Below are 56784 nucleotides of genomic sequence, written 5' to 3'. Positions count from 1 at the left end.
CGCCGCCGTCCCGTTCTTCGCCCGCCTCGTGGAGGCCGCGCTGCGCGAGGTCGACCACGGGCTGGTCGAGGCGGCGCAGGCGATGGGCGGCGGCACCTGGACCGTCATCTTCAAGGTGCTGCTTCCGCAGGCCCTGCCGGCCCTGGTCGCCGCGGTCACCACCACCGTCATCACGCTGATCGGCTACTCGGCGATCGCCGGCGCGGTCGGCGGCGGCGGTCTGGGCAACCTCGCCTACACCTACGGCTACCTGCGGTACGACACCCCGCTCATGATCGTCACGGTCGTCGAACTGGTCGTCATCGTCACCATCGTCCAGGTGGTCGGCGACCTGGTCGTCCGCCGGCTCGCCGGCCGCGGCACCCGCGCCTCCTCCCTGCGGGTCGGCCTGCGCCGGGTCCGCACCGAGGAGCCGACGCCGGTCGCCGAGGCCGCCTGACCCCCCGCACCACCAGCACCACCAGCACCACCAGCATCCCTGAGGCCCGGACCCTTTGCCGGGCGCAGCTCACACGGACTCCGTGTGCACTAGAAAGAGGCACTCTTCGTGCGTAACACCCTCAAGATCACCGTGGCCGTGGCCGCCGCCTCCGCCGTCGCCCTCGGCGCGAGCGCCTGCAGCGCCCCCTCCGACGTCACCGCGAGCAGCGACAAGAACGACACCAACGCCCCGCTGGTCGTCGCCGCCAGCCCCACCCCGCACGCCACGATCCTCGACTACGTCAAGAAGAAGCTGGCGCCCCAGGTGGGCCTGAAGCTGGACGTCAAGGTCTTCAACGACTACAAGCTGCCCAACAAGGTCACCGACGACGGCCAGGTCGACGCCAACTTCTTCCAGCACAAGCCGTTCCTCGACTCCTACAACAAGGAGAACGGGACCAACATCGTCCCGGTCGTCAACGTCGAGATCGAGCCGCTGGGCGTCTACTCCAAGAAGATCCACAAGCTCTCCGACCTCAAGCCCGGCTCCACCGTCTCGGTCCCCAACGACCCGTCCAACGAGGGCCGCGCGCTCAAGCTGCTCGCCGAGAACGGTGTGATCACCCTGAAGCCCGGCGTCGGCTCCGACGCCACGCTGACCGACGTCAAGGACAACAAGGGCATCAAGATCACCGAGCTGGAGGCCGCCCAGACCGCGCCCCGCCTGGCCGACGTCGACGCCGCCGTCATCAACGGCAACTTCGCGGTCGGCGCCAAGCTCAAGCCCGCCACCGACGCGCTGGCCCTGGAGAAGGCGCAGGGCAACCCCTACGCCAACTTCCTCGCCGTCAAGAAGGGCCGCGAGAACGACCCGCGGGTCAAGAAGCTCGCCAAGCTCCTCAACTCCGACGAGGTCAAGAAGTTCATCGAGGACACCTACAAGGACGGCTCGGTCATCCCGGCCTTCGGCCCGGTCAAGGGCTGACCCGCCGCCGCGTAGGGTTCCGCCCCGCCGCCCACCCCCTCTCCCGGGGGTGGGCGGCGCCCGGTTGGCGGGCCCGCCCGCGCCGGCCCGCACGCCCGGGGCGCGGGCGCGTGGCACGTCCGCCGGCCGATGCTGCATGCTGGTGCATTCAAGACGGTCGGGACGGCCCGGGCCGCACGGCGCGCACGGCCCGTGGCGTCCCGGAGCACACCTCAGTCAACGGCGTTGGAGCATCGGCATGACATCCACCTTTCCGGACATCTCCCTCAGCACGGACCGGTTGGTGCTGCGCCCACTCGACGAGGACGACGTCCCCGCCCTGGCCGCGATGATGAACGACGAACTGGTCGCCTCCTGGACCGCGGTGCCCCAGCCCTACACCGAGGACGCCGCGCGCGCCTGGATCACCGGGTACGCGCCCACCGAGCGCATCGCGGGCCGCGGCCTCGACCTCGCGGTCACCGAGTTCCTCACCCAGCGCCTGGTCGGCATCGTGCAACTCGGCCACACCAACTGGCGGGTGCGCTCCACCGAGCTCTCGTACATCGTCGCCTCCTGGGCGCGCGGCGAGGGCTACGCGTCCGAAGCGGCCCTCGCGACCGCCCGCTGGCTCTTCCAGGACCAGAAGTTCGAGCGCCTGGAGCTGCGCACCGCCGCCGGCAACACCGCCTCCCAGCAGGTCGCCCAGAAGATCGGCTGCATCAGCGAGGGCGTGCTGCGCAACGCCTGCATAGCCCGGACCCGGGTGGAGGACGGCGGCTGGACCGACTTCCGCACGGACCAGATCGTCTGGAGCCTGCTCCCCGAGGACCTCGACGGACTCCCCGCCCGGACGACCGACGCGAACGGCTTCGTCTACCCCGAGTGGAACTGACCCCGGACCACCTCCCGCCCGCGCCCGCCGGGGTACCCTCGGCCTGCCGGACGGCGGCCGGGCCCGCCCCGACCAGCACGGACCGGCACCCCCGCACCCCCGGAAGCGACCGCCCCACCGCCCGCCCGGGACACCCCCACCAGCCCCCAGGAGACTGACGAGCATGGCCGACCGGGTCACGGTGATCGGATGGGACGGCTCTCCGCTGACCGCCGCCGCCCGCTCCGCCCTCGCCGCCGCGACCCTGGTCGCCGGTGCCGCCCACCACCTCGCGCTGCCCGAAGTCCCGGCGACCGCCGAACGGATCCGGCTCGGCAGCGTCACCCTGGCCGCCCGCCGCATCGCCCAGCACCGCGGCACGGCCGTCGTCCTCGCCGACGGCGACCCCGGCTTCTTCGGCGTGGTCCGCACGCTGCGGGCCCCCGAATACGGCCTGGAGGTCGAGGTCGTACCGGCCGTCTCCTCGGTCGCCACGGCCTTCGCCCGCGCCGGCATGCCCTGGGACGACGCCCAGGTCGTCGTCGCCCACAGCCGCGACCTGCGCCGCGCCGTCAACGTCTGCCGCGCCCACCCCAAGGTCGCGGTGCTCACCTCGCCCGGCGCCGGCCCCGCCGAACTCGCCCTCCTCCTGGACGGCGTGCACCGCACCTTCGTCATCTGCGAGGACCTGGGCACCACACGGGAACGGGTGACGGTCCTCACATCGGACAAGGTCGCCGACCACATGTGGCGCGACCCCAACGTCGTCATCGTCGCGGGCGGTTCGCCGGCCGGCGCAGCCGCCCAGGGCACCGGATGGATCGCCGGCCACGAGGTCGGCCACCCGACCGGCCCGCGCGGCTGGGGACTTCCGGACCGCGCCTACGGCGGGGCGCTGGGCGAGGGCGAGTCCACCCAACTGCGCACCGCCCAACTCGCCCGCCTCGGGCCACGGGTGGGCGACCTGGTCTGGGACATCGGATCGGGCAGCGGGGCGGCCGCCGTCGAGACCGCGCGGTTCGGCGCCGCGGTCATCGCGGTCGACGCCGACCCGGACGCCTGTGCCCGCGCCGTCGCCCTTGCCCGCCGGCACGGCGTCCAGCTCCAGGCCGTCGCGGGCCGGGCGCCGCAGGTCCTGGAGGAACTCCCGGAGCCCGACGTGGTGCGGATCGGCGCCGGGGGAGCGGACGTGGTCACGGCCTGCGCGGCCCGCCGTCCCGAACGGATCGTCACCCACGCCTCGACCCGCGACCAGGCCGAGGCGCTCGGCCGGGCCCTCGCCGACGGCGGCTACGAAGTCGAGTGCGCGCTCCTGCAGTCCGTGGAACTGGACACTTCCGTTTGGGTCGAACGTGAACGCTCTGTGGTGTTTTTGCTGAGCGGCTATCGCGTTCCTCACCCGTGACCAGGAAGACCACCCGCGCGAGGTAGGCTGGCGGATCGTTGCGCCGCCGTTCCGCTTTCAGCTTCGTACGCCAATATCCGGAAATTGCCGTGGTTTTGGACGAAAATGAAGCACTTGAGGGCGGACGTGCCGGGAGGCGCGCTCGCTCGTTCTCGCTATCGGGGCGTCGGTGCGCACCGGTCGGCGCGTCGCACGAGCGGTTGGAAGGAGCACTATCAGTGGGCGAGGGGTACGCATGACCGACACCGGCCAGGTCCCGGGCCAGGGACAGCCGGAGAACGCAGGCGGACATCACGGGCAGCCGCAGGCCGTTCCCTCCCCTGCCGACCCCGGCACCGCCCAGCACCCGGAATACGCCTACCTCGGCCCGGCCGAGGGCTCCGTCGAGGACGACGACCTGCTGATGCCCGGCGCCCAGGGCGCCTGGAGCGAGCACGGCGTCCAACAGGCCCAGCCACCCACCCCGCCGCAGGCCGTCCCGGCGCAGCAGACCGCGCCGTTCGAACCGCCGGTCGTGCCCGAGCAGGTGCCCGCCGCGGTCGGTGACCACGAGAGCGGCGGCCGGGACTCCGGTTCCGTCGACCTCGGTGCGGTCCGCGTCCCGCAACCCGCCGCCCCCCAGCAGCAGCCCCACGTGCCGGCGGCAGCCGGCGGGGAGCAGACCGCCGCGCCCCGCCGCCCGCTCCACATGGGTCCGCCGGTCCCGGACGCGACCGGCGGCGTGGTCCGTTCGCTCGCCGATCGCGGGCCCGCCGGCGCGCCCCAGCCGGCCGCCCGACAGACCGCCCGCCCGGCCGCCGGCCCTGAGAACCCCGACGCCCCGGTGGCGGCCGCCCAGGTCGCGCCGCTGCCCGTGCCGGAGCTGCCCGCACAGTCGCAGCCCACCGCCGTGCCGCCGACCGACGACGCGCCGGCCGCCGCGCAGCCCCAGGCGGTGTCCGTCCAGCCGTTCCCGGAACCGCCGGCCGCCGCCGCGTACCCGCAGCAGCCGGCCGCCGCCCTGCCCACGTACGGCCAGCAGCCCTACGAGGGCCAGGTGTTCGCCGAGCAGTCCTACGGGGCCGCCGGCCAGGGACCGTTGCCGGGCCCGCAGCTGGGCGAGATCCCGTCGCACGCGCCGGCCCAGGTGCAGCCGTGGGGCGAGGCGTCCGCCCAGGCCGCGGCGGTCCCCGTCGCCGAGCCGACGGCCGTGCCGGTCGAACCGGCCGGTGCGGAAACGGTCGTGCCCGAGGCCCAACCCCCCGTCCAGGACGGTGCGTTGCCCGTCGAGCAGGTGCCCGCCCAGCAGGCTCTGGTCGAGCCCGCCCAGGCCGTGCCCGCGCCCGCCGAGCAGGCGCCGGAACAGCCGGCGCCGGTGCCCGCAGAGGACGCGCCGGTCGCCGCGGACGCTGCCGCGCCGCTCGTCGAGGCGGCGCCCGAAGCCGCCCAGGAGGCCCCGGCCGAGACCCCGGTGGAGGCGGCGGAGCCCGATGCCGAGCAGCCGCCGGCCGCCGAGGCCCAGGCCGAGCCGGCCGCCGCCCCGCAGCCCGCCCCCGCGCCCGACGCCGTGCTCCCGCAGCCGCCCGTCGACGCCGCCGTAGTCCAGGAGGCCGCGGAGGCCGAGGTTCAGCCGCCGGCCGCGGAACAGGCCGTGGACGAGCAGCAGGCCGTCGCCCCGGACGCGGCGGCCCAGCCCGAGACCGCCGGCGAGCCGCCGGCCGCCGAGCCGGTGCCGGTGCCGGTGCCCGCCGAGCCGGCCCAGGCCCCGCAGGACGCGAACCCGCCCGCCGAGCAGCAGCCCGTCGAGCAGTCGGTGGCCGACGACGCCTCTGAGGAGGCCGTCGTGGTCGCGGAGGCGCCGGTCGTGGACGAGGCACCGCAGCCCGTCGCCGACGAGGCGCCGGCCGCCCCGGCCGAGGCTCCGGCCCCCGCCGAGCAGCCCGAGCCGGTCGCCGCGCAGGCCGCCGAGCCGCCGTCCCCCGAGGACGCTCCCGCCGCCGAGGCGGAGCCGGCGCCCGCCGAAGCGCAGACCACCCCCGAGGCCGCCGACGCCCCCGAGGCCGCGCCGGCTCCGGAGGAGGCCGCCCAACAGCCCGTCATAGAGGCGCCCCAGGACGCCGCGGCCCCGCAGCCCGCGGCCCCCGAGGTCGCCGAGGGACAGCAGCCGGCCGTCGCCGACGCGGCGCCGCAGCCCGTGGCCGAGGGCGAGCAGCCCGTCGACGCCCCGGAGCCCGCCGCCGCGCAGGTCGAGGTCCCCGCCCAGCCGCCGGCCGACGCGCCCACCGCGCCGGAGCCGCAGCCCGCCACCGTGGAGACCCCGGCCCAGGCCACCGCCGAGCCGACCCCCATCGAAGCCGCGCAGCAGCCCGTCGCCGACCAGGCACCGCAGGCCGCAGCGCCCGCCGACGCCGATCCGACCCAGGCCGACCCGGCCGACGCCCCCGTCACTGCCGAAACAGCGGTGGCAGCGGAAGCGGACGGTGCCGCCGAGGCCCGCCCGCACGCGCAGGACGACGCCCAGTTCGTCGAGCACGCCGAGGGCGACGCCGCCCACCCGGCCGACGCACCCGCCGCCGAGCCGGTGCCCACGACGCCCCCCGCGCCCGGCTACGACGACTCCGAGCGCGCCGCCGTGCACCGCGTCATCCGCGAGCGCCGCGACATCCGCAACGGCTTCCGTTCCGACCCGATCCCCAACGAGGTCCTGCTGCGCGTCCTGGAGGCGGCCCACACCGCCCCCAGCGTCGGGCACTCCCAGCCCTGGGACTTCGTCGTCATCCGGTCCGACGACACCCGCGCCAAGATGCACGAGCTCGCCATGCGGCAGCGCGAGGCCTACGCCCAGTCGCTGCCCAAGGCCCGCGCCAAGCAGTTCCGCGAGCTGAAGATCGAGGCCATCCTCGAAACGCCGGTGAACATCGTCGTCACCGCCGACCCCACCCGCGGCGGCCGGCACACCCTCGGCCGGCACACCCAGCCGCAGATGGCGCCGTACTCCTCCGCGCTCGCCGTCGAGAACCTCTGGCTCGCCGCCCGCGCCGAGGGCCTCGGCGTCGGCTGGGTCAGCTTCTTCGACGAGCGGGAAATGGTCCGCGAACTGGGCCTGCCCGAACACCTCGAAGTCGTCGCCTACCTCTGCGTCGGCTACGTCGACGAGTTCCCCGACGAGCCCGAACTCCTCCAGGCCGGCTGGTCCAAGCGCCGCCCGCTCTCCTGGGTCGTCCACGAGGAGACCTACGGCCGCCGCGCCCTGCCCGGCGCGGACCCGCACGACCTCCTCCAGGAGACGCTCGCCGGCATCCGCCCGCTGGACGCCAAGGCGCTCGGCGAGGCGTGGGAGCGGCAGAAGCGGATGACCAAGCCGGCCGGCGCGCTCGGCATGCTGGAGATCATCTCCGCCCAGCTCAGCGGCCTGTCCCGGCAGTGCCCGCCGCCCATCCCGGAGCCGGCGGCGGTGGCCATCTTCGCCGGCGACCACGGCGTGCACGCCCAGGGCGTGACCCCCTGGCCCCAGGAGGTCACGGGCCAGATGGTCGCCAACTTCCTGGGCGGCGGGGCGGTCTGCAACGCCTTCGCCAACCAGGTCGGCGCCGAGGTCTGCGTGGTCGACGTCGGCGTGGCCAGTGACCTGCCCGCCACCCCCGGACTGCTGCCCCGCAAGGTCCGCCCCGGCACCGCCGACTTCACCCAGGGCCCGGCGATGACCCAGGAGGACGTCCTCAAGGCCATCGAGGTGGGCATCGAGACCGCCCGGGACCTCGTCGCCGCCGGGAACAAGGCGCTGCTCACCGGTGAGATGGGCATCGCCAACACCACCGCCTCCGCCGCGCTGATCGCCGTCTACACCGGCGTCGATCCGGCTGAGGTCACCGGCCGCGGCACCGGCATCAACGACGAGACGCACGTCCGCAAGGTCGACGTGGTCCGCCGCGCCCTGGAACTCCACCAGCCCGACCCGGCCGACCCGATCGGCGTCCTCGCCGCCCTCGGCGGCCTGGAGCACGCGGCCATGATCGGTCTGATCCTCGGCGGCGCCTCGTTGCGCACGCCGGTGATCCTGGACGGCGTCAGCGCCGGCGCCGCCGCCCTGGTGGCCCGGGCCATCGCCCCCGAGGCGCTGGCCGCGTGCATCGCCGGCCACCGCAGCGCCGAGCCCGGCCACGTCGCAGCCCTCAACAAGCTGGGCCTGCGCCCACTGGTCGACCTCGACCTGCGGCTGGGCGAGGGCACCGGCGCCCTGCTGGCGCTGCCCGTGGTGCAGAGCGCCGCCCGCGCCATGCACGAGGTCGCCACCTTCGACGCCGCCGGAGTCACCGAGAAGGGCTGACCCGGGGCGCCCGGCCCCCGCATGACCCCCGGCCCGCAGCCCCATAGGCTGTGGGCCGGGGCCGTACGTTCCCCAGCCCGTTCCACCCCTCAGCCGCTCCGGCGTCGCAGCGACTGAACGGGCGTCGAACTCGCACCACCGCACGAGGAGCCCACACCACCATGGCCGAGCCCGTCGCCGAACACTCCGCCTACCCCGTCGGACTGCGGCTGTCCGGCCGCCGCGTGGTCGTCCTGGGCGCCGGCCAGGTCGCCCAGCGCCGGCTGCCCGCCCTCCTGGCCGCCGGCGCCGACGTCCTGCTGGTCTCGCCGTCCGCCACCCCCTCCGTCGAGGCGATGGCCGACACCGGCGAACTCCGCTGGGAGCGCCGCCGCTACCAGCCCGGCGACCTCGACGGCGCCTGGTACGCGCTGATCTCCACCGACGACCCCGAGGCCAACGCCGCCGCCTCCCAGGAGGCCGAGGAGCGCCGCGTCTGGGCCGTCCGCGCCGACGACGCCGAGGCCGCCACCGCCTGGACCCCGGCCACCGGACGCAGCGAGGGCGTCACCGTCGCGGTCCTCACCGGCCGCGACCCGCGCCGCTCGGCGGCCGTCCGCGACGCCATCGTCGAGGGCCTGCGCGACGGCAGCATCGCCGCCCCGCACCACCGCCGCCCGCACACCCCCACGGTGGCACTGGTCGGCGGCGGTCCCGGCGACCCCGACCTGATCACCGTCCGCGGCCGCCGCCTGCTGGCCGAGGCGGACGTGGTCATCGCCGACCGGCTCGGCCCCCGCGACCTGCTCGCCGAACTCCCGCCGCACGTCGAGGTCATCGACGCCGCCAAGATCCCCTACGGGCGGTTCATGGCGCAGGAGGCGATCAACAACGCCCTGATCGAACACGCCAAGGCCGGCAAGGCCGTGGTCCGCCTCAAGGGCGGCGACCCGTTCGTCTTCGGCCGGGGCATGGAGGAGGCCCAGGCGCTCGCCGACGCCGGCATCCCGTGCACCGTCGTCCCCGGCATCTCCTCCACCATCTCCGTCCCCGGCGCCGCCGGCATCCCCGTCACCCACCGCGGGGTCGCCCACGAGTTCACCGTGGTCAGCGGCCACGTCGCCCCCGAGGACGAGCGGTCGCTGGTGGACTGGGCCGCGCTCGCCAAGCTGCGCGGCACCCTCGTCGTCCTGATGGGCGTGGAGAACAGCGGCGCCATCGCGGCCAAGCTCATAGAGTGCGGTCGGCCCGCGGACACCCCGGCCGCCGTCGTCCAGGAAGGCACCACCGCCGCCCAGCGCCGGGTGGACGCCACCCTCGCCACCCTCGGCGCGACGGTACGGGCCGAAGGCGTCCGCCCGCCGGCCGTCATCGTCATCGGCGACGTGGTCGCCCTCACCCCGACCACCCCGGCCCCGTAGCCGATCCGCTCCCCGGCCCCCGCACCTCGACACCGACAAGGCACCCTCTCCCCGTGGCAGAAATCATCACCGTCGATGACCCGGACGACCCGCGGCTGCGCGACTACACCGGCCTCACCGACGTCGAGCTGCGGCGCCGGCGCGAACCAGCCGAAGGACTCTTCATCGCCGAGGGCGAGAAGGTCATCCGCCGCGCCCGGCACGCCGGGTACGAGATGCGCTCGATGCTGCTCTCGGCCAAGTGGGTCGACGTCATGCGCGACGTCATCGACGAGGTCCCGGCCCCCGTCTACGCGGTCAGCCCGGACCTCGCCGAGCGGGTGACGGGCTACCACGTGCACCGCGGCGCGCTCGCCTCCATGCAGCGCAAGCCGCTGCCCCCGGCCGCCGAACTCCTCGCCGGCACCCGCCGGATCGCCGTCATGGAGGCGGTCAACGACCACACCAACATCGGGGCCATCTTCCGCAGCGCCGCGGCCCTCGGGATGGACGCGGTCCTGCTCTCCCCGGACTGCGCCGATCCGCTCTACCGCCGCTCGGTGAAGGTCTCCATGGGCGCGGTGTTCTCCGTCCCGTACGCCCGCCTGGAGAGCTGGCCGCGCGACCTGGCCGTCGTACGGGAGGCGGGCTTCAAACTGCTCGCCCTGACCCCGGCCGAGGGGGCGGTGGCCCTCGACGAGGCCGCCCCGCAGGGCCTCGAACGCGTCGCGCTGATGCTCGGTGCCGAGGGCGGCGGCCTGACGACCGGCGCCCTGCGCGCCGCCGACGAATGGGTCCGCATCCCGATGGCCCACGGCGTGGACTCCCTCAACGTCGGTGCCGCGGCGGCAGTCGCCTTCTACGCGGTCACCACGTCCCGCCCGGAGTAGCCCCGGGCTCCCGCCCGGCGGTGGCCGCCGGGCCGTCCGGCCTCAGTGCGGCCGGGCCTCCCCGCCGGCCGCGCCACCGCCGTGGTACGACGCGACGCTCACCGGCCGTTCCCCGCCGAGCCCGCGGGTCGGTCCCTGACATCCTTGGGCCGCCGCGATGCCCAGCGCCACCAGCAGCGTCACCACGACGAACACCACCACCCGCTGCCGCAGCAACCGCCGGTCCGGGCCCGGCCGCCGGCCGCCCGAACCGGTGCGCACCGCGGGCCGCGAACCGTTTCGCCCCGTGGGGCGGGAGGCCGGGCCCCGCGCCGCGTCCCGCCCGCCGGTCCGCGATCCGGTGCCGGACGCCGGCCCCTGCGCCCGGACGGACGCGTCGCGGGGTGCCGCGTCCCGGGACGCCGCCGGCCGGGCCGGTCGGGGCCGCGGCGCCGACGCGCCGCCGGTCCGCCGCTCGGTCCGCTGGCGGGCGTACTCCTCGGCCCGCTGGCCGGACGGACGCTCCGCCGGCCGCCGCTCGGCGCGCCCCCAGTCCTCTCCGCCGCCGGACCCGTGCTCCCAGTTCCCGCCCGACAGCCCGTGCGCCTCACGGGCCGCGATCTCCTTCAGCCGCAGCGACAGCGACAGGGTGCTGGGCCGGTCCGCCGGATCCTTGGCCAGGCACGCCGCGAGCAGCGGTGCCAACGCGTCCGGCACTCCGGCCAGGTGCGCCTCCTCGTGGACCACGCGGTAGAGCATGACCTCCGAACTGCCCTGCCCGAACGGCGAATCCGCGGTGCAGGTGTACGCCAGGGTGGCGCCCAGCGAGAAGATGTCGGTCGCCGGCGTGACCGCCGCGCCGCGCACCTGCTCCGGCGCCAGGAAGCCCGGCGAGCCGACGGCCGTCCCGACGTGCGTCAGGGTGCTGGCGCCGGTCGCCCAGGCGATCCCGAAGTCGATGATCCGCGGCCCCTTGGGCGACAGCAGGATGTTGGACGGCTTCAGGTCCCGGTGCACCACGCCCGCGTCATGGACGGCCAGCAGCCCCTCGGACAGCGCCGCCCCGATCGCGGCGACCTGGGCAGGGGAGAGCGGCCCCTCCTCGTTCACCTTGTCGTGCAGCGAGGGGCCGGGGACGTACTGCGTCGCGAACCACGGGCGGTCGGCGTCCAGATCGGCCGCCACCAGCCGCGCCGTGCAACCGCCCCGGATCCTCCGGGCGGCCGACACCTCGCGGGCGAACCGCGACCGGAATTCCTGATCCTCCGCCAGATCCGGCCGGATCACCTTCAGCGCGACCCGCTGCCCGCGTTTGTCCGAGCCGAGGTAGACCACGCCCATCCCGCCCGCGCCGAGCCGGCGGTGCAGCCGGAACGATCCGACGACACGCGGGTCCTCGCGTCGGAGCCGCATCATCGCCATGTCCGTCCCCTGCCTGCGGTGGGGAGGCCCCACTCCGCTCAACCGTCTGACGTGGCACAGCTTACGGATTGACGGCTCACTGTGCTGAGAGGCCGCGCATGCGTCGGCAACCGGATTGCCCGCGGCCGTTCCGATCCCCGCCGCACGGAGGGAAATCCGCCCGGCCCCCGGCTCCGCTACCCGCACCGCCCCCCAAAGATCCCTTTCCCAGCGGACTTTGACGGTGTGAAAGGTGCGCGGGCGGCGCGGGCCCGGGAGCGCGCGGTCCCCGCGTCGCGGGCGGCGGAACCCTGCGCGGCGCAGCGCACCGAGTGATCGAAGTCACCGTTTCGTCACGCTCGCGCACGATCGACCCCCTCGGCCCTCGCAGCGGGCGGCAGCCCTCCCGGGTCCCTCTCGGGGATGTCCCGGGGCCGCCGCGCGTTCTCTCCACCCAGGGGAGTACGCCCGGCCCCCTCCCGTCATCCTCCTGGAGGCCGGCCAAGCGGTACGACGGCATGACGCCCCGCCGCGCCCGCGCGCCTAGGCTTGAGGTCAAGCGGCGGGTGCAGCACTCGTCCCCCGAGGTCAGACGCCCGCCGCTCCGGATCATGACGGGAGCAGGGCGATGGCGGACACGACGGGGCGGACGGCTCTCCGGGCGCGGGGCCACCGGGCCACCGGTGCGCTCGGCGGCAGCCGGCCCACCGGCACCCGCCATCCCCTCATAGCGGTCGCCATGGTGCTGCCGCTGGCGTTCCTCCTGGCCGTGGTCTTCGGCGGCTGGGAGGCCGTCGTCACACAGGCGTCGTCCGTGGTCGGAATGCTGGGGCGCTGAGCGGGCGCCCCGGTCCCGGGAGAGCGGTCCGGGACGGGGACTTCCGGCCGAAACCCCGTGGGGACGGGGGTGCGGCGGACGGCACGAGTGGCCGGGCATCTGGGGAGATGCCCGGCCATCGGGTTTTTCGGGAACGACCAGCCGCCCCGGGGGAGTTGCCCCACCGGCGCGCTGCAACAGCCGACAACGACCGAGGGCCGGAGCAACTGCTCCGGCCCTCGACCTGCGGTGTGGACGATACTGGGATTGAACCAGTGACCTCTTCCGTGTCAGGGAAGCGCTCTCCCGCTGAGCTAATCGTCCTCGGGACCGCGGATTTCAAAGATCACCGCGGATGCTGCGTGCGCGATACTGGGATTGAACCAGTGACCTCTTCCGTGTCAGGGAAGCGCTCTCCCGCTGAGCTAATCGCGCGGGGATCCGGCGATACCGGATCAGTGGACGATACTGGGATTGAACCAGTGACCTCTTCCGTGTCAGGGAAGCGCTCTCCCGCTGAGCTAATCGTCCTTGGAGGTGGAGACGGGATTTGAACCCGTGTAGACGGCTTTGCAGGCCGTTGCCTCGCCTCTCGGCCACTCCACCAGGAGTGTGCAGGGGGTTCGAGATGATCCCCCACATCGAGCGGACGACGAGACTCGAACTCGCGACATCCACCTTGGCAAGGTGGTGCTCTACCAACTGAGCTACGTCCGCGGGTGGCTCTCCCTGACTAGGTCGGGAAGCTCCCTGGCCTCCGGGGCGCTTTCGTGTCCCGGCGACGTGTTGAACTCTAGCGGATTCCTGGGCCAGTACAAAAACGCGTTTGTGCAGCGTGCTGCGCTGCTCGCCCGGCCCGGGCGATCCACGGTGCCCGGCCATAGACTCACTGACGTGCACGATTTCGCTCCGATGGCCCGCTTCGGCGGCCTGATAGCCACCGACCTGCGCGATGTGACCAGCGATCCCGCGGCACTGGATTCCGCGGGCTGGTGGGCGGTGACCGCCGACTTCGAGGGCGGCGTGGTCTGCGCCCGCTTCGGCGACGTCCGCCCGGCCACGGCCGCGGACGCCCCCGCGCCCGACGCCTGGCGGGGCCCCGCCCCGGCCGACTGGCGCAGTTCCATGGACCGCACCGCCTATACGGACGGCGTCCGACGCATCCGGGACCACATCGCGGCCGGCACGGTCTACCAAGTGAACCTCTGCCGGGTGTTGACCGCGCCGCTGCCCGACCCCGACCGCGCCGACGTGGACGCGCTCTCCGCCGTCCTCGCCCGAGGCAACCCCGCGCCGTACGCCGGAACGATGCGCCTGCCCGCGCACGGCGTCGAGATCGCGACCGCCTCCCCGGAGCTCTTCCTGCGTCGGGACGACCGCACCGTGGAGTCCGGCCCCATCAAGGGCACCGGGCGCACCGCCGCGGACCTCTCCGCGAAGGACCGCGCGGAGAACGTGATGATCGTGGACCTGGTCCGCAACGACCTGGGCCGGGTCTGTGCCACCGGTTCGGTCACCGTTCCCGCCCTGTGCGCGGTGGAGGAGCACCCCGGCCTCGTCCACCTCGTCTCCACCGTGCGCGGTGAACTGGCCGACACCCACGAGAAGACGGCGTGGGCCGATCTCCTCGGCGCCACCTTCCCGCCCGGCTCGGTCACCGGAGCCCCCAAGTCCAGCGCCCTGCGGATCATCGACGAGTTGGAGACCGCCCCGCGCGGCCCCTACTGCGGCGGCATCGGCTGGGTGGACGCCGACCGGCGCACCGGCTGGCTCAACGTCGGCATCCGCACGTTCTGGATCGACCGCGCCGCCCCCGACGGCCCGGCACTCAGGTTCGGCGCCGGGGCCGGGATCATCTGGGACTCGGATCCGGACCGGGAGTGGGCGGAGACCGAGTTGAAGGCGCGCCGACTGCTCGCGGTAGCGTCCGGTGAGCACGAAGTGAGCGGAGGACTGAAGCGATGAAGATCTGGCTCGACGGCGAACTACAGGACGCCGGGGAGGCCCGCGTCTCGGTCTTCGACCACGGCCTGACGGTCGGCGACGGGGTCTTCGAGACGGTCAAGGCCGAGCGGGGGAGGGCCTTCGCCCTCACCCGCCACCTGGAGCGCCTGGCCACCTCCGCGCGTGGCCTCGGCCTGCCGGCCCCCGACCTCGACGAGGTGCGACGCGGCTGCACGGCCGTCCTGGACGCCAACCCGATGCCGCTGGGGCGGCTGCGGATCACCTACACCGGGGGCCTCTCCCCACTCGGTTCGGACCGCGGCGAGGCCGGCCCGACCCTGGTCGTCGCGGCCTCCGAGGCCGCCCGGCGGCCCGACACCACCGCCGCGGTCACCGTCCCCTGGACGCGCAACGAGCGCGGCGCCCTCGCCGGCCTGAAGACCACCTCGTACGGGGAGAACGTCGTCGCCCTCGCCCGCGCTCGCGAACGGGGCGCCTCCGAGGCGCTGTTCGCCAATACCGTCGGCGCGCTCTGCGAGGGCACCGGCTCCAACGTCTTCGTCGTCCTCGACGGCGAACTGCACACCCCGCCGCTGGCCTCCGGCTGCCTGGCCGGCATCACCCGGGCGCTGACCGTGGCCTGGGCCGGTGCCAAGGAGACGGACCTGCCGTGGGACGTCCTGGAGAGCGCCGAGGAGATCTTCCTGACCTCCACGCTGCGCGACGTCCAGGCCGTGACGCGGATCGACGACCGCCAACTCGCCGACGCCCCCGGCCCGGTGACCGCCGAGGCGATGCGGATCTTCGACCGGGAGGCGGCCGCGGACTTCGACCCGCGCTGAGGGTGACGGGCCCGTGGGCGGGCGAGTACAAAGTCCTCGTGACCACTACGCTGCGCCCCGCGGGCCCCGAAGTACGACACGACGACGGCCGCCGGTCCCGCCCCTACGACATCTGCGTCAACAGCCGCCGGGTCGGCGGGATCCAGCTGGCCACCGACGCCCGGTTCGGGCCCACCGCCGGCCGGATCGAGGCCCTGGGGGTCGACGCGCCCGACCGGCACCGCGGCCGGGCCACGGTCGCCGCGCTGGCCGCCGAGGAAGTGCTGCGCGGCTGGGGGTGCCGGCAGATCGAACTCACCGTGCCCGCGGACGCCGAGGCCGCGGTGCGCCTCTCGGCGGCCCTGGGCTACACCGAGCGCAGCCGCACCATGGCACGGGCCCTGAGCCGGCCCGGTGGGCTCCCGGACGGCAGCGTCGACCGGCCGATGACGGCGGCCGAGTACCCGGCCTGGCGGGACGCCTCGGTCGCCGAGCGCATCCGGTCGGAAACCGCCCAGGGAGTGCCCGTCGCACACGCCGAACGGACCACGCCCGCCGCACACGACGCGCTGTTCCCCGAGGGCGCGGCCACCCCCGGCCAGGTCCTGCGGATCCTCGCCCACGAGGGCACGGACGTCGGCACCCTCTGGCTCGCCCTGCGGCTCCCCGGGCAGCCCGGCGGCTACGTGCGGGACGTCCGGGTGGCGCCGGAGCACCGCGGCGAGGGCCACGGCCGCAGCCTGATGCTCGTCGCCGAGCGCGAGACCCTGGCCGCGGGCCGCGGCTCCCTGGCGCTCAACGTCTCCGCCGACAACGTCCCGGCGCTCGGCCTCTACCGGTCGTTGGGCTACCGGACTACCGCCTACCGCATGTGGAAGCCGATCCTCTGAGCAGCCCGCGGGGCCGGCCCGCGCCGGTCCGGCAGGGCTCTTCCTCCGGTGCGTCAGCCGGCCGTGGCGTCCTGCTCGGCCAGCAGCCGCTCGACGATCTCCTCGATCCGCGCGCGCAGTCCGTCCTGGCTCTTGCCGCCGTCCAGCCGTTCGCCGCCGACCTCGTAGGTCGGGGTGCCGGTCACGCCGATCGCCTTGCCCTCGGCCTGGTCCGCGTCCACGACCAGCAGGTGCCGGCCGTCGACGAGCGCGGTGTCGACCTCCTCGGCGTCCAACCCCAGCTCCGCGGCGATCTCCACCAACACCTTCTCGCCGCGCTTGCCGAGGTCCTCGGCCCGCGCCAGCACCGCCTCGACGTACGGCCAGCCCCGGCCCTGCTCGGCGGCCTCCTCGGCGGCCTGGGCGGCCGCGTAGGCGTGCTTGTGCTTGGCCAGCGGGAAGTGGCGCAGCCGGATCTCCAGCCGGTCCTCGAAGCGCTCGCGCAGCGCCCGCACGTCCGTCAGGGCGGTGGCACAGTCCGGGCACTGCAGATCGCACCACACGTCGAGGACGGGGCGGGTGGGGCTGACGGGGTTGGTGGGGCCGGAGGCGGCGGCGTCGTTCATGCGGCCAGTCTTCCAGCCCGTCGACCTGGGGAGGAACCCGGACCTACGGAGGAGGGTGACCCGGAGATCTCCCTGAGGTCCTGGTCGGAACGTGGCCTGGGCGGGGTCCGAGAGGGCAGGATGGAAGAGCGCGCGGAACGCCCGCTCGCCCCTTCGACCGGCAGGAGGACCGGATGCTGACCTCGACAGTCTGTGCCGCGGTGTCGGCAGCGGGCTTGGGCATCGCCGCGCTGACCGCCTACCGCAAGCGTTTCCTGGCCGCGACCCGGATCGCCGCCTTCGCCCTGATCCCGATCGGCCTGGTCATGACCGGCGTCGTGGACTGGGTCACCAGCATCGTCTTCAAGCCCACCGTCTGGGCCGGGTTCGGGGTGCTCGCGATCTCCGCGGCACTGTTCGCGCTCAGCAGGTTGGTGGAGCGGCGCCGAGGGGTGGCGGGCCGCAAGGAGCGGCGGGCCGCGGCGGGTTCCGAGGCGACGGCGGTGGCCCCAGCCGCCTCCGCGCCGTCCCTCGGCCCCGGCCGGAAGGCCCCCACCAGCGCCCCGGCCCCGAGCGCCGGCAGCGCTCCCAAGGATGACTTCTCGGACATCGAAGCGATCCTGAAAAAGCACGGGATCTGATGAACTCCCCCTGCTGAGGGGACCATTGCGGGTTCCGGGACGATCATCTGCGCGATGATGCGCGCGAGATGAACGATGAGTGCGCCCTCGCCCAAGACGACGCCCCGTCCGCCGAACCGCGCGGTTGCCTGTTCGCGCTGTCCCAGCCGCCGCTGATGCTCTTCCTAGCCGTGATCGGCCTGCTGCTCCTCCTAGGAGCGGTGCACGACCTCTACATCCTCTGACCCTCGGCGCCGTCCGACGTGACGGCTCCGCCCGGGGGCGGGTCGCGGCATCCTGGCCGGTCAGCCCGCCGCCTCCCGCCGTCGTGCCCGGTACGCCGCGACGTGCAGCCGGTTCCCGCAGGTCCGGCTGTCGCAGTAGCGCCGCGAGCGGTTGCGGGAGAGGTCCACGAACGCGTGCCGGCAGTCCGGTGCCTCGCAGCGCCGCAGCCGCTCGCGCTCCCCGGCGACGAGGATGAACGCCAGTGCCATCCCGCCGTCCGCGGCCAGGTGGTCGGCGACCGTGGCGCCCGGCGCGAAGTAGTGGACGTGCAAGTCGTAGCCGTCGTGATCGGTCAGCTGCGGCGTGGTGCCCGCGGCCGCGACCAGCGCGTTCAACCGCGCGGCCGCGGTGCGGTCGTCGCCGGCCGCGAAGATCTCCGCGAACCGCGCCCGCACGGCCCGCACGGCGGCCAGGTCGTGAGGACCGAGCGATCCCACGTCACTGACCTCGTTGCGCCGGACGAACTCCGTGAGGGTCGCGAGGTCGGTCAGGCTGTCCGGGGCACCGGGGGAGTCGCCCTCGGGAGCGGTGTTCAACAGGTCGACGACCGCGTCCAGCGCGCACCGGGTGTCATGGGTGATCAGCACGGTTCCGCTCCCTGGCCCGGTGGGGTCGGCCGGTGCCGCCCCGGTGTCGTTGGCGAATGGTCGCCGACTCTAGCGCCTGGGACAAGCTTCGGCGCCGTCTCCGCGGTGGGTCCGCGGCGACGGCGCCGAAGTGTGCCGTGTGAACTTGTCGGTCCTGCGCCGTCTCCCCGAGTCGGACGGTCGCAAGTGTGAGCGGGTGGTTGCGGTGGGTTGCGTGCTGCGTCTCAGCTCTCCGCCAGGATGTGGGAGAGCTCCGTGTCGAGATCGAAATGGCGATGCTCCGTACCGGGCGGTACGGCGGCATCCGTTCGCTTCAGGAACGATTCCAGCGCCCGCGCCGGGGCTTCCAGCAGGGCTTCCCCCTCCGGGGAACTCAGGGCGATGCAGACGACGCCCTGACCGTGGCTCCGGGACGGCCAGACGCGGACGTCGCCGGTGCCCGTGGGCCGGTGGAGGCCCTCGGCGAGGAGGTCGCGGGCGAAGACCCACTCAACCGTTTCCTCGGCTCCGGTGTGGAAGGTGGCGTGCACGGCATAGGGATCGGCCGTGTCATACCGCAGGCCCGCGGGTACAGGCAGTGAGGACTCGCTCGACACAACGAGGCGCAGGTGCAGCTCGCAGCTGACCGTGGTGTTCATAAGCGCCAGGGCCTTTCGCTCAGTGTGCGCTCGGGGATTCGCACGTCGGCGAAATCGACATGCCACCTACGGTGCCGTTGTAAACCCCTCTGACGGTTTTGGGTGGCTTCAGGTACCTCTTACGGCGGATTGCGTGAGCGTCCTCGGCGGTAATTTCGCCAGGCGATCCGGTCCGTTGCGCGGGCGTGACGAATACGCAGAGTAACGGAGCGGGCAGTGCTTTGCGATGATCTCCGTCGGTTCGGCGTGCCGGGCGCGGCGGCCGGGTCGACAGGCGGGCAGGAGCGGCGTCCGCTCCGGGCGCGGGGTGTCGACGGTGCCGTCGCCGTGGTCGGGAGCGCCCCCGACGTGCGGTAATGTTGGCGATGCGCCCGGGCGATTAGCTCAGTGGGAGAGCGCTTCGTTCACACCGAAGAGGTCACTGGTTCGAACCCAGTATCGCCCACCCCGGACGACGGCCCGGAGACTCAAGTCTCCGGGCCGTTGCGGTTGTTGAGGGGTTTCCCGGGTGCCGGGGCGCACACTGGGATCATGTTCGCCCCCTCCGGTCCGTCCGGCCGGCTCCACCGCTACCGCTTCCGTAGCGTGTGGCTGCTGAGCGCCCAGCCCACCGTCGTCTATGCGGTCCTGGAGCGGGGCGAGGCGTATCCCCGCTGGTGGCCGCAGGTGCGCGAGGTCGTTCCGCTCGACGACCGCAGTGGCAGCGCGCGGTTCCGGTCCTTTCTGCCGTACGAGCTGACCGTGGTGGCGACCGAGGTCCGGCGGGATCCGGGGGTCGGGGTGCTGGAGGTCGCGATGAGCGGGGACCTGGTCGGTCGGGCGCGTTGGACGGTCGCGCCCGGGGCCGGTGGCACCCGCGTCGTCTTCGAGCAGGACGTGGAGCTGCGCAAGCCGGCGCTGCGGTGGTGGGCGCTGGTCGGGCGGCCGCTGTTCCGGATCAACCACGTGCTGATGATGCGGGCCGGGCGGCGCGGGTTGGCGGCCTGGCTGGCCCGCGGATGAGGGGCTCGGCAGGGGAATTTGATGGAAGGGCGTGACGACCTGTATCGTTCAGGTCGTTCGCGGGGGAAACCCCGCCGAAACCCGGGCGATTAGCTCAGTGGGAGAGCGCTTCGTTCACACCGAAGAGGTCACTGGTTCGAACCCAGTATCGCCCACCGGGATCAGGAACCGGGCCGCCAAGAGGCGGTCCGGTTCTTTTTGTTGGGGCGGCCCGGGCTTCGCCCGTGGAACGGTAATTCCGTTCCGCTGTCGAGGGAGTTCGCGGGAATTCCCGGCGGAATTCTGATGGGGAATCAGGCGGCGGCGGGGAGTTCCGGCCGCAACGGCCAGTGCGGGTCGACCGACTCCGGGGAACCGCTGCGGGCGAACCACGCCTGGAGGCCGCGGGCCTGGGCGGCGAACCAGATCGCCTGTCGGGTGTGCAGCTCGGCGGGTTGCAGCCCGTCCAGCCGGTCGGCGAAGCGCCGGCCCACCTCCCGGACCACGCGCAGTGCGGCCAGTGCGTCCGCGGCCGCCTCGTGCGCGTCGGTCAGTTCGACCTCGTAGTGCGCGCAGAGGTCGGTGAGGGTGCGGCGGCCCTTGCGGTAGCGGTCCAGGTGCTTGTCCAGGACCCGGGGGTCGAGGACGTGCAGGGGGTGCGCCCCCAGGAAGGCGTCGAGCGAGCTGGCGCGGTGGCGCTTCAACTCCCGGTCCAGGAGTGTCAGGTCGAACGGGGCGTTCATCACCACCAGCGGCCGGCCGGCCACCGCCTGGGCGGCCAGCGCCCGGGCGACCTCCGCCAGCACCGGCGACGGCCAGCGGCCGTGCCGTGCGAGGTGGTCGGCCGTCAGTCCGTGCACCGCCGTCGCGGCCTCCGGTATCTCCACGCCCGGATTGACCAGCCAGCGGGTGACGCGCGGGGCGGCGCGCGGGGTTTCCTGGATCACCAGGGCGGCGGAGACGATGCGATCGCGCTCGACGTCGATGCCCGTCGTCTCGGTGTCGAAGGCGGCAAGTGGACCGTCATACCAGCGCGGCATCATCCAACTCCTCGCGGTCGTACGGGGGATGGCGGTGCGACGTCATCCGTGCTGGTGATACCCGAGTTGCAGTCGGCTCGAACCGCCCTTGTTTGCGGCCCGCTTGACGCGGAGACAACGACAGTGACGGGCCGGCGCACCGTGCGCGGTCCGGCGGCTCCCGTGCGCCGGACCCCGCCCCGCCGCCCGGAAACCCACGATTTGGCACGGCCCGGAAGGCATCCGCGATGACCCTCGCGCAGCCCGAACCGGGCGGGCTGTCCCCCGCAAGCGGGCGGTACCCCCGGCCCTCTCCCACACCGCAGCGCGGTGGCCTGGCCACCACGGCCTGCATGGAAACCCTCCAGGTGGGCTACCTGCACGCGGTTGCCGCCGCGGCCGGTTGCTCGCTGGCGCAGCCCTTCCCGGACAACGGCATCGACTGGCACGTCAGCCATGCCGCCCCCGGTCACACCGTCGACGACGAAGTCACCATCAAGGTGCAGCTCAAGTGCACCTACCAGACCGCCCCGCGCCCACCGGGGCCGACGTTCGCCTTCACGCTCGACAACGACCACCTGGTGAAGCTGGCCCGCTCGCCGGTGGCGGTGCACAAGATCCTCGTCGTGATGCTGGTCCCGCGGGACCCGGACGACTGGCTGCGGGCCGGGCCCGACCACCTGGAACTGCGGCACTGCTGCTACTGGACCAACCTCGCCGGCCATCCGGTGACCGGCCGGCGCCGGACCACTGTGCGGATCCCGACCACGCGGATCTTCGACGACCGCGCGCTCCGCGAGATCATGACGCGGGTCGGGGCGGGAGGGAGACCCTGATGGCGCGGTCCACCGATGACTACGGCGCGGCTCCACCGGACCCGGCGCGGCTCGACCCGACGGTGCTCGCGGCCCTGTTGGCCCGGCACGGGTGGCGGCGCCGCAGCGGCGCGGCCGGGCACTACGCCCGTTGGACCCCGCCCGACGGGGCCGGCGGGACCAGCCTGCTGGTGCCCCAGGACCGGCGTTTTCCGGACAGCGCCGAGCTGTTGGCCGAGGCGTTGGCCGCGTTGGAGCGGAGCGCCGTGCCGTCGGCCCGGGAGGTGCTGGTCGGGCTCGCGGTGCCCAGCGACGAGGTCCGTTGGGAGCGCGAGGTCCCGGACGGCGGACCGGGCACGGCGCACTGGGTGGCGCAGGAGCAGCTGCGCGCGGCGGCCCGCGCCCTGTTGACCGCCGGCGCGCTGGGCAGCTACGCCCGGGCCGGCTACTACGGCGCCCGGCACCAACGGCGGGCCGAGGGGTTCCTCGGCCAGGTGCTGGTCGGCCCGGGTCCGGCCGGTCGGCACCTGACCGCGTTCGTGCCCGTACGGGCCGGCCGGGGCGTGGTCACCGGCCTTCAGCGGGCGCTGCACGCGGCCCGGGACGCCACCGACTACCAGCGGGCCGCCGGCGGCATGGAGGCGTTCGACGCGGCGGTCGGACTGGGCGTCTGCCACGAACTGGTGCAGGCGTTGATCGCGCTGGTGCGGGGTGCGGAGGGGGTCCGGATCACGCTCTGCTGGTCGCCGGCGGCCGGCGCCCCGGCGGGCTTCGCGGACCGCCCCGAACCGGTGGAGTTCTCGCCCGGCGACCTGCCCGCGCTCCAGCGGGCCGCCCGGCGCTACGTCCGCGTCGAGCCGTCGCTGCCGGTGCGGGTGACCGGCTCCGTCGTCAGGTTGCGCCGGGAGCGGCCGGACGGCCCGGGAACGGTGCGGCTGCGGGTGATCACCGGGGCGGACGTGGGGCAGGTGCGGGCGGCGTTGGAGGAGGAGGACTACCGGATCGCCGGCCACGCCCACCTGGCCGGGCTGCCGATCCGGGTCAGCGGCCGGCTGGAGAGCCGGGGCGGCTTCCGGCGGATCACCGGCGGTCGGGACGTCACCCCCGTCCAGGTCGATCCGGCCGATCGGGACCGGCTGATGAAGGCGCTGGCGGAGGCGCCGGCGGAACCCGGCGACGACGGATTCGACGACGCCGAGGAGGCGTGCGAGGGGCCGCCGGCGGACGGTTGAGCGGGTGACCGGCACCGTTTCGCGGTGTGGTCCTGCGGCTCGGTACGATTCGGGGGCGCAGCACACGCTGACGCGCGAAAGCCATGAGTCAGGAGAGACCGGTGTCAGACGTCCGTGTGACCGTCCAACGCGATTCCGAGCGGGAAGAACGCGTGGTGACCACGGGCACTACGGCCGCCGACCTCTTCCAGGGCGAGCGCAGTGTCGTGGCCGCACGGGTGGCCGGCGAGCTGAAGGACCTCGCCCACGAGCTGGCCGACGGCGACGAGGTCGAGCCCGTCGAGATCACCTCCGAGGACGGCCTGAACATCCTGCGGCACTCCGCCGCGCACGTGATGGCCCAGGCCGTGCAGGAGCTGTTCCCGGAGGCCAAGCTCGGCATCGGCCCGCCGATCAAGGACGGCTTCTACTACGACTTCGACGTCGAGAAGCCCTTCCACCCGGACGACCTCAAGCGCATCGAGAAGAAGATGCAGGAGATCCAGAAGCGCGGGCAGAAGTTCTCCCGCCGCGTGGTCTCCGACGAGGAGGCCCGTGCGGAGCTGGCCGACGAGCCGTACAAGCTGGAGCTGATCGGCCTCAAGGGCTCCGCCGCGGACGCCGCCGAGGGCGCCTCCGCCGAGGTCGGCGCGGGCGAGCTGAGCATCTACGACAACCTCGACGCCAAGACCGGCGAGCTGTGCTGGAAGGACCTGTGCCGCGGCCCGCACCTGCCGAGCACCCGCGCCATCCCGGTCTTCAAGCTGATGCGGTCGGCCGCCGCCTACTGGCGCGGCAGCGAGAAGAACCCGCAGCTCCAGCGCATCTACGGCACCGCCTGGCCGACCAAGGACGAGCTGAAGGGCTACCTGGACTTCCTCGCCGAGGCCGAGAAGCGCGACCACCGCAAGCTCGGTGCCGAGCTGGACCTGTTCTCCGTCCCCGAGCAGATCGGCTCCGGCCTGGCCGTCTTCCACCCCAAGGGCGGCATCGTCCGGCGCGTGATGGAGGACTACTCGCGGCGTCGCCACGAGGAAGAGGGCTACGAGTTCGTCTACACCCCGCACGCGACGAAGGGGAAGCTCTTCGAGACCTCGGGCCACCTGGACTGGTACGCCGACGGCATGTACCCGCCCATGCAGCTCGACGAGGGCGTGGACTACTACCTCAAGCCCATGAACTGCCCGATGCACAACCTGATCTTCGATGCGCGCGGCCGCTCGTACCGTGAACTGCCGCTGCGCCTCTTCGAGTTCGGGACGGTGTACCGCTACGAGAAGTCCGGCGTCGTGCACGGCCTGACCCGGGCCCGCGGCTTCACGCAGGACGACGCGCACATCTACTGCACCCGCGAGCAGATGGCCGACGAGCTGGATCGCACGCTCACCTTCGTGCTGAACCTGCTGCGCGACTACGGTCTGGACGACTTCTACCTGGAGCTGTCCACCAAGGACCCGGAGAAGTTCGTCGGCTCGGACGAGGTCTGGGAGGAGGCCACCGAGACGCTGCGCCAGGTCGCGGACAAGCAGGGCCTCCCGCTGGTCCCGGACCCGGGCGGCGCCGCCTTCTACGGCCCGAAGATCTCCGTCCAGACCAAGGACGCGATCGGCCGCACCTGGCAGATGTCGACGATCCAGCTCGACTTCAACCTGCCGGAGCGCTTCGACCTCGAATACACCTCGGCGGACGGCACCAAGCAGCGGCCGGTCATGATCCACCGCGCGCTGTTCGGGTCGATCGAGCGGTTCTTCGCGGTGCTGCTGGAGCACTACGCGGGCGCCTTCCCGGCGTGGCTGGCCCCGGTGCAGGCCACCTGCATCCCGATCGGCGACGCGCACGTCCCGTACCTGGAGGAGTTCGCCGCGGAGGCGAAGGCCCAGGGGCTGCGGCTGGAGGTCGACGCCTCCTCGGACCGGATGCAGAAGAAGATCCGGAACGCGCAGAAGGCCAAGGTGCCGTTCATGATCCTCGCCGGTGACGAGGACCTGGCCGCCGGCGCGGTGTCGTTCCGCTACCGCGACGGTTCGCAGGAGAACGGCATTCCGAAGGAAGCGGCGCTGGCCAAGCTCCGGGACGTGGTGGAGCGCCGCGCGCAGGTGTGACGCGGCGGTGCGCACGGGGGCGGTCCCATCGGGACCGCCCCTCGCCGCTTCCCCCGCCGGCCCGGGAGAATATGCTTCGCCACATGACGAGTGAGCCGGAACAGCAGATCGGAGTCGGGACGCAGGACGCCTTCCAGCGCCTGTGGACGCCCCACCGGATGGCCTACATCCAGGGGGAGAACAAGCCGAGCGGCCCGGGGGCCGACGACGGCTGTCCGTTCTGCACCATTCCCGCGAAGTCGGACGAGGACGGTCTCGTCGTCGCCCGCGGTGAGCGGGTGTACGCGGTGCTGAACCTCTACCCGTACAACGGCGGGCACCTCATGGTCGTCCCGTTCCGCCACGTCGCCGACTACACCGACCTCGACGAGGCGGAGACGGCGGAGCTGGCGGCCTTCACCAAGCGGGCGATGACGGCGCTGCGCACCGCCTCCGGGGCGCACGGCTTCAACATCGGGATGAACCAGGGCAGCGTGGCCGGCGCCGGCATCGCCGCCCACCTCCACCAGCACGTCGTCCCCCGCTGGGGCGGTGACACCAACTTCATGCCGGTGGTCGGCCACACCAAGGTGCTGCCCCAACTCCTCGCCGACACCCGGGCGATGCTGGCCGCGGCCTGGCCGGTGTAGCAGGGGTGCGCGTCGGGTGAACGCGGCGACACGCACCCGAATGAATCGTACATATCGCACCGATTGGGAATTTTTGCGCCTCTAATGGGGTGGTGACTTCCCTAGATCGTCGCTTCGTGCTGCGCGCGGCCGCCTCGGCAGCGGCCGCCGGCGCACTCGCCGCGGGCTGTGATCCGAAGCGATCGGCGGACGACTCCGCCTCCCGGCCGGCCGGTGGCGGACCGACCCCCCACGGGACGGGCCGGTCCGCCCCCGCCCGGCAGCCCGCCGCCCGGCCGCCGACCCGCGCCCCCGGCCTGCCCGCGGAGATCGAACACGGCCCGCGCGACGGCCACGCGGTGGCCCTGACGTTCCACGGCAGGGGCGATCCCCGGCTGGCCGGGGCGCTGCTGGGCGAGGCCGAACGGGCCGGCGCCCGGGTCACCGTGCTGGCCGTCGGCGACTGGCTCGACGAGCAGCCCGCGATGGCCCGCCGCGTCCTGGACGGCGGCCACGAACTCGGCAACCACACCATGCACCACCGCAACATCTGTGCGTTGCCAGCCGCCGCCGCGCTCGCCGAGATCAGTCAGTGCGCCGACCGGCTGCGCAGGCTCACCGGCAGCATCGGCAGCTGGTTCCGTCCCTCGCAGACCCAACGGGCGACCCCCCAGGTGATCCGGCTGGCCCGGCAGGTCGGCTATCCGCACGTCCTGTCGTACGACGTGGACTCCCTCGACGCGAACGACCCCGGCGCCCCGGCCGTCCAGCGCACGGTCCTGGACGGCATCCGGCCGGGGTCGGTCGTCAGTCTCCACCTCGGGCACGCCGGCACGGTGGCCGCGCTGCCCCCGATCCTCGACGGCCTCCGCCGGCGCGGTCTGCGCGCGGTGACGACAACGGAGCTAGTGACCTGATGGCTGACCGGAACCGTACCCACCCCCGCCCGCCCGGCTCCCGGCCCACCCGGCGGGCCGCGCTGCTCGTCGCGGCCTGCGCCCTGGTGGCGGCGGGCTGCGCCGGCGGCGGGGAGCAGTCCGCCCCCGCGCGGTCCGCCGGGCCCTCGCCGCACCAGGCCGTCGTCCAGGGACTGCCCGGGATGCCGCCGGTGCTGGACGCGCGCGACCTGTACGCAGCGGACCGGCCCAACCGGCTGGCGCCGCAGGTCAAGAACTTCCCGTCGCGGATCTACGTGCCCAACACCGGCTCCGACACGGTCACCGTCATCGACCCCAAGACCTACAAGGTGATCGAGACGATCCCGGTGGGCGTGCAGCCGCAACACGTGGTGCCGTCCTGGGACATGAAGACGCTGTGGGTCAACAACAACCGGGGGCACGACCTCACCCCGATCGACCCGGCCACCGGCAAGGCCGGCAAGCCCGTCAAGGTCCACGACCCGTACAACCTCTACTTCACGCCGGACGGGAAGTACGCGGTCGTCATGGCGTCGATGGACCGGCAGCTGGTGTTCCGGGACCCGCACACGATGGCGATCCGCAAGACCCTCCCGGTCAGCTGCGCGGGCGTCAACCACGCCGACTTCTCGCCGGACGGGAAGTACTTCATCGTCTCCTGCGAGTTCTCCGGTGAGCTGCTCAAGGTCGACACCGCGAAGATGAAGGTGATCGCCCAGCAGAAGCTCCCGTTCGAAGGGGCGATGCCGCAGGACGTGAAGATCTCGCCGGACGGCAAGACCTGGTACGTCGCCGACATGATGGCCGACGGCGTCTGGATCGTGAACGGCGACACCTTCGACCGGCCGAAGCTGCTGCCCACCGGCAAGGGCGCCCACGGCCTCTACGTCAGCCGCGACTCCCGGACCATGTACGTCTCCAACCGGGGCGAGGGGTCCATCTCGCTGCTGGACTTCAAGACCGGCGAACTCGTCAACAAGTGGCACATCCGAGGCGGCGGCAGCCCGGACATGGGCGGCGTCTCGGCGGACGGCAACGTGCTGTGGCTGTCCGGGCGGTACAACTCCGAGGTCTACGCGCTCGACACGCACAACGGGAAGACCCTGGCGAAGATCCGGGTGGGCGTCGGGCCGCACGGGCTCGCGGTCTACCCGCAGCCGGGGCGGTACTCGCTGGGGCACACCGGGATCTTCCGCTAGGCCCGGCCCGCCGGAGCCGACCGGCGGTGGAACGGAAACGGGCGCGCGCCCGGCGGGAAGCCGGGCGCGCGCCCGTGTTCGCACGGAGCGCGGAGCCGTGTCCTACGCGTTGTACTCGTCGGCCTTCTTCGGCTCGGCGCTCTGGACCATCCCGCTGAGCACCAGGGAGCGGTTGTCGAACCGCTCGACGTCGACGCCGTTCTCCTTCAGGACGCTCATCGCGGCGGCGTGCACGGCCCGCAGGACCGGGGTCGCGGCGCGCAGCGCGTCATCGGCCATGAAGCGGTGGCGCCAGGGCTTGTCGGCCCAGACGTGGCGCAGCCCGAACGGCTCGGGCAGGGCGAGCTTCCCGCCGAGGAAGTCCAGCACCGGCGGGAACCACGTCAGCGGGGCGCGGGCGGCGAGCCGGACCACCTCGGAGGGTTCGATCAACGGCAGTGTCTGGGTCTTGGTCTCCCAGAACCGCACGACCTTGGCCACTTCCTTGGTCTTGGGCGACGGCTTGCCGGTGAAGAGGGAGTTGACCGGGCCGAGGGCATGGCCGCTGACCTCGATGCGCAGCGTCTCGTGCAGGACGGTGACGGTGATCATCAGCGTGAGCACCAACTGGCCGTCCCACAGGACGAACTGGACGCCGAGGTAGTGGCGGTCGCCGCTGCCGAACTGCTGCTCGTTGCAGATCCGCGCTATCTCGTGGTCGCGGACCTCGTACCCGTCGACGTGCGTGCCCTCCGGGCGGGAGACGGCCTTGGCCTTCTCGCCCACGGGGGAGACGATCCAGTGGCGCACGGACGGCGGCTGCTGGAACCCGCCGGTGTGCAGCGGGCTGCGCTCCAGCAGGCGCAGCCGGTCGTGGATCGCGCGGATGACGTCCCAGCTGCGGAACGGGTGGATGTCGGTGCCCTCGCGGGCCGGCCGGAGCTCCTCGGCGAGCTGCCAGGTGCCCCACCGGGTGCCCATGCCGAGTATGCCCTTGGGGCCGGCGTAGAAGACGACGTTGCTGCGCTGCTCGGCGGAGACCTTGGCGAGGTTGTGGCGCAGGGTCTCGGCGGAGGTGTGGTTGGGGTCCTGCGGCACCGCCTCGGGGATCTTCGCGGCGACGCCGCCGCCCTCCAACAGCCCCTTCCACGCCTGCCGCAGCGTCACTGCCGTCCGCTCGCAGATCTGCTTGGCCAGCCACCAGCCGACCACCGGGGCGATGAGCATGCCCCGGGCGTACAGCGGCCAGAAGCCGTTGAGCGGCAGCTTGATCATGAAGAACAGGCCGACCGCGGCCAGCAGGGCCAGCAGCACGCCGCCCAGCGGCGAGATGCCGTTGCCCTCGCCGTCCTTGGAGAACATCTTGCGGAGCTGGAAGGCGCCCAGCCACAGCAGCACGCCGGGCAGGAAGAGCAGCCCGCACACCACCATCAGGACGGTCAGCTGGGCGTCGCGCTGCTTGCGGAGACGGGTGGCGGACAGGCAGTGCTCGACGACCGTCTGCGGTTCGGTGCCGAAGGACTGGATCAACGGGCCGCGGCCGCCCCCGAGCATCCGCACCTGGACGGCGCGGGCGAACGCCTCACCGAGGTTGGGCGCGAACAGCGACAGCTTGGGCTTCTTGATCTCGGACGCGTCGGAGTCGGAGTCGGCCTTGGAGATGTCGGCCAGCGGGCTGTCCCGGTAGGCGGCCGAGGCCAACGCCTGGGTCGCCGCCGTCTGTCCGGCGCCTCCCGAGATGGGGACCTGCGCCCCCGGACTGAAGTCAAAGCCGTCTGCCACTACCGCCCCCATCACGCGCGTATCCGCTGATGCGCTCTACCCGACTACGCTTTGGCGCACACCTGCTGGGCCGGTGTGCTCGCAGGTTGGCCCGGAACGCGCGGCGCAGCGGCTCAAGACCCCAGCGTACAGCCGCCGGCCCGACCCAAGTGGGCTGTCCGGGACGGCGGCTGACCGGCCGTTACCTACGTCGTCGCCTAAGCCGTGACCGCCTCCTCGGCACGCATCCGCGCGGCGAGCTGGCCGGGCATCGGCTCGTGTCGCAGGTACCCGCGGCCGAAGCGTCCGGTGCCGTGCGAGAGCGAGCGCAGGTCGACGGCGTAGCGCCCGATCTCGATCTCCGGTACTTCGGCGCGGACCAGGGTGCGGCCGAAGCCGGACTGTTCGGTGCCGACGACCCGGCCACGGCGGCCGGAGAGGTCGCTGAGCACCGGTCCCACGTACTCGTCCGGCACCAGGACGCGCACGTCGGCGACCGGTTCCAGCAGGTCGATCGTGGTCTGCGCGGCGGCCTCCCGCAGGGCCAGGGCGCCCGCCGTCTGGAACGCCGCGTCCGAGGAGTCGACCGAGTGGGACTTGCCGTCGAGCAGGGTGACCCGGACGTCCACGAGCGGATGCCCGGTGGCGATCCCGCGGGCGGCCTGGGCGCGGACGCCCTTCTCCACCGACGGGATGAACTGCCGGGGCACCGCACCGCCCACGACCTTGTCGACGAACTCGATGCCGGAGCCGCCCGGCAGCGGCTCGACCTGGATCTCGCAGATCGCGAACTGTCCGTGGCCGCCGGACTGTTTGACGTGCCGGCCGCGGCCCGTCGCGGGCCCGCCGAACGTCTCCCGCAGCGCGACCCGGTGGTCGACGGTGTCGACCTGGACGCCGTAACGGGTGCGCAGCCGCTCCAGGGCCACGTCGGCGTGCGCCTCGCCCATGCACCACAGGACCACCTGGCGGGTGTCCTGATTGTGTTCCAGGCACATCGTGGGGTCCTCGGCGACCAACCGGGCCAGGCCCTGCGAGAGCTTGTCCTCGTCGGCCTTGCTGTGCGCCCGGATGGCGACCGGCAGCAGCGGGTCCGGCATCGCCCACGGCTCCATCAACAGCGGCGCGTCCTTGCCGGAGAGGGTGTCGCCGGTCTCGGCGCTGGTCAGCTTGGCGACGCAGGCCAGGTCGCCGGCGATGGCCCGGGGGAGCGGCCGCTGCTGCTTGCCGAACGGCGCGGACAGCGCGCCGACCCGCTCGTCGACGTCGTGGTCCTCGTGGCCGCGGTCCTCCAGGCCGTGACCGGAGACGTGCACCGTGTCGTCGGGGCGCAGGGTGCCGGAGAAGACCCGGACCAGGGAGAGCCGGCCGACGTACGGGTCGGAGGAGGTCTTGACCACCTCGGCGGCGAGCGGGCCCTCCGGGTCGCAGCCCAGTCCCGGTTGCGGAGCGCCGTCGGGGCTGGTCACGGCGGGCGCCTCGCGCTCCGCGGGGGTGGGGAAGCCGCCGGTGATCAGTTCCAGCAGTTCGACGGTGCCCAGTCCCTGCTTGGCGCCGTCCACGGCCGGGGCGGCGGCCAGCACGGGGTGGAAGGAGCCGCGGGCGACGGCGGTCTCCAGGTCGCCGACGAGCGTCTTGAGCTCGATCTCCTCGCCGGCGAGGTAGCGGTCCATGAGGGACTCGTCCTCGCTCTCGGCGATGATCCCCTCGATCAGGCGGTTGCGGGCCGCCTCGATCAGCGGGAGTTCCTCGTCGGTGGGGGCGCGCTCGGTGCGCTCCCCGGAGGAGTAGTCGAAGACGCGCTGCGACAGCAGGCCGATCAGGCCGTTGACGGGGGAGTGGCCGTCCGCGCCCTGGGGCCCGTACAGCGGGAGGTAAAGGGGCAGGACGGCGTCCAGGTCGTCGCCGCCGAAGGTCACCGCGCACCGCCGGGTCATCTCGTCGAAGTCGGCGCGCGCGGCCTCCAGGTGCGTGACGACCAGGGCGCGCGGCATCCCGACGGCCGCGCACTCGTCCCACACCATCCGGGTCGCGCCGGCCACGCCGTCGGCCGCCGAGACGACGAAGAGGGCCGCGTCCGCCGCGCGCAGACCGGCCCTGAGCTCCCCGACGAAATCCGCGTACCCGGGGGTGTCCAACAGGTTGATCTTTATCCCGCCCCAGTCCACCGGGACCAGGGAGAGCTGTACCGAGCGTTGCTGCCGGTGCTCGATCTCGTCGTAGTCGGAGAGGCAGCCGCCGTCCTCGACGCGCCCCGCGCGGTTGACCGCGCCCGACGCCAGCGCGAGCGCTTCGACCAGGGTGGTCTTCCCCGAGCCGCTGTGGCCGACCAGCACCACATTGCGCAGGGCAGCGGGGCGGTCGGCCGCCGGTGCCCTTCCGGCGGCTCCTGGGTTCGTACTCGACTTCTCGCTCATGTGTCTCGCCTCCAGGTCGACACTTTGCGGTGATTCGAGCTTTCCACCGGGTTCAGGATGCGTCCATACGTGGCACGTAGGGTCCGCGCTGCCAAGGTGTCGACCGGCCACACGGCGGGGGGTGACGGGCCGCCGGGCGGGCGCGCGACGGGCGGCCCGAGCCGTGTGATGCACCTCGCGCCGCGATGCGTTCGTGGTGCCCCCGGGCCTCCTGGCTACGATGGGCCAGCCGGTGGCCCCTTGACCGCGCGGCCCGTATCGACTTTCCGGGAAGGTCATGCTGAACAAGTACGCGCGTGCGTTCTTCACGCGTGTTCTCACACCGTTCGCCGCCCTGCTCATCCGTCTCGGGGTCAGCCCGGACGCGGTCACCCTCGTCGGGACCGGCGGCGTGGTGGCAGGCGCCCTGATCTTCTATCCCCAGGGCGAGTTCTTCTGGGGCACGGTCGTGATCACGCTGTTCGTCTTCTCCGACCTCGTCGACGGCAACATGGCGCGTCAATTGGGCCGCTCCAGCCGCTGGGGCGCCTTCTTGGACTCCACCCTCGACCGGGTCGCGGACTCGGCGATCTTCGGTGGGCTGGCCCTGTGGTACGCCGGCCGCGGCGACAGCCTGGCGCTCTGCGCGATCGCCATCTTCTGTCTCGCCAGCGGCCAGGTCGTCTCGTACACCAAGGCGCGGGGCGAGGCCATCGGGCTGCCGGTGAACGTCAACGGCCTGGTGGAACGGGCCGAGCGGCTGGTCATCTCGCTGGTGGCCTGCGGCCTGTCCGGGTTGCACGCGTTCGGCGTGCCGGGCGTCCAGGTGCTGCTGCCGATCGCCCTGTGGGTGGTCGCCGCCGGCAGCGCCGTCACGCTCGGCCAGCGCGTGGTGACCGTACGCCGGGAGTCGGCCGAGGCCGACGCCCTCGCCCAAGGGGGGAACGGCTGATGGGGAGCCGGAAGCTGTTCGACACCGACAAGCTCGCGGACGGGCTGTACGGCCTGGGCTGGGGCACCGTGAAGCGGCTCCCCGAGGGCGTCGCGGTGCAGCTCGGCCGGCAGCTCGCCGACGTCGCCTGGCGGCGCCGCGGCAAGGGCGTGCAACGGCTGGAGTCCAACCTCGCGCGGGTCGTCCCGGGCGCCTCCGCGCAGCGGCTGGCGGAGCTCTCCCGGGCCGGGATGCGCTCGTACATGCGGTACTGGATGGAGTCCTTCCGGCTGCCGGCGTGGAGCCAGGAGCGGATAAGGGGCGGTTTCGCCCCCGAGGACGTGCACCACCTGGAGGACGGCCTCAAGAGCGACCGCGGGGTGATTCTGACCCTGCCCCACATGGGCAACTACGACCTCGCCGGCGTCTGGGTCACCACCAAGCTCAACACCCCGTTCACCACCGTCGCCGAGCGCCTCAAGCCGGAGTCCCTCTACGACCGGTTCGTCGCCTACCGCGAGGGACTGGGCATGGAGGTCCTGCCGCACACCGGCGGCGCCGCCTTCGGCACCCTGGCCCGGCGGCTGCGCGCCGGCGGCCTGGTCTGCCTGGTCGCCGACCGCGACCTGTCCAGCTCCGGGATACCGGTGACGTTCTTCGGCGACGCCGCGAAGATGCCGGCCGGCCCGGCCATGCTGGCCCTCCAGACCGGCGCGATGCTGCTGCCCGTCACCCTCTGGTACGACGACACCCCCGTCATGCGCGGTCGCGTCCACCCGGAGATCGAGGTGCCCGAGGACGGCACCCGCGCCGAGAAGGCCGCCCGCATGACCCAGGAACTCGCCGACGCCTTCGCCGGCGGCATCGCCGACCACCCCGAGGACTGGCACATGCTCCAGCGGCTGTGGCTCGCCGACCTGACGCCGCGCGGCGGCACCCCCGGAACGGAGTCCCCGTGAAGATCGGCATCGTCTGCCCGTACTCCTGGGACGTCCCCGGCGGCGTGCAGTTCCACATCCGCGACCTGGCCGAGCACCTGATCGGCCTCGGCCACGAGGTGTCCGTCCTGGCCCCCGCGGACGACGAGACCCCGCTGCCCGCCTACGTCGTGCCGGCCGGCCGGGCCGTCCCCGTGCCGTACAACGGCTCGGTCGCCCGCCTCAACTTCGGATTCCTCTCCGCCGCACGGGTCCGCCGCTGGCTCCAGAACGGCGCCTTCGACGTCATCCACATCCACGAGCCCGCCTCGCCCTCCCTGGGCCTGCTCGCCTGCTGGGCGGCGCAGGGCCCGATCGTGGCGACCTTCCACACCTCCAACCCGCGCTCCCGGGCCATGATCGCCGCGTATCCGATCCTCCAGCCCGCCCTGGAGAAGATCAGCGCCCGCATCGCGGTCAGCGAGTTCGCCCGCCGCACCCTGGTCGAGCACCTCGGCGGCGACGCCGTGGTCATCCCCAACGGCGTGGACGTCGACTTCTTCGCCCGGGCCGAGCCACGGCCCGACTGGCAGGGCCGCACCCTCGGCTTCATCGGCCGGATCGACGAACCCCGCAAGGGCCTGCCGGTCCTGATGAAGGCCCTGCCCGCGATCCTCGCCGCGGTCCCCGACGCCCGACTCCTGGTCGCCGGCCGCGGCGACCAGGACGAAGCGGTCGCCGGCCTCCCCGCCGAGCTGCGCTCCCGGGTCGAGTTCCTCGGCATGGTCTCCGACGAGGACAAGGCGCGCCTGCTGCGCAGCGTCGACGTCTACGTCGCGCCCAACACGGGTGGGGAGTCCTTCGGCATCATCCTTGTGGAGGCGCTGTCCGCCGGCGCACCGGTACTGGCCAGCGACCTCGACGCGTTCGCCCAGGTCCTCGACCAGGGCGAGGCCGGCGAACTCTTCGCCAACGAGGACGCCGAGGCGCTCGCCACCAGCGCGATCCGCCTGCTGAACACCCCCGACCGGCGCACCGAACTCAGCGAACGCGGCAGCAAGCACGTCCGCCGCTTCGACTGGTCCACGGTCGGCGCGGACATCCTCGCCGTCTACGAGACCGTCACGGCCGGCGCGTCGGCGGTGGCTACGGATGAGCGCGTGCGGTAGCGGTTGGCTTCCCACGTTTTTGGCTTTCCCGCCGTGGTGGTTGCGGTTTGCGCCTGGCGGCGCTGGCCTGGTCCCACGTTGTGGGGTTTGCCGCCGTTGCGCCTGCGGCGGGCGTTGTCCGCTGCGCGGGGCGTTTGGGTGGCGGTGTCGGGCCTGCGGGGGTGGTGTGCAGGACTGCTGCGCTTTACGTCCTGCACACCACCCCCTCCGGCCCGCCCCCTCCCGTTGAGGGTGGGTTGAAAGACGGGTGAGTGGGGCCCTTGGTGTGTGGGCTGGTGCCGGTTTGCATCAAGGAGAGGGGGCCCGTTCCCCATACCAAGGCACAAAGGGGCACCCGCGTCCCCCTGCACCACGGCACACACAACGCGCACCAACCCACCCACGCGTACCCCCAACCCCCTCCCTTCCACCCACAAACGGGAGGGGACGGGTGTGCGGGAGGTGGGGTGTCCGGACGTAAAGCGCAGCAGTCCGGACACCCCACCTCCCGCACACCCGGCACCGCCCCCGACCAGCCCCGCGCAGCGGCCCCGCGCCGCAGGCGCAAACAGCGAAAGCCCCACGGCGGGGAAGCCGGCAACGTACGAATGAGCCCCGCGCAGCGGCAACGCGCCGCAGGCGCAAACGGCAACCCCGACGGTGGGGAAGCCGGCAACGTACGAATGAGCCCCGCGCAGCGGCAACGCGCCGCCATGCGCAAGCACAAAGCCCCACCGCGGGAAAGCCGGCGACGTACGAACGAGCCCCGCGCAAGCGATAGCGTGACCCGGCGTGACAACGTTTATCTGGATCGCCGCCGCGATCGTCCTCATCGGCCTCTACTTGAGTTGGACGGCCGGCCGGCTCGACCGGCTGCACGCGCGGATCGACGCGGCGCGGGCGGCGCTGGACGCCCAGTTGTTGCGGCGGGCCTCGGTCGCGCAGGAGGTGGGGACGGCGGGGGTGCTGGATCCGGCCGCTTCGATCGTGCTCTACCAGGCCGCGCACGACGCCCGGCAGGCGACGGAGGAGCAGCGCGAGGTCGCGGAGAGCGAGTTGAGCCAGGCGTTGCGGGCGGTCTTCGAGGACGAGGCGCAGCTGGCGGCGGTGCGGGCGGCGCCGGGTGGCGAGCGGACGGTCGTGGAGTTGACCGCGGCGGTGCGCCGGGTCCCGATGGCGCGGCGGTTCCACAACGACGCGGTGCGGGCGGCGCGGGCGGTCCGTCGGCATCGGGTGGTGCGCTACCTGCGGTTGGCCGGGCACGCGCCGTTCCCGATGGCGTTCGAGATGGACGACGAGCCGCCGGCCGTCTTGGACGACCGCTCGGTCAGGAACTGACCGAGCACGAAGCGGAACCAAACCGTCCGGCTGCTGGGACGGTGGGGGTCGGCAAGCCACCGGCCTCTAATTGGCCCTTTTCCCAGGTCACTGACCCACGGTTGTGTAGGCGCCGAAGCGCAACCACCCGCACTGAGTGAGGTCAACGTGTCCAGCACGCCCACTACGCCCCAGACCCCCGAGACCGGAACCGCGCGCGTCAAGCGCGGCATGGCCGAGCAGCTCAAGGGCGGCGTGATCATGGACGTCGTCACGCCGGAAGAGGCGAAGATCGCCGAGGACGCCGGTGCCGTCGCCGTCATGGCCCTGGAGCGGGTCCCGGCCGACATCCGCAAGGACGGCGGCGTGGCCCGGATGTCCGACCCGGACATGATCGACGGCATCATCGACGCGGTCTCGATCCCGGTCATGGCCAAGTCCCGGATCGGCCACTTCGTCGAGGCCCAGGTCCTGCAGTCGCTCGGCGTCGACTACATCGACGAGTCCGAGGTCCTCACCCCGGCCGACGAGGTCAACCACTCCGACAAGTGGGCCTTCACCACCCCGTTCGTCTGCGGCGCCACCAACCTCGGTGAGGCGCTGCGCCGGATCGCCGAGGGCGCGGCCATGATCCGCTCCAAGGGCGAGGCCGGTACCGGCAACGTCGTCGAGGCGGTCCGCCACCTGCGTCAGATCAAGGGCGAGATCGCCAAGCTGCGCGGCTGCGACCACAACGAGCTGTTCGCCGCCGCCAAGGAGCTGCGCGCCCCCTACGAGCTGGTCAAGGAGGTCGCCGAGCTGGGCAAGCTCCCCGTCGTGCTGTTCTCCGCCGGCGGTGTGGCCACCCCGGCCGACGCCGCGCTGATGCGCCAGCTCGGCGCCGAGGGCGTCTTCGTCGGCTCCGGCATCTTCAAGTCCGGCGACCCGGCCAAGCGCGCCGCCGCGATCGTGAAGGCCACCACCTTCTACGACGACCCGAAGGTCATCGCGGACGTCTCCCGCAACCTGGGCGAGGCCATGGTCGGCATCAACTGCGACACCCTCCCCGAGGCCGAGCGCTACGCCAACCGCGGCTGGTAAGGACGCAGGAACTGATGAGCACCACTGTCACCATCGGCGTGCTGGCGCTCCAGGGCGACGTCCGCGAGCACCTCACCGCGCTCGCGGACGCCGGCGCCCGGGGGCTGCCGGTCCGTCGTCCCGAGGAGCTCGCCGAGATCGACGGCCTGGTCATACCGGGCGGCGAATCCACGACCATGTCCAAGCTGGCGGTCGTGTTCGGCATGTTGGAGCCGCTGCGTGCGTTCGTGCGGGCGGGGCGACCGGTCTACGGCACCTGCGCCGGCATGATCATGGTCGCCGACAAGCTGCTGGACGCCCGGGACGACCAGGAGACGCTGGGCGGCATCGACATGATCGTGCGCCGCAACGCCTTCGGGCGGCAGAACGAGTCGTTCGAGGCGGCCGTCGAGGTGGCCGGGATCGACGGCGGCCCGGTGGAGGGCGTCTTCATCCGGGCGCCCTGGGTCGAGTCGGTAGGTGCCTCCGTGGAGGTCCTCGCGACGTACGGTGGACACACCGTGGGAGTGCGGCAGGGTAACGTGCTCGCCACGTCGTTCCACCCGGAGCTGACCGGCGACCACCGGATCCACGGGTTCTTCGTGGACATGGTCCGTGCGGCGACCCCTCAGGAGGAGCGCGCGTAAGCGCTCTGTGAGGGGTGGAGTTCGGGGGACCGGCCGCCCTCCCGGTAGGATCTGGGGCGATCGTTTCTGAAATGGGTTACGCGAAGGAGACAGGCGGATGTCCGGCCACTCTAAATGGGCTACGACGAAGCACAAGAAGGCCGTGATCGACGCCAAGCGCGGCAAACTCTTCGCGAAGCTGATCAAGAACGTCGAGGTCGCGGCGCGCATGGGCGGCGTCGACCTGGAGGGCAACCCGACGCTGTACGACGCCGTGCAGAAGGCGAAGAAGCAGTCGGTCCCGAACAAGAACATCGACTCCGCGATCAAGCGCGGTGGCGGCCTTGAGGCCGGCGGCGCCGAGTACGAGACGATCATGTACGAGGGCTACGGTCCCAACGGCGTCGCGGTGCTCATCGAGTGCCTCACCGACAACCGCAACCGTGCCGCGTCCGACGTCCGCGTCGCGATGACCCGCAACGGCGGCTCGATGGCCGACCCGGGTTCGGTGTCGTACCTCTTCAACCGCAAGGGCGTGGTGATCGTCCCCAAGGGCGAGCTGGCCGAGGACGACGTCCTGGGCGCGGTCCTGGACGCCGGCGCCGAGGAGGTCAACGACCTCGGTGAGTCCTTCGAGGTGCTCAGCGAGGCCACCGACCTGGTCGCGGTGCGCACCGCGCTCCAGGCGGCCGGCATCGACTACGACTCGGCCGAGGCCAACTTCGTCCCGACCATGCAGGTCGAGCTGGAGGAAGAGGGCGCGCGCAAGATCTTCAAGCTGATCGACGCCCTGGAGGACAGCGACGACGTGCAGAACGTCTTCGCCAACTTCGACGTGTCCGACGACGTCATGGCCAAGGTCGACGCCTGACGTTCGCGGGTTGACCGTTCGTACGACGGGCCGGCGGGGAACACACCCCGCCGGCCCGTCGGTTTGTCAGTGGCAGCCACTAACCTGCAGGAACGCAAGGAACAGACGACCGAACGACGGCGAGGGGCGGGGCCCGATGAAGGTGCTGGGGGTGGACCCGGGGCTGACGCGCTGCGGGGTCGGCGTGGTGGACGGGGTGGCCGGGCGGCCGCTGACCATGGTCGGCGTCGGCGTCGTGCGGACCCCGGCGGACGCCGACGTCGCCCACCGCCTGGTGCTCATCGAGCGCGGCCTGGAGGAGTGGCTCGACACCCACCGCCCCGAGTACGTCGCCGTGGAACGGGTCTTCAGCCAGCACAACGTCCGCACGGTCATGGGCACCGCCCAGGCCAGCGCGGTCGCCATGCTGTGCGCCGCCCGCCGTGGGCTGCCGGTCGCACTGCACACCCCCAGCGAGGTCAAGGCCGCGGTCACCGGCTCGGGGCGGGCCGACAAGGCGCAGGTCGGAGCGATGGTCACCCGTCTGCTGCGACTCTCCGCACCGCCCAAGCCGGCCGACGCCGCCGACGCCCTCGCCCTGGCCATCTGCCACATCTGGCGCGCGCCCGCGGTCAACCGCCTCCAGCAGGCCCAGGCCGCGGCCCGCCGCACCCCCGCTCCCGCACGCACCCTGAAGGGCACTCGATGATCGCCTTCGTCTCCGGCCCGGTCGCGGCCCTGGCACCGGACACCGCCGTCGTCGAGGTCGGCGGCGTCGGCATGGCCGTCCAGTGCACGCCGAACACCCTGTCCGGCCTCCGGCTCGGCGAGCACGCCAAGCTCGCCACCTCCCTCGTCGTGCGGGAGGACTCGCTGACCCTCTACGGCTTCGCCGACGACGACGAGCGCCAGACCTTCGAACTGCTGCAGACCGCCAGCGGGGTCGGCCCGCGACTGGCCCAGGCGATGCTCGCGGTGCATTCCCCGGACGCCCTGCGCCTGGCGGTCTCCACGGGCGACGAGAAGGCGCTGACGGCCGTGCCGGGCATCGGCAAGAAGGGCGCGCAGAAGCTGCTGCTGGAGTTCAAGGACCGGCTCGGCGCACCGATCGGCACGGCCCGTCCGGTGGCCGGGGCGACGGCACCGGCCGGTTGGCGCGATCAACTCCAGGCCGCGCTGGTCGGTCTGGGCTACGCCGCCCGGGAAGCCGACGAGGCGGTCGCCGCGGTGGCCCCGCAGGCCGAGGCGGCCGCCGCCGCGGGCGGCACTCCGCAGGTGCCGCAGTTGCTGAAGGCGGCGCTGCAGACCCTCAACCGCGCCCGATGACCGGCACCGCGCCCGCGCGCCCCCGACCGCACCACCACGCAGGCGGCCCGACCGCCCCGACCCCGCGAGGCAATCCGCAGTGAACTGGGACGACACCGCACCGTCCACCGCCGAGGAGACCGCCGGCGTCCCGGCCGACCGGCTGGTGGCGGCCGACGCGGACGGCGAGGAGAACGCCGTCGAGGCCGCGCTGCGGCCCAAGGACCTCGACGAGTTCGTGGGCCAGGAGCGGGTCCGCGAACAGCTCGACCTGGTGCTGAAGGCGGCCCGCGCCCGTGGCGCCACCGCCGACCACGTGCTGCTCTCCGGTGCACCCGGGTTGGGCAAGACCACCCTCTCCATGATCATCGCGGCCGAGATGGGCGCCCCGATCCGGATCACCTCCGGCCCCGCCATCCAGCACGCCGGCGACCTGGCGGCGATCCTCTCCTCCCTCCAGGAGGGCGAGGTCCTCTTCCTCGACGAGATCCACCGCATGTCCCGGCCCGCCGAGGAGATGCTCTACATGGCGATGGAGGACTTCCGGGTCGACGTGATCGTCGGCAAGGGGCCGGGCGCGACCGCCATCCCCCTGGAGCTCCCGCCGTTCACCCTGGTCGGCGCGACCACCCGGGCCGGTCTGCTGCCGCCGCCGCTGCGCGACCGGTTCGGCTTCACCGGCCACATGGAGTTCTACGCCCCGGTCGAGCTGGAGCGCGTCATCCACCGCTCGGCCGGCCTGCTCGACGTCGAGATAGAGCCGGAGGGCGCCGCCGAGATCGCCGGCCGCTCCCGGGGCACGCCCCGGATCGCCAACCGCCTGCTGCGCCGGGTCCGCGACTACGCCCAGGTCAAGGCCGACGGCGTGATCACCCGCGAGGTCGCCGCACAGGCCCTGGGGGTCTACGAGGTCGACGGTCGCGGGCTGGACCGGCTCGACCGCGCGGTGCTCACCGCCCTGCTCAAGCTGTTCGGCGGCGGCCCGGTGGGGCTGTCCACCCTGGCCGTCGCGGTGGGGGAGGAGCGTGAGACCGTGGAGGAGGTCGCCGAGCCCTTCCTGGTGCGGGAGGGACTGCTGGCCCGTACACCGCGCGGCCGGGTCGCGACCCCCGCGGCCTGGGCGCACCTCGGACTGGTGCCCCCGCAGCAAGCGGGCGGAAGCGGACAGCGTGGACTGTTCGAGGCATGACGGCGCGGAGACTCGCCCGGTCAGGAACTGCGGTGCGATGCTGGGCGTTGTTCCACTGGTGCGGACTCGCTTAGACTCCGCCGATGCCGCCCGTATGGACGGTATATCCACCTCTGTATATGAGACCGCGGAGAAGCGGTCGTGCGAAGGATTTCCGTCCCGTGAGTATCATGACTCTCCTTCCGTTCATCGTCCTCATCGGGGCCATGTTCCTGATGACGCGGTCCGCCAAGAAGAAGCAGGCGGCGGCCCAGCAGATGCGCGAAGAAATGCAGCCCGGCACCGGCGTCCGGACGATCGGCGGCATGTTCGCCACCGTCAAGGAGGTCCACGAGGAGACCGTCCTCCTGGAGGTCGCCCCCGGCGTGCACGCCCTCTACGCGAAGAACGCCATCGGCGCGGTACTCGCGGATGAGGAGTACAACCGCATCCTCGACGGTGCCGACCCGGTCGCCGGCGAGGAGGGCCCGGTCGTTCCGGACGACGTCTCGTCGCTGACCGGCGCCGAGGCCACCGAAAAGGGTGACGAGGCCGGCAAGATCGACCTGGGCAAGGCCGAGGCCGGCGACGCCGCCGAGCCCGCCGCCGACAAGGCCAAGGACGCCGAGGCTGACAAGGCGGAGAAAGCCGACAAGGCCGCCGAAGGTGACGCGGCGACCGCCGAGGGTGACGACGCCAAGGACGGCAAGAAGGCCGGCGGCGCCGACGCGAAGTAGTCCGTTGCGCAGCGGGGAGCCGCGGCACGTCCCCGATCGGACGCACCGCGGTTCCCGGACGGTCTAGGCTCCGGCGGGGGCACGTCCCCACAAGACTTCGTGGCCGCTCGGCAGACACCCCAGGCCGAGGGGTTGGACAGGGAGAAACGACAAGGTGGCAGCACCGAAGAAGGGCCGCAGGGCGCCCACGAGCCAGGGGCATCCAGGTCGCACCCTGATCCTGGTCCTCATCGCGATGGCGGCGCTGGTCGGAGGCATGTTCTACTCCGGCACGATGACGCCCCGACTGGGCATCGACCTGGCGGGTGGCACCAGCTTCACGTTGGCGGCGCAGAACCAGCCGGGCAAGCCCAACGCGATCAACGAGACCAACATGAACACCGCCGCCGGCATCATGGAGCGGCGGGTCAACGGTCTGGGTGTATCCGAGTCCGAGGTCCAGACGCAGGGCAGCAACCACATCATCGTGAACATCCCCAAGGGGACGGACGCGAAGCAGGCCCGCCAGCAGGTCGGCACCACCGCCCAGCTCGCGTTCCGACCGGTGCTGACCACCGCCGCGGGTGCCAAGACCCCCGAGCCCAAGCCCAGCCCCTCCGCGAGCGGCAAGGGCGGCGAGAAGGCCACCGGCGGCAAGGGCTCCTCGCCGACCCCGAGCGCCAGCGCCTCCACCCAGGGCCGTGCGGTCACGGACGCGCTGAAGAAGCCGGCCGCCTCGCCGTCGGCCTCCGCGTCGGACAAGCCCTCGGTGCCGCCGACGCCGCCCGCCCCCGGTGGCGCGGACGTCCCGCCGGCCGTGCAGAAGCAGTTCGCGGCACTGGACTGCTCCACCAAGGCGGGCCGCGCCCAGGCCGGTGAGCAGGCGGCCGGCACCAAGCCCACCGACCCGGTCGTGGCCTGCAAGGACGACGGTTCCCAGAAGTACGTGCTCGGCCCGGTCGGCGTCGAGGGCACGGACGTCAAGGACGCCAAGGCGGTCTTCGACAGCCAGCAGGGCCAGGGCTGGATCGTCCAGATGGACTTCACCTCGGACGGCGGCAAGAAGTTCGCGGACGTCACCGGCAAGCTCGCCGCCAAGGCGCAGCCGCAGAACCAGTTCGCGATCGTGCTGGACGGCGCGGTGGTCTCCGACCCGCGCGTCAGCGAGCGGCTCAACGGCGGCAACGCCACCATCTCCGGCGGTTTCACCCAGCAGTCCGCCGAGGACCTCGGCAACATGCTGTCCTACGGTGCCCTGCCGCTCTCCTTCAAGATCGACGACGAGACCACGGTCACCGCGGCGCTCGGCGGCGAGCAGCTGCACGCCGGCCTGATCGCCGGCGCCATCGGCCTCGCACTGGTCATCATCTACCTGGTCGCCTACTACCGCGGGCTGGCGCTGGTCGCGCTGGCGAGCCTCGGGGTCTCCGCGGTCCTGACCTACACGATCATGACGTTGCTCGGCCCGGGCATCGGGTTCGCGCTGAACCTCCCGGCGGTCTGCGGCGCCATCGTCGCCATCGGCATCACCGCCGACTCGTTCATCGTCTACTTCGAGCGGATCCGGGACGAGATCCGCGAGGGCCGCACGCTGCGGCCGGCCGTCGAGCGCGGTTGGCCGCGGGCCCGCCGCACCATCCTGGTCTCCGACTTCGTGTCGTTCCTGGCGGCCGCGGTGCTGTTCATCGTCACCGTCGGCAAGGTGCAGGGCTTCGCGTTCACCCTCGGCCTGACCACCCTCCTCGACGTGGTCGTGGTCTTCCTCTTCACCAAGCCGCTGATGACGCTGCTGGCCCGCCGGAAGTTCTTCTCCGAGGGGCACCCCTGGTCCGGCCTCGACCCCAAGCGCCTGGGCGCCAAGCCGCCGCTGCGCCGTCGTCGCACCGCCCCCAACCAGACGAAGGAGGCGTGAGATGTCGAAGCTCGGCAACCTCGGCGCCCGGCTCTACCGCGGTGAGGTCGGCTACGACTTCATCGGCAAGCGGAAGATCTGGTACGGGGTCTCGATCCTGATCACCATCACGGCCATCGTCGGCCTGGCGGTGCGCGGTCTGAACATGGGCATCGAATTCTCCGGCGGTGCGGTCTTCACCACCCCGAAGACCTCGGTCTCCACCGAGGAGGCCCAGCACCACGCCGAGTCGGCCGCCCCCGGCCACCAGGCGATGGTGCAGAAGCTGGGCGGCGGCGCGCTGCGCATCCAGATCAGCGGTCTGGACACCAAGCAGTCGCTGCCCGTCCAGGAGGAGATCGCCAAGGACCTCAAGGTCCCGGTCAAGGACGTCAACACCCAGCTGGTCGGCCCGAGTTGGGGCGAGCAGATCGCCAACAAGGCGTGGCTGGGCCTGGGGATCTTCATGGTCCTGGTGGTGCTCTACCTCGCCGTCGCCTTCGAGTGGCGGATGGCGGTGGCCGCACTGGTCGCCCTGATCCACGACCTGACGATCACCGTCGGCGTCTACGCGCTGGTCGGCTTCGAGGTCACCCCGGGCACGGTCATCGGTCTGCTCACCATCCTCGGTTACTCGCTGTACGACACCGTCGTCGTCTTCGACAGCCTCAAGGAAGCCTCCAAGGACATCACCAAGCAGACCCGCTTCACCTACAGCGAGATCGCCAACCGCAGCATCAACGGCACCCTGGTGCGGTCGATCAACACCACCGTCGTGGCGCTGCTCCCGGTCGCCGGTCTGCTGTTCGTCGGCGGTGGCGTGCTGGGCGCGGGCATGCTGAACGACATCTCGCTGGCGCTGTTCGTGGGTCTGGCCGCCGGCGCCTACTCGTCGATCTTCATCGCGACGCCGCTGGTCGCCGACCTGAAGAACCGCGAGCCGCAGATGAAGGCGCTGGCCAAGCGGGTCGCCGCCAAGCGTGCCTCGGCCGCGGCCAAGGAGGCGGCCCGCCAGGAGGGCGGCGACGCCGAGGTGGACGGGGGAGCCGAGGAGGACGCCGAGGGCGCCGCCGTCGTCGGCCCGCGCACCCAGCCCGAGCCCCGCAACCGCGGCGGCCGCGGGCGCCCGTCGGGGAGGCGTCGATGAGCGTCCCCGCCGAGCTGCGCGAGCTGCTGCTGAGCCGGATCTCGGACGTCCCGGACTACCCGCAGCCGGGGGTGGTCTTCAAGGACATCACCCCGCTGCTCGCCGACCCGACCGCGTTCCGCGCCCTGACCGACGCCTTCGTCGACCTGTGCGAGCGCTTCCGGGTGGACAAGGTGGTGGGCCTGGAGGCCCGCGGCTTCATCCTCGCGGCACCGGTCGCGGTGGCCGCCGGCGTCGGCTTCGTCCCGGTCCGCAAGGCCGGCAAGCTGCCCGGCGCGACGCTGGGCCAGGCGTACGAGCTGGAGTACGGCACCGCCGAGATCGAGATCCACGCCGGTGCGCTGGCGCCCGGCGACCGCGTCCTGGTGATCGACGACGTGCTCGCCACCGGCGGCACAGCGGACGCGTCGCTGCAGCTCATCCGCCGGGCCGGCGCCGAGGTGGCGGGCCTGGCGGTGCTGCTGGAGCTGGGCTTCCTGGACGGCCGGCAGCGGCTGGAGCCGGGGCTGAAGGGCGCTCCGCTGGAGGCCCTGATCACGGTCTGAGCCGCCGCCGGCACGGTCCGGCGCCCGTACGGGAGCAGCGGGGGCATCCGGAACATTCCGGGTGCCCCCGCTGCTGTGTCATGTACGGACCCATGGCCGCGCGGCAGCCATGGCCATGGGCTCGATACCATGGCACCCCGGCCGCTTCGAGGTCCTGGGGTCCGTACCCGCATGAGGAGTGCCCTTGCCAGACGAGGCTCAGCCGCTCTCCCCCGGACCGCGTCCGGCGGAAACCCCCGCCGAACGCCCGGACGAGCCGAAGCCGCAGCCCGCGGTTTCCTCCGACGCGCCGCAGCCCGAACGACCGGACGCGGCCGACGGCACCGCCGCGCCCGCCGCGCCCCAGGGCCCCACCGGCCGGTCCCGTCCGGCTCCCGCGCCGCAGCCGCCGGGCAGATCGCTGTCGACCACCTCGGCCGGCCGCTCCGGCTCGCCCAACCGCGTCCGGGCCCGCCTCGCCCGGCTGGGAGTGCAGCGCTCCAGCCCGTACAACCCGGTCCTCGAACCGTTGTTGCGGGCCGTCCGCAGCAACGACCCCAAGATCGAGACCGCCACACTGCGCCAGGTCGAGCGGGCCTACCAGGTCGCCGAGCGCTGGCACCGCGGCCAGAAGCGCAAGAGCGGTGACCCGTACATCACCCACCCGCTCGCGGTCACCACCATCCTCGCCGAGCTGGGCATGGACCCGGCGACGCTGATGGCGGGGCTGCTGCACGACACGGTCGAGGACACCGAGTACGGGCTCGACACCCTGCGCAGGGACTTCGGTGACCAGGTCGCGCTGCTCGTCGACGGCGTCACCAAGCTGGACCGGGTCAAGTTCGGCGAGGCCGCGCAGGCCGAGACGGTCCGCAAGATGGTCGTGGCGATGGCCAAGGACCCGCGGGTGCTCGTCATCAAGCTCGCGGACCGGCTCCACAACATGCGCACCATGCGCTACCTCAAGCGGGAGAAGCAGGAGAAGAAGGCCCGCGAGACGCTGGAGATCTACGCCCCGCTGGCGCACCGGCTGGGCATGAACACCATCAAGTGGGAGCTGGAGGACCTCGCGTTCGCGATCCTCTACCCCAAGATGTACGACGAGATCGTCCGGCTGGTCGCCGAGCGCGCACCCAAGCGCGACGAGTACCTGGCGGTCGTCACCGACGAGGTGCAGGCCGACCTGCGCTCCGCGCGCATCAAGGCCACCGTCACCGGCCGGCCGAAGCACTACTACAGCGTCTACCAGAAGATGATCGTGCGCGGCCGCGACTTCGCCGAGATCTACGACCTGGTGGGCATCCGCGTCCTCGTCGACACGGTCCGGGACTGCTACGCGGCCCTGGGCACCATCCACGCGCGGTGGAACCCGGTCCCCGGCCGGTTCAAGGACTACATCGCGATGCCCAAGTTCAACATGTACCAGTCGCTGCACACGACGGTGATCGGTCCCAGCGGCAAGCCCGTCGAACTCCAGATCCGCACCTTCGACATGCACCGGCGCGCCGAGTACGGCATCGCCGCGCACTGGAAGTACAAGCAGGAGGCGGTCGCCGGTGCCTCCAAGGTGCGCACCGACGCGCCCAAGAGCAGCGGCAAGGGCGTCGGCCAGGACACCGTCAACGACATGGCCTGGCTGCGGCAGTTGCTGGACTGGCAGAAGGAGACCGAGGACCCGGGCGAGTTCCTGGAGTCGTTGCGCTTCGACCTGTCCCGCAACGAGGTCTTCGTCTTCACGCCCAAGGGCGACGTGATAGCGCTGCCGGCCGGCGCCACCCCGGTCGACTTCGCCTACGCGGTGCACACCGAGGTCGGCCACCGCACCATAGGCGCGCGGGTCAATGGCCGCCTGGTGCCGCTCGAATCGACGCTGGACAACGGCGACTTGGTGGAGGTCTTCACCTCCAAGGCGCCCGGCGCGGGGCCGTCCCGCGACTGGCTCAGCTTCGTGAAGTCCCCGCGCGCCCGCAACAAGATCCGCGCGTGGTTCTCCAAGGAGCGCCGCGATGAGGCCATCGAGCAGGGCAAGGACGCCATCGCGCGGGCCATGCGCAAGCAGAACCTGCCGATCCAGCGGATCCTGACCGGCGACTCCCTGGTGACCCTGGCGCACGAGATGCGCTACCCGGACATCTCCTCGCTCTACGCCGCCATCGGCGAGGGCCACGTCGCCGCGCAGGGCGTCGTCCAGAAGCTGGTGCAGGCGCTCGGCGGACAGGACGAGGCCACCGAGGACATCGCCGAGTCGACGCCGATCCGGCCGCGCTCCAAGCGCCGGTCCAGCGCGGACCCGGGCGTGGTCGTCAAGGGCGTGGACGACGTGTGGGTCAAGCTGGCCCGCTGTTGCACGCCGGTGCCCGGCGACCCCATCATCGGGTTCGTCACCCGCGGCAGCGGCGTCTCGGTGCACCGCGCCGACTGCGTGAACGTGGACTCGCTGTCCCGCCAGCCCGAGCGGATCCTGGAAGTCGAGTGGGCGCCCACCCAGTCGTCGGTCTTCCTCGTCGCCATCCAGGTGGAGGCGCTGGACCGCTCCCGGCTGCTGTCGGACGTCACCCGGGTGCTGTCCGACCAGCACGTCAACATCCTCTCGGCGGCGGTGCAGACCTCCCGCGACCGGGTCGCCACCTCCCGCTTCACCTTCGAGATGGGCGACCCCAAGCACCTGGGGCACGTCCTGAAGGCGGTGCGGGGCGTGGAGGGGGTCTACGACGTCTACCGCGTGACCTCGGCCCGCCGGCCCTGACCGGGGCGCGGGGGCGGCCGTCGGGCGGCTCCCGCCCCCGCCCGCAACGCGAAACGGCCCGCCGGGAATCCCCGGCGGGCCGCTTCGCTGTCGTGCGGCCGGATCAGCCGCCGAACTCCTCCAGGCCCTTGAGCGCCTGGTCCAGCAGCGCCTTGCGGCCCTCCAGCTCCCGGCCGAGCTTGTCGGCCTTGGCGGTGTTGCCGGCCGTCCGCGCCGCGTCGATCTGCTTCTGGAGCTTGTCGACGGCGTCCTGGAGCTGGCCGGTCAGCCCCGCGGCGCGCGCCCGCGCCTCAGGGTTGGTCCGCCGCCACTCGGTCTCCTCGGCGTCCTGGATGGCCCGCTCGACGGCGTGCATCCGGCCCTCGATCTTGGGACGGGCGTCCCGCGGCACGTGGCCGATGGCCTCCCACCGCTCGTTGATGCCCCGGAACGCGGCCCGGGCCGCCTTCAGGTCGGTGACCGGGAGCAGCTTCTCCGCCTCGGCGGCCAGCTCCTCCTTGCGGGTCAGGTTCTCCTGCTGCTCGGCGTCGCGCTCCGCGAAGACCTCGGTGCGCGCCTGGAAGAAGACGTCCTGCGCGCCGCGGAAGCGGTTCCACAGGTCGTCCTCGTGCTCGCGCTGGGCGCGGCCGGCGGCCTTCCAGTCCTGCATCAGCTCGCGGTAGCGGGCGGCGGTGGTCCCCCAGTCCGTGGAGCCGGACAGCGACTCGGCCTCGGCGACCAGCTTCTCCTTGGCCTTACGGGCCTCCTCGCGCTGCGCGTCCAACGTGGCGAAGTGCGCCTTGCGCCGCTTGGAGAACGCCGACCGGGCGTGCGAGAAGCGGTGCCACAGCTCGTCGTCGGTCTTGCGGTCCAGGCGCGGCAGGCCCTTCCAGGTGTCCACCAGTGCCCGCAGCCGTTCGCCGGCCGCCCGCCACTGCTCGCTGGCGGCCAGCTCCTCGGCCTCGACGACCAGCTTCTCCTTGGCCTCGCGGGCCTCGTCGGACTGCCGGGCCTTCGCCGCCCGGCGCTCCTCGCGCCGCGACTCGACCGCACTGACGAGGGCGTCCAGTCGCTTCTTCAGCGCCTCGAGGTCACCCACCGCGTGGTGCTCGTCGACCTGCTGGCGCAGGTGGTCGATCGCGATCTGGGCGTCCTTCGCCGAGAGGTCGGTGGTCCTGACCCGTCGCTCCAGGAGGCCGATCTCCACGACCAGGCCCTCATACTTGCGCTCGAAGTAGGCGAGGGCCTCTTCGGGAGTGCCCGCCTGCCACGATCCGACGACCTGCTCTCCGTCGGCGGTACGCACGTACACGGTCCCCGTCTCATCGACGCGGCCCCACGGGTCGCTGCTCACAGCGCCTCCTCAACATGATGCCGACGCGGGCCCGTGGCCCCCCGGCATCGTCCACAGTTTCTGTCCGTCGGGGCAGCGCCCCGACCGGTCCGACGGGCTGCATTGCGGTGAGGGTGGCAGGCCGTCGGATCAGGCACCCTACACAACGCCAATCTAGGCGACCGGCGGTCGGCTGTCCGCATCCAGCACGACCGAAATTCGGCGGGGGCGACCGAGCGTTCCCCCGTACCGGCCACCACGAATCAGGATTTCCGAACCACCGCCCCGTTGAGGACGACGGTGGCGTTGGGCGCGGTGTTGCCGGTCGCCGGATCGGGACGCGAACCGGCGGCGGCGATCTTCTTCAGGACGTCCATCCCCCCGGTGATCCGCCCGAACGGCGTGTAGTTCGGGGGCAGCGGGCTGTCCTGGTAGACGAGGAAGAACTGACTGCCGCCGGAATTGCGGGTCTTGGGGTCGGTGCCGTCGTAGCGGTTGGCCATGGCGACCGTGCCCGCCGGGTAGACGTCGCCCTTCAGACGCGGGTCCTTGAGGTTCTCGTCCGGGATCGTGTAGCCGGGCGTGCCCTCGCCGGTGCCCTTGGGGTCGCCGCACTGCAGCACGTAGATCCGCTGGTCGACCAGGCGGTGGCAGCGGCTGTGGTCGAAGTACCCCTGCCCGGCCAGGAACGCGAACGAGTTGACGGTGTGCGGCGCCTTGGCCGCGTCCATGGTGAAGGTGATCCGCCCGCAGGTGGTGGCCAGCTCGGCGGTGTACGACGCCGAGGCGTCGACGGTCATCGCCGGCTCCTTCGGCCAGGTCTTCTTCGACGGCGTGCCCGGGGCGGGCCGGCCGCACGGGTCGGCGGTCGCGGACGGAGCCGGGGCGGCGTCGTCGGTGGTGCCCTTCCGGTCGCCGCCGATCAGCGTGACGGAGGCGTACGCGGTGGCGCCCGCGGCCAGCGCGACCGCCACGACGCCGGCGACGATCAGGTTGCGGCGCTTGGTGCGCCGCACGGACGCGTTGCGCCGCTGCTGCTGGCGCGCGAACTTCTGCCGGGCGAGCTCGCGCCGCCGCCGGTCCTTGCTGACCACCGGTCGTCTCCTTGTCCTCAGCGTCCTCAGCCTCGATCGCGGCCGTCTGCCGTGGCCGTACCGTATACGGGTTCGCCCTGCCGGGAGTCCCGCCGGTAGGCTCTGGAGCTGCCGAGATGTTCCGGGCGCGGTCCCGCAGACCCGCCCCCGCCGATCCTTAAGGACGAACGTGCTGATTGCCGGGTTCCCCGCCGGGGCCTGGGGGACCAACTGCTACTTGGTCGCCCCCGCCGCCGGCGAGGAGTGCGTGATCATCGACCCGGGCCACCAGGCCGCCCAAGGCGTCGAGGAAGCGCTCGCGAAGCATCGGCTCAAGCCCGTCGCGGTGATCCTCACCCACGGCCACCTCGACCACGTCGCGTCGGTCGTCCCGGTGTGCGGTGCGCACGACGTCCCCGCCTGGATCCACCCCGAGGACCGCTTCATGATGAGCGATCCGGAGAAGGCGCTTGGCCGGTCCGTCGGTCGGCAGCTGATGGGCGAGCTGACCGTGGGCGAGCCGGACGACGTCAAGGAGTTGACCGACGGCGGCGTCCTGGAGCTGGCCGGGATGGAGTTCTCGGTCGCGCACGCCCCGGGCCATACCAAGGGGTCGGTGACCTTCCGGATGCCCGAGCAGGCGGACGTTCCGCCGGTCTTCTTCTCGGGCGACCTGCTGTTCGCCGGCTCCATCGGACGCACCGACCTGCCCGGCGGCGACTCCGCCGAGATCCTCCGGTCGCTGGCACGCGTGTGCCTGCCCCTGGAGGACTCCACCGTCGTCCTGTCCGGCCACGGCCCCCAGACCACCATCGGCCACGAGCGCGCCACCAACCCCTTCCTCAGGCAGGTGGCCGCCGGCCTCGGAGACGGCACCCCGACCGCCGCTCCGCGACGAGGAATGTGACGAGAACCTTCCGTGAGCACCTTTCAGGCACCCAAGGGCACCTACGACCTGATCCCGCCGTCGTCCGCGACGTTCCTCGCGGTGCGCGAGGCGATCGCCGCACCCCTGCGGAACTCCGGGTACGGCTACATCGAGACGCCCGGCTTCGAGAACGTCGAGCTGTTCGCGCGCGGTGTCGGTGAGTCCACCGACATCGTCACCAAGGAGATGTACGCCTTCGAGACCAAGGGCGGCGACAAGCTCGCGCTCCGTCCCGAGGGCACCGCCTCCACGCTGCGCGCCGCGCTGGAGGCCAACCTCCACAAGGGCGGCAACCTCCCCGTCAAGCTCTGGTACTCCGGCTCGTACTACCGCTACGAGCGCCCGCAGAAGGGCCGCTACCGGCACTTCTCGCAGGTCGGTGCCGAGGCGATCGGCGTCGAGGACCCGGCGCTGGACGCCGAGCTGATCATCCTGGCCCACCAGTCGTACCGCTCGCTGGGGCTCAGAGACTTCCGGATCCTGCTCAACTCGCTGGGCGACAAGGAGTGCCGTCCCGTCTACCGCGCCGCGCTCCAGGACTTCCTGCGCGGGCTGGAGCTGGACGAGGAGACCCGCCGCAGGATCGAGATCAACCCGCTGCGCGTCCTGGACGACAAGCGGGAGTCGGTCCAGGAGCAGCTGATCGGCGCGCCGATGCTGCGCGACTACCTCTGCGAGGCGTGCAAGGCGTACCACGAGCAGGTGCGCGAGCTGCTGACCGCGGCGGGCGTGGCCTTCGAGGACGACCCGAAGCTGGTCCGCGGCCTGGACTACTACACCCGCACCACCTTCGAGTTCGTCCACGACGGCCTGGGTTCGCAGTCCGCGGTGGGCGGCGGCGGGCGCTACGACGGCCTCTCGGAGATGATCGGCGGGCCCGCGCTGCCGTCCGTCGGATGGGCGCTGGGCGTCGACCGCACGGTGCTGGCCCTGGAGGCCGAGGGCATCACCCTCGACCTGCCGCCGGCCACGGCCGTCTACGCGGTCCCGCTCGGCGAGGAGGCCCGTCGGGTGCTGTTCGGCAAGGTCACCGAGTTGCGGCTGGCCGGGGTCGCCACCGACTTCGCCTACGGCGGCAAGGGCCTGAAGAACGCCATGAAGTCCGCCAACCGCTCCGGCGCGCGGCTGGCCCTGGTCGCCGGCGAGCGGGACCTGGCCGAGGGCCTGGTGCAGCTCAAGGACCTGCAGAGCGGCGAGCAGAGTGCGGTCGCGCTCGACGCGGTGGTCGACGAGGTCCGGCGGGCGCTGGCCTGAGCCGGCGGACACCGACCCCGCAGGGGCCCGGACGGCAGCGCGCCGTCCGGGCCCCCGCGCGTCAACACCGGTACGCGCAATCACCCCGGATCCGCCCTGAGCACCCCGGGTTCACAGGGACGTGCGGCACAATGAAGGACGCGGCCGGGACCGCCGGCCTCGCCCCCACCTCCCACGGGACAGACGGAACGGCCCTATGACGACGACAGCGCTTGACGACGTGTCCACCGACGACGACCGCGCGAGCGCCGCGGAGACCATCGGCTCCGGTCGCGGCCTCGCCCTGCTCCTGGTGATCACCGGTGCGCTCGGTGGCCTGGCCGCCTGGATCATCACCCTGGACAAGTTCGAGCTGTTGAAGGACCCGAACTTCAAGCCGGCCTGCAGCCTGAACCCGATCATCTCCTGCGGCAGCGTCATGCAGAGCAAGCAGGCGGAGGTCTTCGGCTTCCCCAACCCGATGGCCGGCCTGGTCGGGTTCGCCGTGGTCATCGCGATCGGCATGGCGCTGCTGGCCGGCGCCCGGTTCCGCCGCTGGTACTGGCTCGGCCTCAACGTGGGCACCCTGCTCGCCGCGGTCTTCTGCATGTGGCTGATGTCCCAGTCGCTGTACGAGATCAACGCGCTCTGCCTGTGGTGCACGTTGACCTGGTGCGTGACCATCCTGATGTTCTGGTACACCACCGTGCACAACCTCAAGCACGGCATCCTCCCGGCGCCCCGGGGCCTGCGCGACGCGGTCGTGGAGTTCCACTGGGTGGTTCCGGTGCTCTGGTACGGCGTGATCGCCCTGCTGATCCTGACCCGCTGGTGGTCGTACTGGAGCAGCCTGCTCTGAGCCCTCCGGGGACGTCCCGGACGTCTCCGCACCGCTGCCGCGCCCCGCGCCCCGGCCCGCCGACCCCGGCGGACGGGGCGTTGTCAGTGGTGTGGCATAGGCTCCGTAGACGTGGAGCCCGACCTGTTCACCGCCGCTGCGGAAGACCGTCAGGAGAGGGACCCCGCGGGGTCGCCTCTCGCCGTACGCATGCGTCCGCGCACCCTCGACGAGGTCGTGGGACAGCAGCACCTGCTCAAGCCCGGCTCGCCGCTGCGGCGGTTGGTGGGGGAGGGCAACGGCGGCCCGGCCGGCCCGTCGTCGGTGTTCCTGTGGGGGCCGCCCGGCATCGGCAAGACGACCCTGGCGTACGTCGTCAGCCAGGCGACCAACAAGCGCTTCGTCGAGCTTTCGGCGATCACGGCCGGCGTCAAGGAGGTGCGGGCGGTCATCGACGGCGCCCGCCGCGCCTCGGGCGGCTACGGCAAGGACACCGTCCTCTTCCTCGACGAGATCCACCGCTTCAGCAAGGCCCAGCAGGACTCCCTGCTGCCCGCGGTGGAGAACCGCTGGGTGACGCTGATCGCCGCCACGACCGAGAACCCGTACTTCTCGGTGATCTCCCCGCTGCTCTCCCGCTCGTTGCTGCTGACCCTCGAACCGCTCACCGACGACGACCTGCGGGGGCTGCTGCACCGGGCGTTGACCGCCGAGCGGGGGCTCGGCGGGGCGGTCACCCTCCCCGAGGACAGCGAGGCGCACCTGCTGCGGATCGCGGGGGGCGACGCCCGGCGGGCGCTGACGGCGCTGGAGGCGGGGGCCGGTTCCGCGCTGGCGAAGGGGGAGCCGGCGGTCACCCTCCAGACGCTGGAGGAGGCGGTGGACCGCGCGGCGGTGAAGTACGACCGGGCCGGCGACCAGCACTACGACGTCGCCAGCGCCCTGATCAAGTCCATCCGCGGTTCCGACGTCGACGCCGCGCTGCACTACCTGGCGCGGATGATCGAGGCGGGGGAGGATCCGCGGTTCATCGCCCGGCGCTTGATGATCTCCGCGAGTGAGGACATCGGCCTGGCCGATCCGTCGGCGTTGCAGACCGCGGTGGCCGCGGCCCAGGCGGTGGCGCTGATCGGCTTCCCCGAGGCCCGGATCACGCTGAGCCAGGCGACCATCGCGCTCGCCCTCGCCCCGAAGTCGAACGCCGCGTACCTGGCGATAGACGCCGCGCTGGCGGACGTCCGGGCCGGCAAGGCCGGGCCGGTGCCCGCGCACCTGCGCGACGGCCACTACAAGGGCGCCCAGAAGCTCGGTCACGGCCAGGGGTACCAGTACCCGCACGACCTGCCGGGCGGCATCGCGGCCCAGCAGTACGCCCCGGACGCGGTGCACGGCACGCGCTACTACACCCCCACCCGGCACGGGGCCGAGGCGCGCTACGCCGACGTCGCCGAGCGGGTCCGCGACCGGCTGCGCGGCGAGCACGGCGACTGACCGGGGTGCGGCCGGCGGGGCCGTGGGCGGCCGGTCAGCTGGCCGCGGCCTCGAAGAGCACGTGCATCGCCCGGCGCAGTTCGACGACGTCCCGGACCGGTTCGGGGAAGTCGAAGCGGGCGTCGAAGGTCCGGCGTTCGCCGTCGGTGAAGCGGACCCGCAGCCCGAAGCGGTCCAGGCCCACCGGGACGGCGTCCTCCCGCAGCCCGCAGACCTCGCCGCGCTCGCCGAGCAGCGCGCACAGCCCGCGGACCTGTTCGGCGTGTGCCGCGTGCAGGTGCTGGAGCAGCTCCGCCTCGTGGGCGACGAGCGGGTCGGGCGCCGCGCCGGCGAACTCCTCCGGCTCGAAGGACTCCGCGCCCCACAGGTCGTCCACCGCACCCTCGCCGACCTCCAGGCGCAGCAGCGTCCACGCGGGGCGCCCGTACTGGCCCGGGGCCGGGTCGGCGGCGAGCGCCTCGCCGATGCCGAGCAGCTCGCCGACCGGGTGTCGCTCGGCGAGCAGCATCGCGGCCCGGGCGCGCTGCTCGTTGCGCACCGGGGTGAGCCAGCCGGCCACCCAGGCGCGACCGCGGATCCGGTGGGGCACCGAGACGGGCGCCACGTCCGTGATCTCCATCACGGCCGGCAGGTCGTCGTCCTGGGCGTGCGACGCCGCCCGGGCGGCCGCGGAGTCCCCAGGAACCAGTAGCAGCACGTCTCCTTCGGGCGTCACCGTCCGGCAGACGGGAGCCGAGAGGCCGGTCTCGTCGGGGTCCTGGACTCCGGGGATGTCGAGCGAGCCCATACCATTGGACTCGACGAGTGTGCGTACGCGCTCAGCCGCCGAGGGCCGCTGGGCGTCTTCCACGGGACGCGGCTGACCCGTCCCGGTGCTGTCTGCGCCGGGCAGGGGGATCCCAGGTCGAAACATGCGTTCTCCTCGCGCTAAGGTAAGCCTCACCTAACTTACATGGAGGAACGTTCCACGTGAACCAGTCGCGTCCCAAGGTCAAGAAGTCCCGTGCGCTCGGCATCGCGCTGACGCCGAAGGCCGTCAAGTACTTCGAGGCCCGTCCCTACCCGCCCGGCGAGCACGGCCGTGGCCGCAAGCAGAGCAGTGACTACAAGGTCCGACTGCTGGAGAAGCAGCGTCTGCGCGCGCAGTACGACATCAGCGAGCGCCAGATGGCTCGTGCCTACGACCGCGCTCGGAAGGTCGAAGGCAAGACGGGCGAGGCCCTGATCGTCGAGCTTGAGCGCCGTCTGGACGCGCTCGTCCTGCGTTCGGGCCTGGCCCGGACCATCTACCAGGCCCGCCAGATGGTGGTCCACGGCCACATCTCGGTCAACGACCGCAAGGTCGACAAGCCGTCCTTCCGCGTCCGCCCCGGCGACGTGGTGATGGTCCGCGAGCGCAGCCGTGACAAGCACCCCTTCCAGGTGGCCCGCGAGGGTGGCTACGCCCCCGACGGCGAGACCCCGCGCTACCTGGAGGTCAACCTCCAGGCGCTGGCGTTCCGCCTCGACCGGGACCCCAACCGCAAGGAGATCCCGGTGATCTGCGACGAGCAGCTCGTCGTCGAGTACTACGCCCGCTGATCCACTCGGCAGGCGCACCGCTCAGCCCGCCGGCTCCCCTCCGCTCGCGGACGGGGAGGCGGCGGGCCGGTGCGGAGCGGGTGCGGTGATCCGCAGCCGCCCGCGCGGGCCCGGGACGCCGTCCGCAGGCTTGAGGATCCGCGCCACCGCCGCGTCCAGGTCCAGCTGCCCGCCGGCCCGCCGGCAGCGCT

At 72.6% G+C, this 56784-nt stretch carries 51 protein-coding genes and 7 tRNA genes (2 of these 58 running past the window's edge); 42 read left to right on the top strand and 16 right to left on the bottom strand.

All coding sequences use genetic code 11. From position 1 onward, the window contains the following. The 7 genes from ABD385_RS19255 to ABD385_RS19225 form a co-directional block, all read left to right on the top strand. Positions 1–439: the 3' portion of a methionine ABC transporter permease gene (locus ABD385_RS19255; protein WP_344577449.1), read on the top strand. 296 nt of this gene lie to the left of the window's left edge; 439 of the gene's 735 nt are visible here — the last part of the coding sequence; the start codon falls outside the window, past its left edge; its stop codon occupies positions 437–439. Positions 440–547: 108 nt separating this feature from the next. Next, positions 548–1405 carry a MetQ/NlpA family ABC transporter substrate-binding protein gene (locus ABD385_RS19250; protein WP_344577448.1) on the top strand — a complete coding sequence of 286 codons (858 nt, stop codon included), beginning with the start codon at positions 548–550 and terminating at the stop codon, positions 1403–1405. Positions 1406–1643: 238 nt separating this feature from the next. Continuing rightward, positions 1644–2279 (top strand): GNAT family N-acetyltransferase, encoded by a 636-nt coding sequence (locus ABD385_RS19245; protein WP_344577447.1) that lies wholly within the window; start codon positions 1644–1646, stop codon positions 2277–2279. A 163-nt stretch (positions 2280–2442) separates the two neighbouring features. Then, positions 2443–3663, top strand: coding sequence for a precorrin-6y C5,15-methyltransferase (decarboxylating) subunit CbiE (gene cbiE, locus ABD385_RS19240; RefSeq protein ID WP_344577445.1), 1221 nt, complete (start codon positions 2443–2445; stop codon positions 3661–3663). Between the two features lie 235 nt (positions 3664–3898). After that, positions 3899–7969 carry a nicotinate-nucleotide--dimethylbenzimidazole phosphoribosyltransferase gene (gene cobT / locus ABD385_RS19235; RefSeq protein ID WP_344577443.1) on the top strand — a complete coding sequence of 1357 codons (4071 nt, stop codon included), beginning with the start codon at positions 3899–3901 and terminating at the stop codon, positions 7967–7969. A gap of 161 nt (positions 7970–8130) precedes the next feature. Then, complete coding sequence (cobA, locus tag ABD385_RS19230; RefSeq protein WP_344577442.1) at positions 8131–9369, top strand: uroporphyrinogen-III C-methyltransferase; 1239 nt, start codon at positions 8131–8133, stop codon at positions 9367–9369. Positions 9370–9422: 53 nt separating this feature from the next. After that, complete coding sequence (locus ABD385_RS19225) at positions 9423–10238, top strand: TrmH family RNA methyltransferase (protein ID WP_344577440.1); 816 nt, start codon at positions 9423–9425, stop codon at positions 10236–10238. A gap of 42 nt (positions 10239–10280) precedes the next feature. Here ABD385_RS19225 and ABD385_RS19220 read toward each other — a convergent pair whose 3' ends face one another. Then, a complete protein-coding gene (locus ABD385_RS19220; protein WP_344577434.1) occupies positions 10281–11639 on the bottom strand; it encodes a serine/threonine-protein kinase in 1359 nt (452 codons plus the stop codon). Between the two features lie 607 nt (positions 11640–12246). Between ABD385_RS19220 and ABD385_RS19215 the strand changes: the two genes are divergently transcribed. Next, positions 12247–12456 (top strand): hypothetical protein, encoded by a 210-nt coding sequence (locus ABD385_RS19215; protein WP_344577431.1) that lies wholly within the window; start codon positions 12247–12249, stop codon positions 12454–12456. A 231-nt stretch (positions 12457–12687) separates the two neighbouring features. On the opposite strand, the gene ABD385_RS19210 is transcribed toward ABD385_RS19215, so the two are convergent. The 5 genes from ABD385_RS19210 to ABD385_RS19190 all read right to left on the bottom strand — a co-directional run bounded on the left by ABD385_RS19210 (position 12688) and on the right by ABD385_RS19190 (position 13152). Then, positions 12688–12759 (bottom strand) — tRNA-Val (locus tag ABD385_RS19210). Positions 12760–12798: 39 nt separating this feature from the next. Further along, positions 12799–12870: transfer RNA gene (locus ABD385_RS19205), tRNA-Val, on the bottom strand. 24 nt (positions 12871–12894) lie between these two features. After that, positions 12895–12966: transfer RNA gene (locus ABD385_RS19200), tRNA-Val, on the bottom strand. 1 nt (position 12967) lies between these two features. Continuing rightward, positions 12968–13041: transfer RNA gene (locus ABD385_RS19195), tRNA-Cys, on the bottom strand. A 38-nt stretch (positions 13042–13079) separates the two neighbouring features. Next, positions 13080–13152: transfer RNA gene (locus ABD385_RS19190), tRNA-Gly, on the bottom strand. A gap of 177 nt (positions 13153–13329) precedes the next feature. On the opposite strand from ABD385_RS19190, the gene ABD385_RS19185 reads away from it, so the two are divergent. Genes ABD385_RS19185 through ABD385_RS19175 form a run of 3 tightly spaced genes read left to right on the top strand, consistent with a single transcriptional unit; the run spans position 13330 to position 16090 of the window. Then, positions 13330–14400: a chorismate-binding protein gene (locus ABD385_RS19185; protein WP_344577429.1), complete on the top strand. Its 1071-nt coding sequence runs from the start codon at positions 13330–13332 to the stop codon at positions 14398–14400. Beyond that, complete coding sequence (locus ABD385_RS19180; protein ID WP_344577426.1) at positions 14397–15221, top strand: aminotransferase class IV; 825 nt, start codon at positions 14397–14399, stop codon at positions 15219–15221. The genes ABD385_RS19185 and ABD385_RS19180 overlap by 4 nt, the downstream gene beginning before the upstream one ends. A 38-nt stretch (positions 15222–15259) precedes the next feature. After that, complete coding sequence (locus ABD385_RS19175; protein ID WP_344577424.1) at positions 15260–16090, top strand: GNAT family N-acetyltransferase; 831 nt, start codon at positions 15260–15262, stop codon at positions 16088–16090. 53 nt (positions 16091–16143) lie between these two features. Here ABD385_RS19175 and ABD385_RS19170 read toward each other — a convergent pair whose 3' ends face one another. Next, the gene (locus ABD385_RS19170; RefSeq protein ID WP_344577421.1) at positions 16144–16695 is read right to left on the bottom strand and encodes a DsbA family protein; all 552 of its coding nucleotides are present in this window, start codon (positions 16693–16695) and stop codon (positions 16144–16146) included. A gap of 173 nt (positions 16696–16868) precedes the next feature. On the opposite strand from ABD385_RS19170, the gene ABD385_RS19165 reads away from it, so the two are divergent. Together ABD385_RS19165 and ABD385_RS19160 are read left to right on the top strand one after the other, a co-directional pair. Beyond that, a complete protein-coding gene (locus ABD385_RS19165) occupies positions 16869–17315 on the top strand; it encodes a hypothetical protein (RefSeq protein WP_344577418.1) in 447 nt (148 codons plus the stop codon). A gap of 68 nt (positions 17316–17383) precedes the next feature. After that, on the top strand, positions 17384–17539 hold the full coding sequence (locus tag ABD385_RS19160; RefSeq protein ID WP_016575873.1) for a hypothetical protein: 156 nt from the start codon (positions 17384–17386) through the stop codon (positions 17537–17539). A 60-nt stretch (positions 17540–17599) separates the two neighbouring features. On the opposite strand, the gene ABD385_RS19155 is transcribed toward ABD385_RS19160, so the two are convergent. Together ABD385_RS19155 and ABD385_RS19150 are read right to left on the bottom strand one after the other, a co-directional pair. After that, positions 17600–18166 carry a CGNR zinc finger domain-containing protein gene (locus tag ABD385_RS19155; RefSeq protein WP_344577414.1) on the bottom strand — a complete coding sequence of 189 codons (567 nt, stop codon included), beginning with the start codon at positions 18164–18166 and terminating at the stop codon, positions 17600–17602. Positions 18167–18390: 224 nt separating this feature from the next. Then, positions 18391–18804: an SsgA family sporulation/cell division regulator gene (locus ABD385_RS19150; RefSeq protein ID WP_003959770.1), complete on the bottom strand. Its 414-nt coding sequence runs from the start codon at positions 18802–18804 to the stop codon at positions 18391–18393. 373 nt (positions 18805–19177) lie between these two features. On the opposite strand from ABD385_RS19150, the gene ABD385_RS19145 reads away from it, so the two are divergent. From ABD385_RS19145 to ABD385_RS19135, 3 genes are all read left to right on the top strand, one after another. Beyond that, positions 19178–19249, top strand: a tRNA-Val gene (locus ABD385_RS19145). A gap of 86 nt (positions 19250–19335) precedes the next feature. Continuing rightward, positions 19336–19806: an SRPBCC family protein gene (locus ABD385_RS19140; RefSeq protein WP_344577411.1), complete on the top strand. Its 471-nt coding sequence runs from the start codon at positions 19336–19338 to the stop codon at positions 19804–19806. Positions 19807–19889: 83 nt separating this feature from the next. Beyond that, a tRNA-Val gene (locus ABD385_RS19135) sits at positions 19890–19961 on the top strand. A gap of 138 nt (positions 19962–20099) precedes the next feature. Here the strand turns inward: ABD385_RS19135 and ABD385_RS19130 are convergent. Then, a complete protein-coding gene (locus ABD385_RS19130; RefSeq protein WP_344577409.1) occupies positions 20100–20825 on the bottom strand; it encodes an exonuclease domain-containing protein in 726 nt (241 codons plus the stop codon). 227 nt (positions 20826–21052) lie between these two features. Here ABD385_RS19130 and ABD385_RS19125 point away from each other — a divergent pair, with 227 nt between their 5' ends. The 6 genes from ABD385_RS19125 to ABD385_RS19100 all read left to right on the top strand — a co-directional run bounded on the left by ABD385_RS19125 (position 21053) and on the right by ABD385_RS19100 (position 27656). Further along, positions 21053–21640 carry a DUF4365 domain-containing protein gene (locus ABD385_RS19125; protein WP_344577408.1) on the top strand — a complete coding sequence of 196 codons (588 nt, stop codon included), beginning with the start codon at positions 21053–21055 and terminating at the stop codon, positions 21638–21640. Further along, a complete protein-coding gene (locus ABD385_RS19120; RefSeq protein WP_344577407.1) occupies positions 21640–22851 on the top strand; it encodes a hypothetical protein in 1212 nt (403 codons plus the stop codon). Before ABD385_RS19125 ends, ABD385_RS19120 begins: the two co-directional genes overlap by 1 nt. Positions 22852–22952: 101 nt before the next feature. Beyond that, positions 22953–24932, top strand: coding sequence for a threonine--tRNA ligase (gene thrS / locus ABD385_RS19115; RefSeq protein ID WP_344577404.1), 1980 nt, complete (start codon positions 22953–22955; stop codon positions 24930–24932). A gap of 71 nt (positions 24933–25003) precedes the next feature. After that, positions 25004–25561: an HIT family protein gene (locus ABD385_RS19110; protein ID WP_344577400.1), complete on the top strand. Its 558-nt coding sequence runs from the start codon at positions 25004–25006 to the stop codon at positions 25559–25561. Between the two features lie 92 nt (positions 25562–25653). Then, entirely contained in the window at positions 25654–26457 is an 804-nt protein-coding gene (locus ABD385_RS19105) for a polysaccharide deacetylase family protein (protein WP_344577399.1), read from the top strand. Further along, entirely contained in the window at positions 26457–27656 is a 1200-nt protein-coding gene (locus ABD385_RS19100; RefSeq protein ID WP_344577397.1) for a YncE family protein, read from the top strand. The genes ABD385_RS19105 and ABD385_RS19100 overlap by 1 nt, the downstream gene beginning before the upstream one ends. 102 nt (positions 27657–27758) lie before the next feature. Here the strand turns inward: ABD385_RS19100 and ABD385_RS19095 are convergent, their stop codons facing one another. Both ABD385_RS19095 and ABD385_RS19090 read right to left on the bottom strand, forming a co-directional pair. Then, the gene (locus tag ABD385_RS19095; RefSeq protein ID WP_344577395.1) at positions 27759–29417 is read right to left on the bottom strand and encodes a hypothetical protein; all 1659 of its coding nucleotides are present in this window, start codon (positions 29415–29417) and stop codon (positions 27759–27761) included. Between the two features lie 197 nt (positions 29418–29614). Beyond that, entirely contained in the window at positions 29615–31813 is a 2199-nt protein-coding gene (locus ABD385_RS19090; protein WP_344577393.1) for an elongation factor G-like protein EF-G2, read from the bottom strand. A gap of 277 nt (positions 31814–32090) precedes the next feature. On the opposite strand from ABD385_RS19090, the gene pgsA reads away from it, so the two are divergent. From pgsA to ABD385_RS19015, 15 genes are all read left to right on the top strand, one after another. Beyond that, a complete protein-coding gene (gene pgsA, locus ABD385_RS19085; protein WP_344577391.1) occupies positions 32091–32744 on the top strand; it encodes a phosphatidylinositol phosphate synthase in 654 nt (217 codons plus the stop codon). After that, on the top strand, positions 32744–33682 hold the full coding sequence (locus ABD385_RS19080) for a phosphatidylinositol mannoside acyltransferase (protein WP_344577389.1): 939 nt from the start codon (positions 32744–32746) through the stop codon (positions 33680–33682). The genes pgsA and ABD385_RS19080 overlap by 1 nt, the downstream gene beginning before the upstream one ends. Continuing rightward, the gene (locus tag ABD385_RS19075) at positions 33679–34809 is read left to right on the top strand and encodes a glycosyltransferase family 4 protein (protein WP_344577387.1); all 1131 of its coding nucleotides are present in this window, start codon (positions 33679–33681) and stop codon (positions 34807–34809) included. The genes ABD385_RS19080 and ABD385_RS19075 overlap by 4 nt, the downstream gene beginning before the upstream one ends. Before the next feature lie 771 nt (positions 34810–35580). Continuing rightward, positions 35581–36126: a LemA family protein gene (locus ABD385_RS19070; RefSeq protein WP_344577385.1), complete on the top strand. Its 546-nt coding sequence runs from the start codon at positions 35581–35583 to the stop codon at positions 36124–36126. A 147-nt stretch (positions 36127–36273) separates the two neighbouring features. After that, complete coding sequence (pdxS, locus tag ABD385_RS19065; RefSeq protein WP_016574128.1) at positions 36274–37185, top strand: pyridoxal 5'-phosphate synthase lyase subunit PdxS; 912 nt, start codon at positions 36274–36276, stop codon at positions 37183–37185. Between the two features lie 14 nt (positions 37186–37199). Continuing rightward, the gene (pdxT, locus tag ABD385_RS19060; protein WP_344577380.1) at positions 37200–37811 is read left to right on the top strand and encodes a pyridoxal 5'-phosphate synthase glutaminase subunit PdxT; all 612 of its coding nucleotides are present in this window, start codon (positions 37200–37202) and stop codon (positions 37809–37811) included. 97 nt (positions 37812–37908) lie between these two features. Beyond that, positions 37909–38661 (top strand): YebC/PmpR family DNA-binding transcriptional regulator, encoded by a 753-nt coding sequence (locus tag ABD385_RS19055; RefSeq protein WP_344577379.1) that lies wholly within the window; start codon positions 37909–37911, stop codon positions 38659–38661. 136 nt (positions 38662–38797) lie between these two features. Then, positions 38798–39349 (top strand): crossover junction endodeoxyribonuclease RuvC, encoded by a 552-nt coding sequence (gene ruvC, locus ABD385_RS19050; protein ID WP_016575943.1) that lies wholly within the window; start codon positions 38798–38800, stop codon positions 39347–39349. Further along, positions 39346–39966 carry a Holliday junction branch migration protein RuvA gene (ruvA, locus tag ABD385_RS19045; protein WP_344577375.1) on the top strand — a complete coding sequence of 207 codons (621 nt, stop codon included), beginning with the start codon at positions 39346–39348 and terminating at the stop codon, positions 39964–39966. Before ruvC ends, ruvA begins: the two co-directional genes overlap by 4 nt. Positions 39967–40045: 79 nt before the next feature. Further along, positions 40046–41134, top strand: a complete 1089-nt coding sequence (gene ruvB, locus ABD385_RS19040; protein ID WP_344577371.1) for a Holliday junction branch migration DNA helicase RuvB — start codon at positions 40046–40048, stop codon at positions 41132–41134. Positions 41135–41295: 161 nt separating this feature from the next. Next, the gene (yajC, locus tag ABD385_RS19035; protein ID WP_344577361.1) at positions 41296–41850 is read left to right on the top strand and encodes a preprotein translocase subunit YajC; all 555 of its coding nucleotides are present in this window, start codon (positions 41296–41298) and stop codon (positions 41848–41850) included. Positions 41851–42004: 154 nt separating this feature from the next. Next, a complete protein-coding gene (gene secD, locus ABD385_RS19030) occupies positions 42005–43741 on the top strand; it encodes a protein translocase subunit SecD (protein WP_344577355.1) in 1737 nt (578 codons plus the stop codon). 1 nt (position 43742) lies between these two features. Beyond that, positions 43743–44867 (top strand): protein translocase subunit SecF, encoded by a 1125-nt coding sequence (gene secF / locus ABD385_RS19025; RefSeq protein ID WP_344577352.1) that lies wholly within the window; start codon positions 43743–43745, stop codon positions 44865–44867. Then, positions 44864–45412, top strand: coding sequence for an adenine phosphoribosyltransferase (locus ABD385_RS19020; protein WP_344577350.1), 549 nt, complete (start codon positions 44864–44866; stop codon positions 45410–45412). Before secF ends, ABD385_RS19020 begins: the two co-directional genes overlap by 4 nt. 184 nt (positions 45413–45596) lie before the next feature. Then, positions 45597–48137: a RelA/SpoT family protein gene (locus ABD385_RS19015; RefSeq protein WP_344577347.1), complete on the top strand. Its 2541-nt coding sequence runs from the start codon at positions 45597–45599 to the stop codon at positions 48135–48137. Positions 48138–48240: 103 nt separating this feature from the next. On the opposite strand, the gene ABD385_RS19010 is transcribed toward ABD385_RS19015, so the two are convergent. Beyond that, complete coding sequence (locus ABD385_RS19010; protein WP_344577345.1) at positions 48241–49470, bottom strand: DUF349 domain-containing protein; 1230 nt, start codon at positions 49468–49470, stop codon at positions 48241–48243. Positions 49471–49712: 242 nt separating this feature from the next. Then, the gene (locus ABD385_RS19005) at positions 49713–50543 is read right to left on the bottom strand and encodes a peptidylprolyl isomerase (RefSeq protein WP_344577343.1); all 831 of its coding nucleotides are present in this window, start codon (positions 50541–50543) and stop codon (positions 49713–49715) included. Positions 50544–50712: 169 nt separating this feature from the next. Here ABD385_RS19005 and ABD385_RS19000 point away from each other — a divergent pair, with 169 nt between their 5' ends. From ABD385_RS19000 to ABD385_RS18985, 4 genes are all read left to right on the top strand, one after another. Continuing rightward, positions 50713–51429: an MBL fold metallo-hydrolase gene (locus ABD385_RS19000; protein WP_344577341.1), complete on the top strand. Its 717-nt coding sequence runs from the start codon at positions 50713–50715 to the stop codon at positions 51427–51429. 12 nt (positions 51430–51441) lie between these two features. Continuing rightward, on the top strand, positions 51442–52704 hold the full coding sequence (gene hisS, locus ABD385_RS18995) for a histidine--tRNA ligase (RefSeq protein ID WP_344577339.1): 1263 nt from the start codon (positions 51442–51444) through the stop codon (positions 52702–52704). A 196-nt stretch (positions 52705–52900) separates the two neighbouring features. Then, positions 52901–53542, top strand: coding sequence for a vitamin K epoxide reductase family protein (locus ABD385_RS18990; RefSeq protein WP_344577337.1), 642 nt, complete (start codon positions 52901–52903; stop codon positions 53540–53542). Positions 53543–53653: 111 nt separating this feature from the next. Further along, the gene (locus tag ABD385_RS18985) at positions 53654–55012 is read left to right on the top strand and encodes a replication-associated recombination protein A (protein ID WP_344577336.1); all 1359 of its coding nucleotides are present in this window, start codon (positions 53654–53656) and stop codon (positions 55010–55012) included. A gap of 34 nt (positions 55013–55046) precedes the next feature. On the opposite strand, the gene ABD385_RS18980 is transcribed toward ABD385_RS18985, so the two are convergent. Then, positions 55047–55799, bottom strand: a complete 753-nt coding sequence (locus tag ABD385_RS18980) for a DUF2470 domain-containing protein (protein WP_344577335.1) — start codon at positions 55797–55799, stop codon at positions 55047–55049. Positions 55800–55981: 182 nt separating this feature from the next. On the opposite strand from ABD385_RS18980, the gene rpsD reads away from it, so the two are divergent. Then, the gene (rpsD, locus tag ABD385_RS18975; protein ID WP_344577333.1) at positions 55982–56593 is read left to right on the top strand and encodes a 30S ribosomal protein S4; all 612 of its coding nucleotides are present in this window, start codon (positions 55982–55984) and stop codon (positions 56591–56593) included. 21 nt (positions 56594–56614) lie between these two features. On the opposite strand, the gene ABD385_RS18970 is transcribed toward rpsD, so the two are convergent. After that, positions 56615–56784 carry the 3' portion of an ATP-binding protein gene (locus tag ABD385_RS18970; RefSeq protein ID WP_344577331.1) on the bottom strand. Its footprint extends 2020 nt past the window's final position, so 170 of the gene's 2190 nt are visible here — the last part of the coding sequence; the start codon falls outside the window, past its right edge — the gene reads right to left on this strand; its stop codon occupies positions 56615–56617.

It is taken from the genome of Streptomyces lunalinharesii (assembly GCF_039532155.1).
Classification (GTDB): Bacteria; Actinomycetota; Actinomycetes; order Streptomycetales; family Streptomycetaceae; genus Streptomyces; species Streptomyces lunalinharesii.
This window is presented reverse-complemented; position numbering and strand designations above follow the sequence as displayed.

Excerpts from the sequence above, each read along its gene's own strand:
- ABD385_RS19245 (WP_344577447.1), top strand. The coding sequence starts at position 1,644 with ATGACATCCACCTTTCCGGACATCTCCCTCAGCACGGACCGGTTGGTG.
- cbiE (WP_344577445.1), top strand. The coding sequence starts at position 2,443 with ATGGCCGACCGGGTCACGGTGATCGGATGGGACGGCTCTCCGCTGACC.
- cobT (WP_344577443.1), top strand. The coding sequence starts at position 3,899 with ATGACCGACACCGGCCAGGTCCCGGGCCAGGGACAGCCGGAGAACGCA.
- cobA (WP_344577442.1), top strand. The coding sequence starts at position 8,131 with ATGGCCGAGCCCGTCGCCGAACACTCCGCCTACCCCGTCGGACTGCGG.
- ABD385_RS19220 (WP_344577434.1), bottom strand. The coding sequence starts at position 11,639 with ATGGCGATGATGCGGCTCCGACGCGAGGACCCGCGTGTCGTCGGATCG.
- ABD385_RS19215 (WP_344577431.1), top strand. The coding sequence starts at position 12,247 with ATGGCGGACACGACGGGGCGGACGGCTCTCCGGGCGCGGGGCCACCGG.
- ABD385_RS19180 (WP_344577426.1), top strand. The coding sequence starts at position 14,397 with ATGAAGATCTGGCTCGACGGCGAACTACAGGACGCCGGGGAGGCCCGC.
- ABD385_RS19170 (WP_344577421.1), bottom strand. The coding sequence starts at position 16,695 with ATGAACGACGCCGCCGCCTCCGGCCCCACCAACCCCGTCAGCCCCACC.
- ABD385_RS19165 (WP_344577418.1), top strand. The coding sequence starts at position 16,869 with ATGCTGACCTCGACAGTCTGTGCCGCGGTGTCGGCAGCGGGCTTGGGC.
- ABD385_RS19160 (WP_016575873.1), top strand. The coding sequence starts at position 17,384 with ATGAACGATGAGTGCGCCCTCGCCCAAGACGACGCCCCGTCCGCCGAA.
- ABD385_RS19150 (WP_003959770.1), bottom strand. The coding sequence starts at position 18,804 with ATGAACACCACGGTCAGCTGCGAGCTGCACCTGCGCCTCGTTGTGTCG.
- ABD385_RS19140 (WP_344577411.1), top strand. The coding sequence starts at position 19,336 with ATGTTCGCCCCCTCCGGTCCGTCCGGCCGGCTCCACCGCTACCGCTTC.
- ABD385_RS19130 (WP_344577409.1), bottom strand. The coding sequence starts at position 20,825 with ATGCCGCGCTGGTATGACGGTCCACTTGCCGCCTTCGACACCGAGACG.
- ABD385_RS19125 (WP_344577408.1), top strand. The coding sequence starts at position 21,053 with ATGACCCTCGCGCAGCCCGAACCGGGCGGGCTGTCCCCCGCAAGCGGG.
- ABD385_RS19120 (WP_344577407.1), top strand. The coding sequence starts at position 21,640 with ATGGCGCGGTCCACCGATGACTACGGCGCGGCTCCACCGGACCCGGCG.
- ABD385_RS19110 (WP_344577400.1), top strand. The coding sequence starts at position 25,004 with ATGCTTCGCCACATGACGAGTGAGCCGGAACAGCAGATCGGAGTCGGG.
- ABD385_RS19100 (WP_344577397.1), top strand. The coding sequence starts at position 26,457 with ATGGCTGACCGGAACCGTACCCACCCCCGCCCGCCCGGCTCCCGGCCC.
- ABD385_RS19090 (WP_344577393.1), bottom strand. The coding sequence starts at position 31,813 with ATGAGCGAGAAGTCGAGTACGAACCCAGGAGCCGCCGGAAGGGCACCG.
- pgsA (WP_344577391.1), top strand. The coding sequence starts at position 32,091 with ATGCTGAACAAGTACGCGCGTGCGTTCTTCACGCGTGTTCTCACACCG.
- ABD385_RS19080 (WP_344577389.1), top strand. The coding sequence starts at position 32,744 with ATGGGGAGCCGGAAGCTGTTCGACACCGACAAGCTCGCGGACGGGCTG.
- pdxT (WP_344577380.1), top strand. The coding sequence starts at position 37,200 with ATGAGCACCACTGTCACCATCGGCGTGCTGGCGCTCCAGGGCGACGTC.
- ABD385_RS19055 (WP_344577379.1), top strand. The coding sequence starts at position 37,909 with ATGTCCGGCCACTCTAAATGGGCTACGACGAAGCACAAGAAGGCCGTG.
- ruvC (WP_016575943.1), top strand. The coding sequence starts at position 38,798 with ATGAAGGTGCTGGGGGTGGACCCGGGGCTGACGCGCTGCGGGGTCGGC.
- ruvA (WP_344577375.1), top strand. The coding sequence starts at position 39,346 with ATGATCGCCTTCGTCTCCGGCCCGGTCGCGGCCCTGGCACCGGACACC.
- secF (WP_344577352.1), top strand. The coding sequence starts at position 43,743 with ATGTCGAAGCTCGGCAACCTCGGCGCCCGGCTCTACCGCGGTGAGGTC.
- ABD385_RS19020 (WP_344577350.1), top strand. The coding sequence starts at position 44,864 with ATGAGCGTCCCCGCCGAGCTGCGCGAGCTGCTGCTGAGCCGGATCTCG.
- ABD385_RS18990 (WP_344577337.1), top strand. The coding sequence starts at position 52,901 with ATGACGACGACAGCGCTTGACGACGTGTCCACCGACGACGACCGCGCG.
- ABD385_RS18980 (WP_344577335.1), bottom strand. The coding sequence starts at position 55,799 with ATGGGCTCGCTCGACATCCCCGGAGTCCAGGACCCCGACGAGACCGGC.